We start from the raw sequence: 57,671 nt of genomic DNA, 5'->3' as shown, positions 1-57,671 counted from the left end.
TCAGGTGGTGGCAATAGGCGGTGCATATGGTGTCAGCTGGCTGGCAACACGCTTTGGAAATTTCAACGCACTGATGATTTGTATAGTAATCTGGATGGGAATTTGTGTGGGTGCTTATTATGAAGCATATCTTGCCAGTATACAAAAAAACACTGTTGCACATTTTTATCTGCTGGCAGTAGCTGTGGGCCTGGTAATGGGTGGAATACAATCAGTATCACGCTCTACTTATTCGAAACTGATGCCTGAAACAAAGGATACCACCTCATTTTTCAGCTACTATGATATGACTGAAAAATTAGCGATCGTATTAGGTATGTTTACGTTTGGATTTGTAGAAGAACTCACCGGCTCTATGGCTAACTCTATTTTAAGTTTGTGTGTGTTCTTCCTGATAGGATTTGTATTCCTTTACAGTGCAAAAGTTAAACAACAAAAACAAGCTCTTTAATATGAAATTACACACGATTGAAACAGGGCATTTCAAATTAGACGGAGGCGCTATGTTCGGCGTTGTTCCTAAAACAATCTGGAATAAACTGAATCCTGCCGATGAAAACAACCTTTGCTCATGGGCAATGCGCTCTTTACTCATAGAAGATAATAACCGGTTGATTTTAATAGATACCGGTATTGGAAATAAGCAAGATGATAAATTCTTCAGTCATTATTACCTGCATGGTAATGATAATCTGGATAAATCGTTAAAAGCAGCAGGCTTCCATCGTAATGATATTACAGATGTTATTCTGACGCATTTACATTTTGACCACTGCGGCGGAGCAATTGAACGCGATGCAACGGGTAAATTTATTCCGGCATTTGCAAATGCAACTTATTGGTCAAATGAAGCTCATTGGCAATGGGCAGTGGAACCAAATGCACGTGAAAAAGCATCTTTTCTTAAAGAGAATATTCTTCCTATACAGGAAAGCGGTCAATTGAAATTTGTAGAGAATAAAGACGGGGTTTCGTTTTCAGAAAATATCACTCTACGAATGGTACACGGGCATACAGAGTCGATGATGTTACCACAAATACAATACAAAGGTAAAACCATTCTTTATATGGCAGATCTTTTACCGTCTGCCGCGCATATACCGATTCCTTATGTTATGGCATATGATATGTTTCCGTTGAAGACTTTACAGGAAAAGAAAAGCTTCCTTACGGAAGCTTATGATAATAATTATGTTTTATACTTTGAACACGATCCACATATTGAGTGCTGTACGCTTCAATCTACCGAAAAAGGTATCCGTGCGCAGAATCAATTTAAATTAAGCGAACTATCGTAATGATATCAGTGATGAAAGTGGGTAACGGAGGTTTCTGTAACTGATCATATCCACTTTCACACTTCCTACGGTAATAGGGCTTTCAATGCGTAAAGGCACTCTGTTACCATCATCACTTACCCATACCGTCATCTTTTCTCCTCCTTCGAAAATAGTTCCTGAAATCAATAACGGTTTAAACTTAATTGCATTAAACTTTCCGTATTTTGTTTTCACTTTTTCTTTGCCCAGATAGCGGATATACATTTCATATACTTCATCATCCAGAAACATTGAAAAACGAATCTGATCTCCGGCTTTATATTTATTAAAGTCTATATTTCTTGCATAAAAAACAGCACTGAGCACATCCTGTACACAACCCGGTACTTTATAAACTCCTTTATTGGTAACTGCGGTATTAGCCGTTTTATTAAAAGTTACGTTTTCATATTTTTTGTACCCGCCTTCATTTACATTCCGGATAAAACGGTAAGGCTGTAAAGTAGCGGTATCAATAAACGTTTCATACTTATCTCTTACCTTAAAGAAGTTATCGTAAAAAGAATAGGTTTTACCTTCCCCGACAATATGATAAACCGGTTTATTCTGAAATTGTGTAAGGGTAGTTGTAAAGGTTGCTTCACCGGCACCGATATGTGCTCCGGCCACGGCATAAAACACTTTTAATGTAATTTGCTCTCCGGCCTTAAAGCTTGTATTTGTCAACCCACAAAACCCCTCTGCCTGGGCAAAACTGATCTGCCCAATTATTATAAAACCGATCATCCATAAGATACGTTTCATCATCTTAAAGAGGTTTAATTACTTTCATTTTTTCTTTCATTGAAGATACGGATTGTTAACAGCAATAAAGAGCCGATTAAAGCTGGTAGCACTAAATTAACAATCCATATTGTTAAAGAGCTGGCAAGCATACCTGTTACGTTTCCTGTTACATTCTGAACCATGTAAATACCCGCTTTCAGGCGTACCCCCATATCCATCAGATCTCCAAAAGTCGGAATTACAGCCAGCAGAAAAAAAACAGTAGCCATAATTGCTATTACTACATCTACTGATAATTTAATGCCAAAAACTTCCATCATCAACCAATACTGGGCAATAAATACAGCGTAACGCAACGCTGACCATATCAGAAGCCGGCGTAATATTGTTTTATCAACACTCATCAACGCCTGCAGGTAGGGTTTTAGTTTCGTTAACCACCGGATATTGATAATCTTTTCAAAAACCCATTTTGTTTTTGAGTAAAAGATGGCCAAAATTACACTCAATACTACACTTAAAAGTAACAGTGAATTTAATAAAGTAGTTGAAATAGGATGGATATCCGTCTTTATCCATTTCCAATACCCTAATGCTAACAAACCGGCAGTCAACGTTACTGTTAACTGAGCTATACTGCCTAAAATTGTCAGCGGAATTGACTGAATTCTGTGTTCTTTACTAATATACCACATCCGCCCCACATATTCTCCGATCCGGTTGGGTGTAAAAAAAGCCACAGTAGCTCCTGAAAATATTGCTTTAAATGCTTGTAAGAAAGGGATTTTAGTAATCGGTTTTAAACATATCTGCCACTTTTTAGCCTCAATTCCCCAATTCACTAACATTAAAAAGAAAACCAATATCAGGTAGAGTTTCCCATTTCCTTTCAGTGCCTGCGTAATCACATCCACGGAAATCCCTTTTTCGATCTGATTCTGCATTTGTTGATAAATAGAAAACATTAAAATGCAAAACACCAGGGGGCCGATTACATAGTTGAGAATTAATTTAATATTTTTGTTTTTCAATAGTACTATCTATTTTAAATAACATTTTCCTTGCAAAAAACTTCTCGCATTATTTTAGGGGTTGACCCGGGAACCTTACTCATGGGTTACAGCGTGATAAAAGTATCTCGTCAAAAGATACAATTATTATGCATGGATGTGTTGAAACTAAGTAGTAAAAAAGATAATTACGAGCGTTTATCATTAATCCACCATAGAATTCATACACTGATTACCGAGTATCAACCTACGGAATTTGCCATTGAAGCCCCCTTCTTTGGCAAGAATGTTCAGAGTATGCTTAAACTGGGGCGGGCGCAAGGGGTGGCCATTGCAGCAGCAATGCAGGGAGGTTTAACCGTTCATGAATACTCACCCAAAAAGATCAAGCAATCAATTACCGGAAACGGCAACTCTGATAAAGAAAAAGTATGGAAATTTCTCCAGCAAATTCTTTCACTGACCAATATCGAAATTACCAGCCACGACGTTTCCGATGCCCTGGCTGTAGCAGTTTGTCATCACTTTCAAAATACCCAACTTGCCACTGCCGGCAAAGCCCTCAAAGGTTGGGAAGATTTTATTGCTAAAAATCCCGGGCGGGTTTCCCTTAAATAAACTATAACTGTTTTAATGCAGCAACAATCTTTTCCTGAATAGCTTTCATTTCGGCTTCCTCCGGTTTTAATTTACCTCTGGTGAAATTCAGATCGTCTGCCGTTTGAAGCGGAACAAGGTGTAAATGTGCGTGAGGAACTTCCAGGCCCACAACTGCAAGCCCGCATCTTTTGCAGGGAATTACCGATTCAATCGCTTTTGCAATCGGTTTTGCAAAAACTAATAATCTGCTCAGGTAATCATCCGGAACATCAAAAATACGATCTACTTCAATTTTGGGAACTACCAGTACATGGCCTTTAGCCTGTGGCATAATATCTAAAAACGCATAGAAATAATCGTTTTCAGCAATTTTATAGGAAGGAATTTCCTGGGCAATAATCTTAGAAAAAATAGTCATATCAATTGTTTTAATCCTACGTGGTAAATATGTAGTCGGATGAATACATCACAAAACTACCAAATTGAGGAAATAAAAGAAATGATATGACTACAATTCATTTAAAGGCAAAAAAAAACCCGCTTGAGCGGGATTTTCAAATTTAAATGGTAATGTCTAGTACCTTAAACTTGAGCACCCCTGCCGGAACCGTTACTTCTGCGATATCTCCGACTGTTTTACCTAATAAACCTTTACCAATCGGTGAAGTAACTGATATTTTACCTTGCTTTAAGTCCGCCTCCTTCTCTGATACGATCTTATAAGTCTGTTCCTTTTTTGTGTTCATATTTAAAATAGACACTTTCGTTAAAATAGAAACCTTACTCGTATCTACAGAATCTTCAGAGAGAATACGTGCACTTGCAATATCCGATTCGAATAATTTAATTTTTGCCTCTAACATACCCTGAGCCTCTTTTGCTGCATCATATTCAGCATTTTCTTTCAAATCACCTTTCTCACGAGCTTCAGCAATGGCTTTGGCAGCTGCAGGGCGGTCAACCGTTCGTAAACGCTGCAACTCATCTTTCATTTGCTCTAAAGTTTCTTTAGTTACATAAAGAATGCTCATTTTAACCTCCTTACGTTTTTTTTACAGAAATTTCTTTCAGTATAATATAAAAAAATAACAACGCATCAGAGCCCCTCTGAAGCGTTGCATTTTGACAATCGTATCTATTCAAAAATAAGATTTTTATCGAATAATTCGAAGAAATACCCCTAAAATGTTATAAAACTGACCATTTTATGAGTTGAATTAAGTTTTTTGTTCTTTTCTACTTTAAAATACAATTCCTTTTTAATCACCTTTTTAATAAATATTCAATTTATCTAACACCACTTTAGCCATTTTATAATATGCTTCGTGTGTATAACCGGCGATATGAGGTGTTACTAATACATTCGGTTGATACAGTAACCATTCTAATTGCTCTTTTTCTTCTGCAGTATAGGTATTCAATTTTTCATTTTCCAGCACATCGATTCCAGCTCCGCTGATCTGATTAGCTTTCAACGCTTTTATTAAAGCGGCGGTATCTACCACCTTCCCCCGTGAAGCATTAATGATATAGGGTTGTTTGGCCAGGCTACTAAAAAACGTTTCACCGGCATAGTGAAGTGTTTCTTTTGTAAGCGGCAGGTGAAACGTTATGATATCTGCTTCTGCCAATACCTGCCCGAGATCTGCCTCTATGATATTACCGGCACCAAAACCAGTTTTATACTTATCGTACGCTAAAATTCTTACATCAAACCCGGCTAATCTTTTTGCTACATTACTACCGGTATGTCCAAAACCTATTATTCCAACTGTTTTACCCGTTAACTCATACCCTCTGTTACTGTCACGATTCCATTCACCTTTTCTAATCTCCAGCGAAGCTTTCATCAACCGGTTCATTAATACGAGTACCATACCAATGACCTGTTCTGCTACGGCGTTGCTGTTACCCTCAGGGCTGCTCACACATGTGATACCTTTAGAGCCTGCATATCCTACGTCAATCAATTCCATTCCACTTCCCAAACGTGCAATCCATTTTAAGCGGTTTGCTTTTTCTAATACAGGTTGATCAATTTTTAGTCGGGTGGTTACTACTAAACCTTCTATCTCAGTAATTACATCACCCAATTCTTCATAAGTGATGGCAGGCATATCCACTAATTCATAACCGGCTTCGGTTAAACGTTCTTTTAAATATGGGTGCGTTTTTGCGGTAATAAGTGCTTTAGGTTTCATGGTATTCATCAATTCATCTTAAAGGTTAAGGCAGCAAAATCGGCTACCGCTAACTGCTCTGCTCTTTTATTAAAAATCGGGTCTGTCAGTTCACTTTCAGGAAACAATCCTTTTACGGCGTTTCTCAAGGTTTTACGTCGTTGATTGAACGCAGCTTTTACCAATGTTCTCATTTTTTGATGAGAGGCCATCGGAAAAGTTTCTTCCAAAGGTGTCATCCGGATAACGGCACTTTTTACCTTAGGAGGCGGATTGAAGCACGTTTCGCTCACCTCAAACAAATATTCCACCTTGAAATAAGCCTGCATCAAAACAGATACAACACCATAAACCTTTGAACCGGGAGGAGCTGCCACACGTTGCGCCACCTCTTTCTGAAACATTCCCACCATATGCCCGAGCTGATCTTTCCAGTCTAACATTTTAAACAAAATCTGCGAGGAGATATTATAGGGAAAGTTACCGACAACAGTAAACTTTCCTTCAAAAGGCGGATCTATATCTAAAATGCTTTTATGAATGATTTTACCCTTTAGTGCCGGATAATTCTGCTGCAACCATACCACCTTTTCTTCATCTAACTCAACACATTTAAAATCAATATCTTCTATTTGAATCAGGTATTTAGTCAATGCAGCTCCGCCCGGCCCTACCTCTAACAATTGGCGGAACGGATGAAGCTTCAGCGCGTCTACTATTTTATGACAAATGTTTTCGTCACGTAAAAAGTGCTGACCGAGTGATTTTTTTAACGTATACATTGCTACAAAGGTACCAAGTTCATACTTATATTGTACTTTTAAGGCAGAAAATAGAAATAGCGTTATGCAGCAAAAACCAATTATAGGTATTACAGTGGGGGATTTGAATGGAATTGGCCCTGAAGTTATCATCAAAGCCGTTGCTGATAATCGGATTTTAGATATGTGTATTCCGGTCATTTTTGGTTCCACCAAACTGATCAACTTTTATAAAAAGTCAATCACTGACGGAAATTTTAGTTTTAACAGTACCAAAGACTGGAACAAAATTCATCCAAAACAGGTAAATGTTTTCAACTGCTGGGAAGATGAAGTAAATTTCACACCCGGACAATTAACTGAAGCCGGCGGTAAATATGCTGTTCAGGCGTTGCAGTCTGCAGTGGATGCGTTAAAGCTAGGCAATATACATGGGTTGGTGACCGCTCCTATTCACAAAAAAAATGTTCAGGCAGCAAACTTCCCTTATTCAGGCCATACACCCTTTTTACGCCATGAATTCGGTACCAATAACGTGGTTATGTTAATGGTAGCAGAAAACCTGCGGGTAGCAGTATTAAGCGAGCATGTGCCGGTTGCAGAAGCTGCAAAACATGTTACAAAGGAAAATATTGTTAGTGCATTACAAACTTTAAATAAGAGTTTACAGCGTGACTTTGGTATTGATAAACCTAAGATCGCCGTTTTAGGATTAAATCCGCATGCCGGTGACGAAGGTTTGATCGGTGAAGAAGAAATCAAAGTTATCAAACCGGCGATTCAGGCTGCCAAAGATCAGGGTATACTGGCATTAGGACCGTACAGTGCAGATGCTTTTTTTGCGCGTCATCATTTCAATCAGTTTGATGCAGTGTTAGCAATGTATCACGATCAGGGGCTCATTCCGTTTAAGTCATTAGCTACCGGCAACGGAACTAATTTCAGCGCCGGACTTCCCATTGTGCGTACCTCTCCGGATCACGGAACTGCATTTGATATTGCCGGACAAGGAAAAGCGGATGCACATTCAATGTTGTCGGCTATATACTCATGTGTTGATATTATCCGTCAGCAAGAAGAACATGATTATTACAGAAGAGACCCATTGAAAAAAATCACTTCAGTAATATTAGCGAACGCAGTAGACGAAAAAATAGAAGAGGAACCGGATGGGCTTTAGCTCATACTGTGTCAATAAACAATTAACAAAAAGAACTGTACGGCAAAGCCATACAGTTCTTTTAATTTAATAGATTGTTCTTATGTAAGATATTTTAGTTTACGAGAGCTCCACTTTTAATGATCACCTTTTCACTAAAAAAATGATCCGGGTGATCAAAGGGTGACTTTTCCCAAATAACAAGATTTGCCTGCATACCTTTTTCCAGAGATCCGATTTCTTTTTCCAGACCCAGTGCTATCGCACCGTTGAGTGTAGCGATTTTAAAGATATCCGGTATCGAAAAATCATAAGCAGACAAAATACTCAGTTCAGTTAAAAATAACTTTCCTCCGGATGGCCCATCAGTAGCAATACGGATAACCACTCCTTCGTCTGCCATTTTTTTTAAATAACGCATCATTATACCAAAATTTTCTTCGCTTCTTTTAATTTGCGCGTCTGATAATGAGTTTTGCTGGTAGGGAAAATAATGAGAAGCAGTAAACTGCTGATGCATAAAAGCTACAGTAGTAGAAAAAGTAGCCTTCTCTACAGCTAATTGACGAATCAGATCATCTGCTTCACTACGTTTATTTTCATCAATGTACCGGAATGCTTCCAGAAACATCATCAGTACCTTTTCTATCGTATTTGCTTCACCAAATAAAGATTCAAAATGAGTATCAAACCTCTTCCATTCATCTTCTGTACGGATGATACTATAAGGGAAAGTGGCAATATGCTCATAGTTTTTCAATCCTTTTTCCAGGGTTTGTCTGATACTAAGACGAGCAGGGTCAAAGTCACCGATATGACCATATATTTTCATACCCAGGCTATCTGCAGTTTTAAAAACAGCAGAAAATTCAGGTTCTCTTAAACGGTAATAAAGTTTTACATGGCTTATTCCCTGGTTGTAATACGCTATCACTTTGGCTTTCGCCTGATGTATCCCATCTACAGTAACATGTCCAATATAAGGAGTTCTTTTTTCTTTAGAGATGAATGCACTTCCACAGGTTAGAAAATCGGTATATAAAGTATGTCCCTCATTCCATTCAAGGATATTCTTTAACCAGTTTTCAGGCTGTCCCATCATTAGCGCAGTTGTTATTCCATAAGGCAGATATGCATCACTTATATTCTGTCTGTAATAGGCGGCCGAATCTTCCGGAATAAACAAAGGCGCAGCTGCATAATCACCAAATACATCAGTCGGGTGGATATGAGTATCAATCAATCCGGGAGTCACCAACCTACCGTGAGCATCAATTTCTTTTAAAGATTTAAAATTATTCTGATCGGATAACTGCAAAATTTTATTTCCTTTTATCAGAATATTCCGGAGTTGTAGTTCTCCTGTCACTACATTTAAAACATTCGCATTTTTGATCACTAAATCATACTGAGTACTGTCAGAACAAGAAAACAGTACAACTATTAGAGGAGTTATAAAATGTATTAATCTAATCGTTGCTTTGATATTCATCAGATGCATGTAAAAAGAAATTAATGATGCTATGTAATAATAATTATTATTTCAATGATTAGCCTTGTATAAAAGTCAACAAATGCTGATTTACCAATCAACCCTTTTCATTTATTAATACAAACGATGACGGTTTAGCCGACGTAAAAGAGTCAACATAAAGCAATAAAAATCAACAGACTAAATCCAAATCTAATAATTTATTCGTTATAGCTAATATCCGGGTGACAGGATTTACAATAGATTTATGAATTAAAGAACCGGTGCATTTGTATTTCCCGAATATCTATTTTATCTTTCCTTCGAACCCCTAAAACCTAGACATTGGCACTTATTATTTATTGTATAGCATTGCCCATATGCTATATTGTTTCCATTTTGCCGTTTCCGTTACTGTACGGATTATCTACCGGATTTTATTATTTATTATTCCGGGTGATCGGTTATCGGAAAGAAGTAGTTTATAAAAACCTGCGTAATGCATTTCCTGAAAAAAACGAGCAGGAAATCAAAGCAATTGCTGATCAGTTTTTCCGCTACTTCTGTGATCTGGTAGCAGAAGTATTGAAAAATATTACGATTTCCCCGCGAACGGCATTAAAGCGCTGCAGCGTTTCAAAGGAAACAGTTGACTTATTCAATTCACTCGCTGCAAAAAACCAATCTGCGATTATTGTAATGGGCCACAAAGGAAACTGGGAATGGGCTGGTAACAGTTTCAGTTTAACATTCAAACATGAATTACATGTAGTATATCATCCGCTGAAGAATAAATATTTTGACCGGTTGATTTATAAAATGCGTACCAAGTATGGCACACAGCTGATCAGGATGAAGCAATCATTCGAAAGAATGAAAGAGTTGCAGAATACTTTGCATTGTGTAGCATTGATTGCAGACCAAAGCCCCAGACCTCAAAACGCTTATTGGTTAACTTTTTTAAATCAGGATACGGGCGTTTATCTGGGCACAGAAAAATATGCACTGGAAAGCGGATATCCGGTTATTTATCTGGATGTGTATCGTTTGAAGCGTGGTTATTATGAATTAAGAGGTGAATTACTGGAAACGGCCAATGCTACCGGATTCGGAGAAATCACCCGTTTACATGTAGCAACACTGGAAGAAAAGATCATAGAACAACCGTATACGTGGATGTGGACCCACAAGAGATGGAAACACCACCGGCCGCCGGTACATGAAATGAGCTGGTACAAAAAAGAATCTGAAGTTTTTGCGTAAATATTTTAATATATCATAATATAACAAATGCCCATTCTATCTTCTTGATAAAATGGGCATTATACATACCACAAAGATGTTATTTTTTAGCTAACCGCCCTTTAAAATCAGAAATAAGTACTTATTTTAGCAACAGGTATTGACAATAATAAAATTCTTGACTACCTTTGCTCCATCCCTCCTTTGAGAATACCATTACTGACATCCAATATTTCTTTTCGTATCTATTGTTAGAAACTAAGGTTCTTTATTGAATCTGAAAGATATACCTCGAATCACATTTATCCATGAAGTGAACCGTCTCAGTCCTTTGACAAACAAGATGCCCTAACCAGGTATCGCCAATTATTTGTCTCATCTGAAACGCACAAAAATGAAAAGAAATTTTACCCTCTTATTTAGCATTTTCTTAATGTTAACCAGCTTGTCTATTCAAGCCCAGATTAACGAAAACTTTAACTCACGTCCTGGCGTATCCGTATATGATGTAAAAGGGCACTTACAAAACGGATGTTGGGTTTTCAGTGGTGTTGAAATGAACGCAACCTCACCGGTTGAAGGTGATGGTTCTTTAGTAACAACTTCTTCTGCTTCCAACACATTTTCTTCTATTTATACGCCGGTATTAGATGTTCCGGGTAATATTACGGTTACATTCACTTATAGAGTCGATCAGGCTTTTGCTCCAGGCGAAAAAAAGATCGTTTCTGTTTATTTAACCGATGATTATTTCACTTATGCAGGTGAGCCTATTCAGGTAATGGAAATTTCAAACCCTACTGTAGGTCAGACTTATACTGCTAATTTCTCTAAATTCCCTGTAGGTTCAGGTGGCTACAGAGTGTTGATTCTGGTTGAAAGTGTAAATGGTAATACAGCTTTAAACATCGACCAGGTTACCACCAGTGCACCATTGTTCTATTTAACGGGTTGTAGTGCTTCTCCGGTAGCAGTTCCTGATAATATCGGTGGTAATAACGACCGTACAGCAACCGGTGATGTTAGCTTGAACGATTATGATCCGAACGGTTTAGGCTTCACGGTTTATATGATTCAGAATTCAGTGAACGGTCACGTTAATTTAAATACAAACGGTACATTTACCTTTACTCCTAACCCGGGTTTCACAGGTAATTCCACCACCTTTACTTATCAGATTTGCAACTGGGGTTCTCCGGAATTATGTTCTGAAGAAGTAACAGTAGTTATCAACTTCCCTCCGGGAGATGGTATCTTACCGGTATCTTTAATCAACTTCCAGGGTAGCATGAAAGAAGATGGTAAAGGTGTACAATTATCATGGACGACCAACTTCGAGCAAAAAAGCGATTATTTTGATGTAGAGAGAAGTTTTAATGGTACCGAGTGGACCAGTGTTGGTAAAGTACAGGCAGCCGGAAATTCATCTATCGTTAAAAAATATGTATTCAACGATGAATTAGGAAAAATCACAATGGCCCGTAATGATCTGTACTATCGCTTGAAACAAGTGGATGATGATGGTAAATTCAGCTACACTAAAATTCTGGTAGTAAGAGTTTATAACTCTAAAAATATCAACTCAATTGCAGTTACACCAAATCCGGTTAAAAACGATATTAATGTAACAATTGATATGACTGAAGACGCTTATGGTAGCTTTAAAGTTTACAATGCAGCTGGTGTTGAAGTACTGAGAAAGTCAGGTAAACTGAAATTAGGTACTCAAAATATCACAATCGAAAACAGTAGTTCTTTAACTCCGGGATTATACTTCCTTGAAGTAATTGTGAACGGTAAAGAAAGAATGATAGTGAAGTTGATGAAAGATTAGTTTGTTGTAATTCAATTATAAGATGATCGCCCCCCAACTTTGTTGGGGGGTTTTTTATTGACAGTATTATAAATACAAGATAAAATATTATTTTTTTTCATAATAAAAGACAATATTATATTCTTTTTATAGTTAATATATTTAATGGATACCTACACCTTTTCACTTAGTAAAAGGTGGATGCTTCACTGTAAGGAATTTAATTAAGCGCAGATAAATAGTAATATTTTATAATTTTTTTATAAACTTGTACTCAATAATATCTGCTATCTGGCATTAATATAACAGATACAGTTATAAATAAAATCTGAAACCAATGGAAAAACTTTACCCTACAAGGATAAAAACCAAGTACAAATATGACGCTTAAAGAACCGTAGAACAGCGTTTGTAATTGATTTTTTATCCAATCCCAATCCCATGAAATCAGTAATTATTTTGCTGAGAACCGTAGTATTACTTGCAATAATACAAGTAGTTCTTGCTCACAACCTCATGAGCCAGTCGCTTCTTTTCGAAGTTAACGTGGCCAATGTATCTGTTCCTTCCAGCGATGAAGCTTCGCAAGGAGATGTGCTCAGGTATACTGTTACCTTAACCAATCAGGGTACCAGCAATATCCAGAATGCCACACTGGTTGGATTCATTCCCGCAGGTACTTCCTATCTTCCCGGATCAACAAGATTAAATGGCAATGTTGTAGTAGACATCAGCGGAAACCATCCGTTTGCCGGAGCCGGCCGTTCAGTACAGCCGAATGGTTTCGCGTCCGGATTGATTCCTGCAGGGTTTAGCATTACCATGGAGTATCAGGTCAGAGTTACTGCCAATGCAGGAAACATTAACAACCATGCTTATATAGAAGGTATGTATAATGGTAGCAGTTTTAATGAAAATACATCTACTATATATACCACTATACTTCCTGATGCCAATTGTGCTACTATTTATCAGTCAGTTGGATCTACCAGTAACAGTGGATCATGGGGACAAATCCGCATTCTAAATACCCTCAACGGAACTGCCGGTACCAGAATCAACCCTGGAACTGCGGTTTATAATGCGTTAAGTACCAATACACGTATTAATAACTATACCGGACTTTCCAATACAGCTGCTTTAGCCATCGACCGTGTAAAACAAAGGCTTTACTTTGTAAATAACAGCAATGATGCAGACTTGTGTTACATCGATTTGCAGGCCACCACACCCCGTCAATATTGTTTCAGAAATACTCCTTTAAACCCCGGAATTAATATCAATAAAATGACTTTTTCTTCCGACGGCTGGGGATATGCACTTACAACAGATAATGAACGCCTCATCAGATTCAGACAAGATCCGGTTACCGATGCTTTAACAATTGATAACTTAGGTAGTCTGATCAACGACCCGATCAATCCGGATTATGTAGATATTATGAATGAGGTAGGTGGGGATATCTTTGGTGACGGATCCGGAAACCTTTACCTGATTGCCAATTCAAATAGCCTTTACCGTATTAATACCGCTACCAGATTGTCTACTTTCTTAGGTACCGTTACTCCTTCGCCCACCGGTATATCCCAATCGATTGCAATCGATGATCAGGGAACTGTATATATCGGCGGACGTTATAACAATATCATGAAAGTTAATCTGGCAACAATGGAAGCCACCAATATTTCTCCTATTGCTTCTAATCCGAATATTTTCCATTCAGGAGACTTTGCGAGTTGCAACTTCCCGGTAATTACGCCGGTAATCAGTGCCAATAAAAAATGGAGAAATTTATCAGGAGACTGGGTACCTAAAGGTGGTGATACGATTGAATACACCATTGAAGTGATCAATACCGGTAATATTAATGCAGCAGGTGTAAAAGTATATGACAGTGTTCCTTCTCTTACACATTACGTGGCCGGTTCTACCAGATTAAACGGAATCATAGTGGCCGATGTTAGCGGAAGCATGCCATTTTCAGTAAATGGCGGAATGATGATTAATAGTCCCGGACAAGCTCCCGGCATTATTCGTCCTACATCAACTTATAAAGCTGTTTTATCATTCAGAGTAGTTGTTCAACCTTTACAAATCATCTGTAATCAGTCGAGAGTATTCTTATTAGATGTAAATAATGATATTATCCACGTCAACTCTCACAGTGGTGAGGGGGATGGAAATCAAAACTCTACCTGTTTCTTTACAGACGGTGTATTATCTGATTTAAATATCGATTTTCAACACAGTTTTGCTCAACAGAAACATCTTTTAAAATGGAAGGTAAGTGCTCCGGAAGCAGTCACTTCTTATGAATTAGAGTTGAGTAGAAACGGATACGAATTTTATCCGGTGCATCAACAGAATGCAGGTGAAAACATTACGAACTACCAATATTATGACGCCACGAGCATTGCCGGTAATACCCGTTACTATCGTTTGAAACTAATTAAGCAGAATGGCGAAATCCAATATAGTGTAATTATCAGAGTTCAGAATCAGGTAGAAGAGAACTTTAAGATCATCAATAATCCGGTACAAAACCAGTTAAACTATCAATATACTGCCACTCAGCCGGGTGTTTATCAATTGCGGGTAATAGATTTAACAGGTAACATTTTGCAACAGGAACGTGTGGTTTTCAGCAGTGGGCTTCAACAAAAAGCACTTTACCTGGCTGCTACCATCCGAAGTGGGATGTATGTTTTGGAAATCAGTAATGGTAACGGAGTTTATCAAACCAGAAAATTCATTAAACAGTAGATATCGTATCAAACATTGTTAATCATGAAATCCCTGATGTTTACATCGGGGATTTTTATTTGCGTCATATCGCGTAGGTTTCTAAAAAAGAGTAATAACGTAGAACTGAATTTTTTCCTGACACATAAAGCCCTCGCCAATTGAATTGGCGAGGGCTTTATTATCTGAAACAGCTATTATTATTTATACTGAGGAGCTAATGATTTCACTAACTCAGTCATTTTTTTAAGACCTTCTTCAGGTAAATCACCTTTTTTGAAAGCCGCAAGAACTTCAGGGTGTTTGTTTTCCATTTCAAGTAAGAAGTGTTGTTCGAACTCTTTTACTTTTTTAACAGGAATCTCACGAAGTAAACCCTGTGTACCCAGGTAAACCATTGCTACCTGTTTTTCTACTGAATATGGAGAGTATTGTGGTTGTTTTAAAATTTCCACGTTACGCGCACCTTTATCCAATACTAATTTAGTAGCAGCATCTAAGTCACCACCGAATTTAGAGAAGGCTTCCATTTCACGGTAAAGCGCCTGATCTAATTTTAAAGTACCTGCTACTTTTTTCATTGATTTAATCTGAGCTGAACCACCCACGCGGCTTACAGAGATACCCACGTTGATCGCAGGGCGGATACCACTGTTGAACAGGTTAGACTCAAGGAAAATCTGACCGTCGGTAATAGAGATTACGTTGGTTGGGATATAAGCAGATACGTCACCAGCTTGTGTTTCGATGATCGGCAATGCAGTTAAAGAACCACCACCTTTAACCAGATGTTTGATAGAATCAGGAAGGTCGTTCATGTTTTTAGCTACACTATCATCGTTAATTACTTTCGCAGCACGCTCTAATAAACGGCTGTGTAAGTAGAATACGTCACCAGGATAAGCCTCACGGCCTGGAGGACGACGTAATAAAAGTGATACTTCGCGGTAAGCTACTGCTTGTTTAGAAAGATCATCATAAACAATTAAAGCAGGGCGTCCGGTATCACGGAAGAACTCACCAATTGCAGCACCTGCGAAAGGAGCGTAGAATTGAAGAGGGGCAGGTTCAGAAGCTGAAGCCGCTACGATAGTTGTATAAGCCATCGCACCGTTATCTTCTAAAGTTTTCATCACACCGGCAATGGTAGATGCTTTTTGCCCGATTGCTACGTATATACAGTACACTGGTTTACCAGCGTCGTAGAATTCTTTTTGATTGATAATAGTATCAATAGCGATAGCTGTTTTACCAGTTTGACGGTCACCGATGATTAACTCACGTTGTCCACGTCCTACCGGAATCATAGCATCGATCGCTTTAATACCAGTTTGTAGAGGTTCTTTTACAGGCTCACGAAATACAACACCCGGTGCTTTACGCTCCAGTGGCATTTCGTATAACTCACCAGTGATAGGTCCTTTACCGTCGATAGCTTCACCTAAAGTGTTTACTACGCGACCTAACATACCTTCACCTACGTTGATAGAAGCGATTTTTCCGGTACGGCGTACTTTACCGCCTTCTTTAATGTTGCCGCTATCACCCATCAATACCACACCCACGTTATCTTCTTCAAGGTTTAAGGCAATTGCACGTACACCATTTTCAAACTCTACCAGTTCACCTGAACGTACATTGTTTAAGCCGTATACACGGGCAATACCATCACCCACCTGCAATACGGTACCCACCTCTTCGAGATCAGCCGCTGCATTGAAGTTGCTCAATTGCTGACGCAATATCGCGGATATTTCATCTGGTTTAATCTCTACCATATAATATAACTGTTTAAGATTTTCTTGAATATCTAAGAAGGGGCTGCCTTCTCAATAAATTATCGGATGTTGTAAATAAAATCGTTTTTCATGAACTGGCTCTTGATTTTCTTCAGGTCATAAGCAACACTGGCATCTACCAATGTATCTCCTAATTCCAGAACAAATCCACCAATTAATGAAGCATCTACTGCTGTTTCCATTTCTACATTTTGTAAAGCTGTTTCGCTTTTCACTTTTTCGATAATGGCAGATTGTACAGCCGGGCTCACAGGCATAGCAGTGGTTAATTTCACTGTATGAATACCTTTGTGTGCTTTATACTGTTCAATAAATGCTGTAATAATTTCCGGTAAACCGGCTTCTCTACCTTTATTAATTAATAAACGGTTGAAAGCTGTCGTTAACTCACTCACTCTTCCAGCAGTAACAGCATCGAGAATAGCAATCTTTTTATCAGCTTTAATAACAGGGCTTTTAATCAGACTTACAAATTCACGGCTCTGTTTGGTAGCAGCCTGCAAAAATAACATGTCATTATACACTTGTTCTAACTGGTTTTTCTCAATCGCTAAACCAATTAAACTCTTTGCATATCTTCCTGCTAAACGTGGATTCGGCATAAATCAATCTTCTTATTTATATACAATACATTTACCGTTGTTCAGTAAATGATTAGTTCAATTTAATATCTTTCGTTAAGTCCTGGATGAATCTCTCCTGCTCTCCGGCATTGGTTAATTCACGTCCTAAAACTTTAGTAGCTACTTCAATTACCAGATTACCAACCTGATTTTTAACATCAGTCATAGCGGCATTTTTCTGGTGTTGAATGGCAGCCTGTGCTTCAGCAATGATTTTATTCGCTTCAATTTTCGCCTGTTCTTTCGCCTCATTGATCATTTTATCTCTTGCATCACGCGCTTCTTTCAATAATTGCGCTCTTTCCTCCTGTGCCTTTTGTAATAAAGCTTCATTGTCACTTTGTAGTTGTGCCATTTCTGCTTTTACTTTTTCAGCCTGGGCTAAAGAATCAGCAATACCTGTTTCTCTTTCTTTCAACGCACCTACGATAGGTTTCCAAGCAAATTTTGCCAAAATCACTAATACAACTGAGAATGCTACCAGCATCCATACAAATAATCCCAAATCCGGAGTGAGTAATTTCATATATAATAGGCTTTTATATAAGCTTTAATCTTTTTTCTCTGAAAGAATTTCTGCATCCGCCGCCCTGTGCTTTAGATGCAGAAATAAGTTTTGACTAGATGAAAATCGCTAAGATACCAGCGATAACTGCGAAAAGAGATACACCCTCTACGAACGCAGCAGTCAAAATCATGTTTGAACGGATGTCGTTAGCAGCTTCAGGTTGACGAGAGATAGACTCTACAGCACCTTTACCGATTTGACCGATACCGATACCAGCACCGATTGCTGCCATACCTGCACCAATTGCACCACCAGCATTAGCCCAAGCTACATCGCTCAATAAAATGGTTAATAAATCCATGATTGTGATTTTTATATAAATAATAAATAAAAAAAATTGACAACTTAACGATTAATGATGAGCATGCTCATCTTCATGATGATGATGTTCTTCAATAGCTCCACCCAGGAATACAGCCGTCAGGTTGGTAAAGATATAAGCCTGAATAAACGCTACCAATATTTCAATCATGTAGATGAAGATGGTGAACGCAATTGAAACAGGCGCAAATCCGAAACCCGCAGCTGAACCGAAATTACCAAAGATGAAAATTAAAGAGATCAAACAAATAATGATAATGTGACCCGCTAAAATGTTTGCAAACAAACGCACAATTAACGAGAACGGCTTAGTGAAAATACTCAAAATCTCTACCGGCACTAAAATCGCCTTTACACCACCCGGAACAGGAGGGTTAAAGATGTGGCCCCAATAATGCTTATTACCACTAAAGTTGATCACCAGCATTGAAATAATACCTAACACTGCCGTAAACACGATATTACCGGATACGTTGGCAGCCCCGGGAATCATCCCAAAGATGTTGTTTATTAATATAAAGAAGAAAACTGATAATAAGAACGGTAAGTAACGTTCGTATTTTGACCCCAGGTTAGGCTTAGCTACCTCATCTCTGATAAACAGAATCACTGTTTCCAATGCATTCTGGAAGCCTTTCGGTGCAGTTGTTCTTCCTATTCCTTTTTTGTACTTATTGGCAGCACTGATTAAAATACTTACCAATACAATAATTGCCAATAACATCTGAGCAACATTACGCGTAATAGACAAATCATACACTTTTACCGACTCATCAATTGCACCTGCTTCATTTACCGCATAAATTTTCTCATCGTCAATTTTATACCCGTTGTAAACAGCATGACCATGCTCCAGTTTAGAAGACATGAAAACATCCCAGCCACGTTCTTTAGAATATAATATAACGGGCAAAGGAATGGTTACAGGGTGTAAATGACCCTCACTATCGGTGTAATCGAAAAAGTGGAATTCGTGTGCATCCAATACGTGACCGAATATTACCTTGTTTGCATCGAAGACTTTAGGTTTTTCTTCGCCTGCATGTTCATCATTTGCGAATGCTACATTCGAAAAAAGCATCAATAGAAGGCTAAAAACCGCTACTGACAAGCATTTGACACGATTAAAGATCATACTTCCCTGAAATTTGGCGCAAAGATAAGGAGCAGAACTTCAAAAACGAAGGCGAAAGCAAAGTATTTATTAATTATATATAAGATTTAGACTCTTTTTTGACATTTCAGACGTTTTATACCTGTTTTTCAAAGAAAAACAATTGAATGTTAGTTGTTTATAGCCTTTTTGGCAGTTTGCTTATTTTTTTGTAACTTATTAGAATAGGGGTTTTGCCAACTCGTTGAAAATCAACGTTTCGCATTTCTTCTTCTCTTTTGATACTGGTACCACGACGCATGCTCCTGTAAGGTAGCTTCAACAAACGCTTTATCTCCATGTATCAGAATAATCTTACTTCGATCAATAAAAACCAACTCTTTCACAAATGGTTTTGAAAAATCGGGTATTGAATCCACAAATTCGCCAAGGTATTTCTGTACATCTTTCCACTCTTCTTCATAGTTGTCTGAAAATATATACATCTTGGTAGTTGTAGGTAGCATTTCGTCTAAACGATTGTCTATCAGATACCTGCGATAATAATAAAAAGGATAATACATATCTACCATAGTCAGGTATTCGTAGCTGGGTACTCTTACCTCGCGGTACTGCAGCAAAAAATCCCAATCCCGCATCCAACGTCTCACGCTACGGTCGAGCTTTTCTAAGTAGCTATTAATAAATTGAATATCAATTGAACGGCCCGCTTTGATATACTGACTAACCAGCGGGTGAATGATTTTTGAAGCCTCACTCACATAATGATTTCTGTAATACCAGCTGCCAGACTCTTCACTGTTAAACATTTCACGGTAGGCCCAGCCATTTCCGACCGCTGTTGCGATCACTTCATCCATTAACCAGTTTGCATAACGGGAACCATTCCATGGTGAGTTGACAACAGTCGCATCAATTACACGTTTCATCCTGCTGCTCATGTCTGAATAAAAAAGGTGACTGATTTCATGTACAAGTGTAGAAATAGCCTGCCTCGGATCTACATGAATAATCGGTAAAGCAACTTCCCCCCTGTTCAGAAATGAAGTTCCGGTAGTGAGCAGGTTATCGAGAACCGGATATATAGCAATTACATAATCTTTCATTTTTACACCATAGAAACCGGCGATTGTATGAAGCTTTTGCGTTACATCCAGATCCTCCATCATTGTATTGAGGAGCTGCATAGCCAGTTTTATCTGTTTATCATAGGGCTTTTCTACGATTTCCTGATAAATCGGCTTAAATAAATACAGCATGCGCTCATACTGTGCGATATATTCTTCCGGAATAATACCCTCGGCGTAAGTACGGTAACTCATTTGCGGTGTTTCGTCGAGTATATACTTTTCCATTAACCGAAAAAAAGAAAGCGGCATTTTCTGGCCTACGGGATAGTCGTAATAGCGCAGATTATAACTGAGGTAGTCAAGTCGTAATGAGTCAAGGAAATGAATAGTATGGAGGTCTAACCCCCTTAAAACGAAATACTTGTCTTTTTCTGTAGAAGGCCCCTGGTCGAGCAACTTTTTTACAAACTGTATAGTGGCGTAATCAGAATTGTATACCAGTTTCACAGATTGTGCTGGCAAATTCACGGCAAGTAACAGTAGTAGTATTATATTTAATAGTAGAGGGCGAATCATTTGGGTTTATTGCTTTCTTTTTTAAGAAACGCAGCTTATCCTATCCGCTTCATTTCTTCCTGTTTCGTAAAACAGGAAGAAATGAAGTTTTTTTTAACACACAAAACTTTATCCCCTTAAACTACTATAAGTTACAAACTTTTTTTAATGTGACAATTGTTGGAATTGCATTTCATGAAGTTTGTGATAATATCCTTTTCGATTCATCAGTTGTTCATGATTTCCCATTTCAACAATTTCACCTTTATCCAACACTATAATTTTATTTGCTTTTCTGATCGTGCTCAAGCGATGGGCTATAATAATAGAGGTTCTTCCGGCTATCAGTTTATCGATAGCATGCTGGATCAACTGTTCCGTTTCCGTATCAACGGATGATGTAGCCTCATCTAAAATTAAAACCGACGGATTAAATAAAAGTGCTCTGATAAATGAAAGCAACTGTCTTTGTCCTAATGATAAAGTAGCCCCTCTTTCCTGCACATCAAACTGATAACCGCCGGGCAGTTGTTCGATAAATTCGTGCAGGTCAATCATTTTAGCAGCATCTTTTACCTGTTCTTCTGTAATATTCGGGTTACGTAAAGTAATATTATCATGTACGGAACCGGAGAATAAAAATACATCCTGTAGTACCACACCAATATTTTTACGCAGCACTTCGATATCATATTCATCAATATTCACTTCATCAATCAAAATTTCTCCTTTTTGTATTGAATAAAGTCTGTTTAATAACGAGATGATAGAAGTTTTGCCGCTTCCTGTATGTCCGACAATTGCTACGGTTTCGCCCTGTTCAACTTTAAAATTAATATTTTTCAGTACGTTTCTGCCTTCTATATAAGCAAAATCCACATTTTTGAATTCGATAGAACCTTTAATAGATGCTGGTTGGAAAGTTCCTTCGTTTTTTGTCACATCAGGATTGTCGAGCACTTTGAATACGCGTTCGCTGGCGATCATTCCCATCTGAAGTACATTGAATTTATCTGCAATTACGCGTAATGGTCTAAATAATAAATTCAGACAGAGGTAGAACGAAATCAGTTTACCGATCAGCAGGTTAGCGTCGGCAGCGTTCAATCCTACGTTTGTTTTTGCAACCCACCATACCAGCAAGCTGGTAGAAACGGCCAGAATAATTTCCACCACAGGAAAAAATACCGAGTAAGCAAAGATGGCCTTAATATTGGCATTGCGATGTTCTTCATTAATCTTTACGAACTTATTCATCTCCTGTTTTTCAATCGCAAATCCTTGCACGATCGGCATTCCGGCAATGTGTTCCTGAACATAAGCATTTAATTGCGCAATGGCATTTCTCACTCTGATAAACGACTTATTCACCGACTCTTTAAAGTAATAAGTAGCAATAATCAGGAATGGGAAAGGTGCCAGACAGATCAGTGTTAGTTGCCAGTCTGAATAGAACATAAATCCAAGAATTGCAATAATCGACAGCAAATCGGCAATAATCGGAATTAAACCGTCAGAGAAGACTTCATTAATAGATTCAATATCATTAATTGTTCGTGTAGTGAGTGTTCCGATAGGGGTCTGGTCGTACTGCTTCAGGTTAAGGTGGAGTACTTTATTAAAAACTTTCACGCGAAGGTCACGAACAACGGTTTGTCCGAGCCAGCTGGTCATAAAAGAGAAGAAAAAGCGCATGGCACTTTCTAAAAGCAGAATACCGATTTGAATGATGGTAATCCAGACGATCAGAGAGATCAATGCGTCTTTTGTGCCTGTTTCGGAGGCTTCTACGCCCTGTACGACGTAATTGTTAATAGTTTCCTGAATCAGGTATGGGCGAACGGGAGCCACAACGGCCAACAAGACCGCCAATACCACTGATCCCCAGAAACGGTGTTTATACGGAGCAGCGTAACTAAATACGCGCTGTAGGAGTTTAACGTCGAAAATTTTCTTGTTTTTGTTCTGCATGCGTTTGCAAAGATACTATTCCTCATTCATCGCCGTACGATAAGCTTTGATGAAAATTGCACCTAAATTTTTGTATGGCGGGATATAATCTTCAAATTTTTCTTTAGCGTCACCATCTTTTATTTTTGCAGCTAATTCTTTCCACATCGCAGGCCAGTTAACCGCCTTTCCGGCTACAAATCGGTTATTTAGTGCTTCAATAATCGGTTCGTTCACCAATTTTGTTCCTACTTGTTTTGAAGAAATAATATGAGCGTCGTTACAAATCGTCAGTACTTCGTTCAGGTTATTATAACCTCCGCACGATCCCAGTACTACAATTTTTGCAGTCGGCGCCAGTTTTCTCAAAGTTGAAGGTAAATGGTAGCTATGTCCACGATGTATTACAACCGTTGGTTGTAAATTGTTTTCATCCAGATATTTTATTAGCGCGTCCTGTGCTTTGTCGTCGGGGTCATCCGGTCCGTACAGCGGTTTATTCGCAAAAATCTGTACCGGCTTACCCGTTGTATTCGTAATAGTTACCCAATTCGGGTTATTATCAGTGATTTTCCAGCCGGCCTTATTTCTGAACATCCCCAAAAAGTTTGCATAAGAATACTGGCCGTCATTGTCGTCATCGCCGTAAAAGAAAACCTGTTGAATCACTTTTCCGTCTTTGTCTGTGAGTTCATTATAATCCTGTGTATATACAGATGGAATTCCTAACTCTTTAGAAAGGTCGATTTTTGAGTTTTCTTCGGCCGATTTAAACAGGGTTTCCAATAAGCGGTAAATAGCAATCCCTCTTTTATTTTGCTGTTGAATATTTTTCAGGTGGTTCACGCTTACTTCATTCAACACAAAGGCAGCCAATGATTTATTTTTATCCATGATGCTGCTGTAAGAGTCAGCAACGTCTACTGCGTCTTCCAGGTCATGATTATAATTATCACGTTCTAAACCGATTACAAACGACTTCATTAAAGTTTCGGCGTTTTCCTTATCCATTGTAGCCAAAAACTTATCGAGCGTATTATACCCAGCAGCCATTTTAATAAACTTTCTGAAATAATCTCCATGCACACTCATCAGTAAACTATCTCCACGCGGATTTTTCATACTCTGGAAAATGCGCGGATATACACCTTCCACATAACTGGAAGTATAAATTTCATCTTCACTCAATACAGCAATGTAATACAATTCAGGAGCGGATAAACCTTCCAGTACTTTATACCGGACTGCGGGATTAGATACATTATGCAAAGCGTTGATTTCGCGCACAAAAGTTTCCTTCACTTTACGCGCCATCATATCTGTTAAAGCTTTCATTTCCTCTGCAGTATCTCTGTAAGGAGGAAACATTCTTCCCATATAATCGATACGGGTATTGACCATCAATTTGTAATAAGCCCGGTTGTTATCTTTTACAGCGTCTATTTCTTCTATAGACGTTCTACCTTTTACGATGTTATCCAGAAACGGAAAATACATTTGTCCGCTTTTGCTACCAGCCATCTGCGCAACTGCTTTTACGGTAGGGTTGGTGTGATTACGGATGCGATTTCCTAACTGATCTCTCACCTGCGCATAATCGTACAGCTTGCGCAGGTCGCGTTTAGCTGCTATTTCAATTAAACTGTCGGCAAAAGTCACATTCGGCATTTTCCGTAATGAAGGCAGAATCTGATCGGGATATAAGGCACAGTATTTACGAAGGATAATTACAGGTGCAGATTGTACCCCCAGGTTATCAGCCATGTAATGCTTCATAGATTCGTAGAGAATAACTGCAACGCCATACGAGCTTTTGTCTACTACAGAAACAATCGACTGCCCTTGTCTTTCATATTTAAGCGCTTCTATAAAATTCAGGGTAGCTTCTTTTGCCATGCGGGGCGGATAATCTGCTTGTCCTTTTCTGTTATTAAACTCCTGCAGAAAAAAGTCGACAGTACGTAACTCTTTCACTTTTGCCTGTGAAGAATTAGAGTTGTTAATTTCAATATCTTTTTGAAGGGAATCTATTGTTTCAATCAGGTAAAAACGAACTGTATCGTATTCAACCGGGGGAACGTTGGATAATGCTCTTTGTTGTTGTTTATCAATATTATCATGCCATAGCTGACGCTCCATTGCGACAGAAAAACCATCCTGCGCTAACAGGCTTTGAAAGGCAAGGACCAAAAGCACTAAAATCTTAAAAAATTTCTTCATAATCAACACTCAAATTAAGCAAAAATACTACCAAAAAGAGATTTAATTACGTTAAAGCTTTGATCAGTTAACAATTTCATAATCCCTTTTTGTAATTCTTAACTTGGTTTAAAATTATTTTTGCGTAAATTTTGTGTTAAATGGATTTCAAAGGAAAAAAAATATTGATCGCAGACGACGAGGCAGATATCCGTGAAATCATCCAATATAATCTGGAAAAAAACGGATACAGTGTTGAAACGGCAAAAGATGGGGAAGAAGCACTGACAATAGCCAAACAATTCCAGCCAGACCTCATTATACTGGATATTATGATGCCAAAGAAATCAGGAACACAGGTTTGTGAAATCCTCAGATCTTTACCCGCATTTGAAAACACTCTTATCATCTTTCTTACCGCGTTAAGCGACGAAACTACTCACATTGAAGGCTTGGAAATGGGCGGTGATGATTACATCAGTAAACCGATCAGTCCTAAAGTATTGGTTTCAAGAGTAAATGCATTATTCCGCCGGGTACAAAACAACGAAGATGATAGCGCCGGTGTTTTACAGATTCAGAACATCACTATCAATCCCGAAAATTACGAGGTTAAAGTTGACGGGAATCACATAATTTTAGCAAAGAAAGAGTTTGAACTTTTACATTTATTAGCTACTAAACCTGGCAGAGTGTTTCTCAGAAACGAAATACTGCATCAGATTTGGGGTAATGATGTAATTGTAGGAGACAGAACAATCGATGTTCACATTCGAAAAATCAGACAAAAGTTAGGTATTGATTGTATTACCACTGTTAAAGGTGTAGGATACAAATTCCAGTTCTAGCTTTTTTAATTTTCTTTGCCAGATGCCTGGAACTAAAAATTTAACCACGCAACAGCTCTCGGCGCTGTGTGCGATCTCTATTGCGCTCCCTGTTGCAATCGGATTTTATCTTGTATCCCTCAAACTACTATACTTTCTTATTTCGTTAGTAATTGTTTTTGGAGCTGGTTATTATATTATTCATTTTTTGGTTGATAAATACGTAAACAGAAAAATCAAATTGATTTATAAGCTGATTCAGCAAACAAAATCAACCAAAAAAGAAGAAATGTATTTCAAATACCTGCTTCCTCAAAAAACAGTTGATGATGTACGTAAAGACGTTGAAGAATGGAGTGAAAGGTTTTCTCTTGAATACCGTGCACTACTGGAGAATGAAAGGTACCGGAAAGAGTTTCTGCAAAACTTATCCCACGAATTAAAAACGCCCATTTTCGCTATTCAGGGGTATGTTGACAGTTTACTGGACGGTGCTCTTGACAATGAAAAAATTGCCCAACGATTTTTAGAGAATACCAATAAGAATGTTGACAGGTTGGTAGATCTGGTGAATGACCTTGACCAGATTTCACGATTAGAAATGGGACAATTACCACTTAACAAACAATACTTCATTATTCAGGATCTTGTAAAAGAAATCTTTGATCTTTTATCAATTCACATACACTCTAAACAAATCAAAACCGGAATTAAGAAAGGTTGTGAGCATCCGATACAGGTGTATGCTGATAAAGAAAAAATCAAACAGGTATTGATTAACATTATCGAAAACGCCACTAAATATGGTAAAGAGAAAGGCCATATCACTGCCAGTTTTTATAAAACAGATGATGATAATGTATTGATCGAAATCAGTGATGACGGATTTGGTATTGAACAGCAAAACCTTCAAAGGATTTTCGAACGTTTTTTCAGAACCGACAGTGCGAGAAGCAGAGAAATCGGAGGCTCCGGTTTAGGATTAGCAATTTGTAAACACATCATCGAAGCCCACGGTCATAGTATTCATGCAAGAAGCAGAGTAGATATCGGAACCACGATCGGATTCTCATTATCTACGGCCGAATAACAACTATTAATTAAGATTTAAGTGTTTTGTATTTTTTGCTGAAATAGAAGCCACTGAATAATGTACCTACCAGACCGATTGTAGTAAAGATCATTACACAGATCGGGAAGAACTCTAACCACGAAACCTCTACATCGGAAAACTCTTTCCAAAGCATTACAATGATGCTTCCCAGGTATCCCCATGCATCTACCGTATAAATAAGAAAACCTACGTTTCCGTGCACTTTAAAAGTTGCGATTAAACGATCAAAGAAAATACAGTTAAACGGAATATACCCCATGTATAAACCAAGCCCGGTTAGTTGCATCCACATGGCACCGTCTAACTGGCCGCTGAAGAAAAATAAAGAGGAAAGTCCTGCCAATGCAAATCCGATAAATATTAATATGTGAACGATATTAAGGGCGAGAATATTTTTACGGATGAGCACTACGAGGCTCATCATTATTAATACAATAATAGAAGTGATGGTTTCGGTTCGGGTGAAGATGGCAGCATTCTGTCCATACCCCAGCTCGTTCCAGATATTAGCCATAAAATTGTCACGGATATCTCTCATGATAGTGAGAAAGAGGTAAGTTAATACAACAGCCAATACCCCCAATCCGAAAGTACGCATAAAACGAAGCCGGTCTTCTTTATTCATAGGCAAACGCTCGGTGCGTTCTGCTACATCATCTTCATCGGGAGCAGGTATTTTTTCGAGCAGGTACATAAATACAATCAGCGGTAAGGCAAAAACCAGCCCGGTAGCGAAAGCAAGCCATTGCTCGGCAACGTGAAAATGATCGCGCAGATATACTGCTACGGAACGGGTAAAACCACCTGCAAAAATGAAGCTCACAGCCAGTGAGGTTCCAATAAAGTCAGTAGCTCTCCGTCCTTCAACATAACTGAAAATAATTCCCCACATAAAGCCCAGACAAAAACCATTTACAAACAAACAGAGCATTCCCCAGGGTGCAGGTAAGATGGCAAAAATCAACATTGCCAGCCACGAAATACCAATTAATACTGCCGAAGATTTCCATCTTCCGAGACGGCCGAGTTCAGAAATGAATTTAATACCGTAAAACTTACTGATCATGTATCCTACCACCTGACTGATAATCAGTAAAACCTGGTACTTAACACCCCAGAAGCTGATACCCTCAAAAGTGGCAACAGTAAAGGGTTTGCGATAGGCAAAGATGGAAGTATAAGTTAAAAAGGCTACTACGGCAGCGGCGATAGCCACCAACAATTGTTGGCGGGAAAACTTCTTGGATACAGTGCTGGTTGGCAAGTCAGTATTTTTTTAAGGTTCTGGTTGGGTGCTATAAATATAATGATTTTTAATTTTATCTCTCCTTTCACCTTAAAAGATTGCTGACTGTATATATAACAAAAAGCCCTTGCGCAGTGGCGGTAATCAATACCATTCAGCGCAAGGGCAGACAAAAATTTATAAAAAAACCATCTCTGAAGAGAGATGGTTAAGGGATTAAACTCCCGTGAACTCCTGTAAAGCAAGTTTGATTTGTTCGCTTAGCGGGTGATAGATTCTTTTCCCATTTACTACATAACTAAGAAACTCTTCTCCGTGTTTTGTAGAAATATAAAGGGTTTTGAAGGGCTCACCTTTTGAGAACAAGTATATCTTGTATTGATAAGCGTCGATATTCAACGAAACAGTATCCGTATGAATATTCTGATTGATTTGTTGGGAAAGAGCTGCATCAACTACAAATTGATGTTGATATTCTTTCTGTTCCAGATAATCCGGGAAGTGTAATACTTCCACACTATCAATAATAATTTCTTTCCAGTCTGCTGTCGGAGTGATAGCAGGTGTTTTAGGATTGTTCTTACATCCAACCAGTGAATAAAGAACAATCCCTAAACATAATATCATTAAAAATTTCTTCATGGAAGGAATTAATAAACGTTTGTTTTCGGAGTGAAGCTAGTCCATTTATCTAACCAGTTCTGAGCACCTACCGCACCTCTGAAAGTTTCAGTTTGGAAGAAAGCAGGTAACCCGGCGAAATCAGCACCTGATAATGCAGGAGAACCTGTAGCAGGAGCAAATTTAGGAGCAGTTAAGTTAAACGGATCAGTTAAACCGATTTCAGCTGCTGTAGCATAAGTGATACAACCGTCTGCTTCAGCTTTAGTTTTGAAATCAGCAGAAGTGATAATACTTTCAGCCTGGCTTAAATAAGGATTTGCAATTGCGTGTACCAGGTTGTTAGCGAAGATAGAAGAACCATCTTTATAAGCTTCTGCAGTTAAGTTTGATTCTAAAGAGATACCAGCTTGTTGATAACCCATAATGATTGAGTTTTTCAACACAAAGCGAGAAGCTCTTCTGAAACGGTTACCGTATTTATGTCTAACATTAGTAGAAGCATTGTTTGGTCCTACGAAAGTAAAATTAGACAATACTGCACGAGTGTACGGAGTTGCTGTTGTACCAGAACCGTCGTTATCACTTTCGATACCGTTGTTATCATCACCGTTATCTACTGTATTAGGATCTTTCAATGCAATACCATATTGAATGTTTCCGATATAACCTAAATCGAAATCGAAATCATCATCAGAAGTTGCATAAGAAATTAATCTTTTTGCGTTTACAGTACCACCGAAGAATTCAAAACCATCATCGTTACCGAAAGAGATCTGAATATTTTCAAGAACAGTGCCTGTACCAACGCCACCTAAAGTTAAACCGTTGATTTCAGAACCTGCGAAAGCAGCGATACCGGCAAACTCAATTCTTACATATTTCAGAATACCTGAGTTATCAGCAGCATTCGTACCACCATATGATCTATCTAAACCACCTTCAATAGTTGGTGTTGCAGTTCTGTTTGTAGGAGCTTTACCTAATAAAACAACACCACCCCAATCACCAGGAGCACGTTGTCCGGCAGGTTGACCTGAAGTAAATACGATTGGCTTATCAGCAGTTCCTTCAGCAATTAATTTACCACCTCTTTCAACACATAATGCAGCTTTTTCTTCAGTTGAACCAACGATTACCGTACCCGGTTCAATTCTGATGGTAGCACCGTCAGCAACATAAACATAACCTTTTAAGGTCCATTTTTTATCTGCAGTTAAAGTGATATCACTTGTAACAGTACCTTGAATTGTAGTGTTTACCGGAGTAGTATCATCGTCATCATCATCATCAGATTTACTACATGCATTAAAAGCAACAGCTAACAGCATTAATGAGTACAATGTTTTTTTCGAGAAGATCATGTTAATGTTTTTTTAAGATGAACGAAATTCAATTTTTATTATGATCTGTATATGAAACTAACGTGAACAAATTGTAAACTAAAATTGATAAGTGAACGACAACCCTAACGAAGAACCGACTTTATAACTCATCCAGATTCTATCTTCACTTTCTTTGTAAGATCTTTTAGAAATCTTGTCTGTATCTGTTCTGTAGTTCTGATAGAATACAAATGATTGATTCAACAAATCAGATACATTCACTTTCAATTCTCCTTTATCTTTCAGGATTCTTTTTGACAACTGCAGATCAATCAATGTTCTACCGTTTTCATAAATATCCGGGAAGCCTTTCGGGTCATTACCAACTGCTTCAACCCTGTGTCCGATTCTATTCAACATACCACTGAAACTCCATCCGCTGGTAGGATGAGAATAAACAAAACCGGTATTAATCAGGTATGGAGATTGCCCCTGCATCGGGCGATCAGCATCTGCATACGCCATATCAATTCCTTCTATATCAACTTTTGATTTAATAACTGCAGCATTTGCAAATACGGTTATATCATCTAACCACGCAGCATCACCTAAAAAGCTTAAACGTTTTCTAACTTCCGCTTCTAAACCAAAACTTGTTGCTGCATTCGCATTATAATATTCAAGAATAGGGTTCAAAGAAGGAGAACCCGGATCAACTCTAAGTTCTATAGGATTTTTGAAGTGTTTGTAGAATGCTGTTATAGAGAATACTTCACCATTATTAGGATATACTTCGTAACGCAAATCAATATTTGTATGTTGGCTTCTCTCTACATCAAAACGACCTCTAACCTGTAAGTTTCTTACGAAATCATAGAAAGAGAAGTTCGCCATTTCACGCAATTCTGGTCTGCCTACTGTTCTGCTGGCTGCAAATCTCAGATTCGAGATAGACGTCAACTCATAAGTAAGGTTCAACGAAGGCAGGATATCTACATAATTTCTTGGAACTGTTCTGGCAGATCCCGAAAAATCAAATGTATTTACTTTCGAATCAAAGTATTCAGCACGAATACCCCAAACCAGTTTTAATCTGTCTGTTACTTTATTATCAACCATACCGTAAGCAGCTAATAACTGAGTTTGCGCATCATAACTATCGGTATTATTGGTAATTTCCTCTAATGCCAATCCGTTAGCATGCATATTCGATTTACTGAAGATCTCATTGATATTCTGCGTAAGGATTGATTCATCAAAACCTGCTTGCGGAGATCTGTTGTATCTGAATATTCTGGCTGAGAAGTCTCTTTGTTTAAACTGAGAGAATACACCCATTTTAATAGTACCAACTTTCTTCTCTTTCCAATTTAACGGAGCTGTATAATTTACATTTGCACCAATTGCATGATCTTTCAAATTCGCAAAGAAGCGATAAGTATCTCTTAACACCACCATCGGAGGGTCATTTTTATAAATCTCTGCCGAATCTTTAATGAACGGAGCAAATTTATAATCAGGATGGTCTCTTTGAGTAAATGAATAATTGATATTCCAGTTAAAGCTTCTGTTTTTTCTCAAAGTATGCACACCTTCCAACTGCGAAGACAACATTGACTTCACTACAGTTTCAGAACCCTGTGCTGTAACAATCACACCGCCACTATAATACTGATAACCCGATCTCAATAAATTATTAGTTTCAAAGAGGCTATTATATAAGTTTCTGAGTGTGATTTTTGTTTTACCTTTTTTATAAGACAGATTCCACAATGCACCTAAAGCGGTAGAGAATTTATAAGTCGAATCCTCATATCTGTATGCCGCTCCATTCACAGATTCATATTGGTTATCATATTCTGATCTGATACCTGCACTCATGGTTTGGCTGTTCTTATAGTTCAGTGATAACACAGAACCGATCTGAGCTCCGTTGTCACGGTCTATTTTCTGCCCCCAGGTTAACTGGTATGACTGGTTAGGTAATGCATTACCGTGGTAACGATCACCGTAAGTATTTTTTATTTTTGCAGATTGTTCTGCTCTGTCTGCAAAAAACGAACCCTGAAAATTTTTACGGCTGGGGAATGATGCAGGTAATGTTCTGTCGCCATTCTCATATCCTAAATAATCAGTTTTTCCCAGATAACCGATCTTAAACGGCTTTCCGGTACTCATGGTATTATAACTAACGCCTCCCCCTACTTGTAAAAAGTTTTCGGTAGGAACATCTTTTGTACTGATCTGTGTAACTCCACCTGCGAAATCACCGGGAAGGTCAGGTGTTGCAGTTTTATAAATGAAAATATTATCTAATAATTGAGAAGGAATAATATCAAAAGAAAAAGCTCTGCGGTCTGGTTCAGTACTTGGTAACAATGCATTGTTTAACAATGCAATATTATATCTGTCGGTTAAACCTCTTACCACAACAAATCTGTTGTCTTGAATAGAAGTACCGGTAACTCTTTTTAATACATCTGAGGAGTTTCTATCAGGAGATTTTTTAATTGATTCTGCAGAAATACCATCAGCGATAGCCGGGCTTCTTCTCTGCATCTGAATGATTGCATTAACGCTTTCTTTTCTTGCAGAAACCGTAACCTGTGCTGTTTTAAGAACTTCTTCGGCAGCTGCCAATGTAACGGTAATATTCTCTATTTTATCCTTTTGAAGTTGAAGTTTTGTGAGAGTTTTTGGCTGATAACCTATAATAGAGAAGTGAATGGTAATGACACCTGGTTCTTTTAATGTCCAGGAAAAGGCGCCCTGATCGTCGGTAGTTTTACCACCTGTTACACCATCAATAGTAATGGTGACACCCGAGAGCGGTTCTTTTTTGTCGTTTAACACAACCCCCTGAATGGTTTGTGCCTGAAGTACCGATCCTATGATTAAGAACAGTGCTCCTAATAATGCTTTACAGAATTTTTGCTTCACAGTTGTTGACTTTTGTTGCGCAAAACTATCTGTACTGCATTAAGAGAATGTTACTGTAAAATGATCGAATTGTGAATTAGATATTAACTTATTATTAAGTCTGTATTTTCGTAGTACTAGAATGTATACTGTATTCTGAAGGTGAATATATTGTCTTTTTTATCAGAGGTAAAATCTGTCAATCTGGTTTTCTCATTCCTGGGCATATCATACCAGATCATCAGCTTCAAATTCTCACTCATATAATAATTGTATCCCACACTCCAGGTATCATAGCGGATGTCAGCCGCAGAAAATACACCATTGTTATAGATTTCTTCACCTTTTACATCTCTGTTCGGATCATAAAAGTCATATCGTATACCGAACTGATGTTTAGGATTCACTATATCCTGTAAAAGATATACAAAAGCACCATCAAAGTCACGTACAAAAAAAGGAAGGTCTTCCAGGTCGTCAGGAGTTTCGCTTGAGCGTTGATAGGCACTTTGTTTACCTTTCCAGTATTCAGCCCGTAACTGCGTCTGCCCCCAACGGTGCTTCCATTTCAACTGAGCATCAGCTCCATAATATATACGTGGAGACCTGCGGCCGATGTGATTTACATTAGAATCTACGATATACTGATTTTTTGCGGTATGGTAAGAGTATTTTGAGGGTTGCATAATTCCGCCCTGAAGCGTTGAAAGCCCCACATTTAAAGTAACATTCTTTACAATCGGAATGTCGCGATAGGTAATTCTGCTGATCAGGTCTTTATAACTATCGTACTCTCTTTCGCTGATAAGCCCCTGTCCATTAAAAACACCCACATCAAATTGTAAATTTTTGAGTGCATTTTTAGCTTTGCGTGACCTGAATGTTATCATTGCCCCCAGATCACGTTCTGTGCGCATCAGAATTTGCGACATTCTGCCACGCTCGGGAACTTCCCTGAATTGTGAAGAATAGTTTACTTCATGTCCGAAAGGACGGGCAAACATCCCCATCGTGAAAGAGAACAGTTGCAGTTTATTTTCAAAATAACGCCCCCAGAAGTCTCTGATATTTACACCACGTTCGGTTCCGTCAATCTGCATAACCACCTGCACAACAGGTTGATCCAGGTCATTCATTCGCAGAAAATCAAACCTGAACCTCGCCCGGCGAAACATGAAACGGTTATCTGAATGCTCATTAAAATTACCCCCGTTGTAGGTTTGAGCACCTTTTTCTTGTATTACCTGATATTGAGGATGTATATACCCGCTCAGTCTCAGATAGTTATAATGTTTATAAATATCCAGTAAGCCTTTCCCTACATCACTGGTGGTATCCACCATATCCATCAGAAGCTTTTGGGAATAAGCAAAATAGGTCACAAAAGTGAGCCCAAACAATAAGAAAATTTTTTTCATACTAGAAATTCAGCAAAAAGAGGCACAAAGATTAACAATTTCTTCATCAGTTTACTTTAAGGAGCTATTTTCATATGTTAAGAAATTATTACCAATTTGCTAATAATCACACGCCTCCCCTATTCGTATTAATTTTGCCCCCAAATTCACAATACATGGGTCTGAATTCCATCATTAAGATTTTTATGCCAAAGGATAGAATTTTCTATTCCTTATTTGAACAAGTGGCAGAAACCGTAGCACAAATGGGTGTTCTGATGAACGAAGTTGTTAAAGAAACAGATTACGATAAGAGAGCTAAATTAATCTCTCAGATCGAAGATTTAGAACATGTAAACGACGACTATACCCATAAAATCTTCACCGAATTGGGCAGAAACTTTATCACTCCTTTCGATCGTGAAGATATTCACTATCTGGCTACGGCTTTAGATGATATTGCTGACTACATCTTTGCTTCAGCAAAAAAAATCAACTTCTACAAAGTAAACCCTAACGATCAGGGCATTCAAAAATTAGCCGAATTAATCGAACAAGGGTCTTTTCATATCAAAAATGCAGTAATTGAATTACGCAACATGAAGAATATGCGTCAGATTACTGATTCTTTAATCAAAGTAAACAGTATTGAGAATCAGGCCGACGATATTTTCGACATGAGTATTGAAAGATTATTTGAAATCGAAGTCGACGCGAAAGAGGTAATTAAGAAGAGAGAGATTTATCAAGTCATGGAAACTGTAACTGATAAATGTGAAGATGCAGGAAATGTAATTGAGTCAATTATCATCAAGTATGCTTAACGATGATTACTTTGATCGTTTTTTACGATTGAAGGGAACATAAAAAATTAATCCATGACATTATTAGTAGTGATCATAGTATTGGCACTCGTGTTCGATTATATCAACGGGTTTCATGACGCAGCCAATTCTATTGCAACCATCGTTTCTACAAAAGTGTTAACTCCCTTTCAGGCAGTTTTGTGGGCAGCTGTATTTAACTTCGCAGCCTTCTTTATTGCCAAATACTGGATCGGTGAGTTTAAAATAGGTAACTCTTTTGCCAAATCAATCAACGAAAACTTCATTACACTGGAAGTGATTCTGGCAGCCCTGATTGCCGCTATCATCTGGAACCTTTTAACCTGGTGGTTCGGTATCCCGTCTTCTTCTTCCCATACTTTATTGGGTGGTTTTATCGGAGCGGCTATTGCCCACGTAGGTGGCCTGAAAGCAGCCGGTTTACACGTAGTAAACTATGAAGTAGTGTTACCCATCTTCCTGTTCATCTTCGGTGCACCGATTATCGGGATGCTCGTCGCACTCATTATAAGTCTCATAATCATTAATATAAGTCGAAAGTCGAACCCTTACAAAGCAGATAAATGGTTCAGAAGACTGCAATTGGTTTCCTCTGCCTTATTCAGTTTGGGGCACGGTTCGAATGATGCGCAGAAAGTATTAGGTTTGATCGCTGCGGCCTACATTGCTACCGGTCAGATTGAAAGCGTTAGTGATGTTCCGAGCTGGGTTCCGTTAGCGTGTTTTACCGCTATTGCCTTAGGAACGCTGAGCGGAGGATGGAAAATCGTTAAAACAATGGGAACCCGTATTACTAAAGTAACTTCTCTCGAAGGAGTTGCTGCAGAAACTGCCGGTGCATTTACCTTATTCTTTGCTGAGCACCTTGCAATTCCTGTAAGTACTACCCACACCATTACCGGTGCAATTATGGGGGTAGGTGCCACCAAACGTCTGAGCGCCGTTCGCTGGGGAGTAACACTAAACCTCCTCTGGGCCTGGATATTAACAATTCCGGTCAGTGCATTGATTGCCGGAGTAGCCTACTACATAATTAAATTGTTCTAAATTCGTTTTATATAAACCCAACTCAATGAGTTGGGTTTTTTGTTACTTCCGTGTTCCAAAAACCCTAACACGGAAAAGAAAATATTTTGTTTGCATTCAAGCTTATAGTTTTACTATTTTTGAATAACATCAATCATTAAACCATCGGTCATTATGAAAGGAATTATTCTCGCAGGAGGTTCTGGTACCAGATTGCACCCAATTACCTATGCTATTTCAAAGCAAATCATGCCTATTTACGACAAACCGATGATCTATTACCCGCTTTCTACACTTATGTTAGCTGGTATTAATGAGATATTGATCATTTCTACACCACATGATTTACCTCAATTTCAAAGGTTATTGGGAGACGGATCGAAACTGGGACTCAAATTCTCCTATGCAGAGCAACCTTCTCCTGATGGACTGGCACAGGCTTTCGTTATCGGAGCCGATTTTATTGGTAATGACAGTGTAGCCCTCGTTTTGGGGGATAATATTTTTTACGGACAAGGATTGGGCAACATGTTATCGAACAATACTACTCCCGACGGAGGAATTGTATATGCTTACCATGTAAGTGACCCGGAAAGATATGGTGTGGTTGAATTTGATGATAAAAATAATGTAATTTCTATCGAGGAAAAACCTACGGCACCTAAGAGTAATTATGCCGTACCCGGGCTTTACTTTTACGATAATGATGTAATTGAAATTGCCAGAAATCTACAACCAAGTCCGAGAGGAGAATATGAAATCACTGATGTGAACAGGGTATACCTTGAAAGAGGAAAACTCAAAGTGTCGATTCTCGACCGCGGTACTGCCTGGTTAGATACCGGAACATTTGATTCGCTCATGCAAGCTTCCCAATTTGTTCAGGTGATAGAACAACGCCAGGGTATAAAAATAGCCTGCATCGAGGAAATCGCTTATAAAAAGGGTTTTATTAATAAAGAACAACTGATTCAATTGGCTCAACCATTGCTGAAAAGCGGCTATGGTCAGTATCTGATGGGACTGATTAAATAATCCGGGAGTAATTGTGCTCCAGGTTAAATTAACTCAATTAAAATTTTTATGGGTAAAATATTAGTTACCGGCGGATGTGGTTATATCGGATCGCATACAATTGTAGACTTAATCGAAAATGGATTTGAAGTGATTAGCGTAGATAATAATGCTCGCTCAACCACCCATATGCTCACCGGTATAGAAAAAATTACAGGCAAAAAAATCAAAAATTATAAAGTAGATCTTTGCAATTTTGATGAAACGTTTGCCATCTTCCAGGAAAATACTGATATAACAGGCATCATACACTTCGCTGCATATAAAGCTGTAGGTGAATCTGTTGAAAAGCCGTTACTATACTATGAAAACAATATTTTTTCTTTGGTGAACTTATTGAAATGTGTAGACGAATTTAAAGTTAAACACTTTGTTTTCAGTTCATCGTGTACGGTTTACGGTAATCCGTTACAGATACCTGTAACAGAACAAACCGCTATGCAACCGGCAGAATCACCCTATGGAGCTACCAAACAGATGGGTGAACAAATTATTCAGGATTTTGCAAAATCAAGTGACTGTAACTGTATCTTGCTAAGATACTTTAATCCGGTGGGGGCACACCCGTCGATTTATATCGGTGAATTACCGGTAGGCAAACCAGCTAATCTGGTTCCGGCAATTACCCAAACGGCGATTGGAAAACTTCCACAAATGCAGGTCTTCGGTAGTGATTATGATACCCGCGACGGTTCATGCCTGCGCGACTTTATCCACGTAAGTGATATTGCTCATGCCCATACTCTTTCCATTCAAAAGATGATGGAAGCCGGCTATAATAAAGCCTGTGACATTTATAATCTTGGCTCAGGAAATGGTGTTACCGTATTAGAAGCCATAAAAGCCTTTGAAAAAGTAAGCGGAGTGAAACTTAATTACGCCATTGGAAATCGCCGCCCGGGTGATGTTGTAGCGATTTACGCCGACAATCACTATGCAAAAGAAGAACTCAAATGGGAGGTTCAGTACTCGATAGAAGATATGATGCTCACTGCATGGAAATGGGAGTTATTCCTCAAATCTGACGAATCATTCTTTAAAGAATCTTTAGCCAATCTGAACTAAATCAACAACGAAAGTTTATCTTTGGTTAACTTAATTTTGATTACATAATTTGCAATTCCAACATAGAATCATGTTAAAAGATATTCAACCTAGTGGTAAGAAAGATACAAGAAGTGGCTTTGGTGACGGAATCGCTGAAGTAGCACGCGTAAATCCAAATGTAGTAGCATTAACTGCTGATTTATTGGGTTCTATGAAACTGAATCAGTTCATTAAAGAATTCCCTGAACGTTTTATTCAGGTAGGTATTGCTGAAGCTAATATGATTGGTATAGCTGCCGGTTTAACAATTGGTGGTAAAATTCCTTATACAACTACTTTTGCTAACTTCTCTACCGGACGTGTGTATGACCAGATTCGTCAATCTGTTGCATACTCAGGTAAAAACGTAAAGATCTGTGCATCTCACGCAGGCTTAACCTTAGGTGAAGATGGTGCTACACACCAAATCTTAGAAGATATCGGAATGATGAAAATGTTACCGGGCATGACAGTCATTGTTCCGTGCGACTATAATCAAACCAAAGCTGCTACTATTGCAATTGCTGATTATGTAGGACCAGTATATCTGAGATTCGGACGCCCGTCATGGCCGATTTTTACCGATCCTGCTATTCCTTTTGAAATTGGTAAGGCACAATTTTTCTCTGAAGGTACAGACATTTCTATCTTTGCCTGCGGACATATGGTGTGGAAAGCCATTCAGGCCGGAGTAATTCTTGAAGAAAAAGGCTATAGCGTTGAAGTGGTAAACATTCATACTATTAAACCTTTAGACAAAGAAGCGGTTTTGAAATCTATCCGTAAAACCAAATGTGCAGTAACAGTTGAAGAACATAACATTCTGGGTGGTTTAGGTGATTCTATCGCACAGGTAGCTGCATCAAACTTCCCTATTCCAATCGAATACGTTGGTACGAAAGATACTTTTGGTGAATCAGGAACACCTGATGAGCTATTAGTTAAATACGGTTTGGATACTCCGAATATCGTTGAAGCTGCTGAGAAAGTACTCGCAAGAAAAAAGAACGCTTAAGTTATTTTGATATACAATCAAAAAATCCTTCTCATAATGAGAGGGATTTTTTATATACATCCTACAAATGTGCCCCCACCGGGCACCTGTAAATTCCACCTTTTTTTGTAACTTAACTTACCTTAAAACATAGGCTTGCCATCCATTAAACATTCACAAACACTATATGAGCGCTATCTCAGATCAGGAAATATTACTTGAATTTCAACAGGGAAACAAAGAACAGGCTTTTACCCATCTCATGAAGAAATATCAGGAAAAAATTTATTGGCATATCAGACGTATCGTGGTATCACACGAAGATGCCAACGATGTGATTCAAAATACTTTTATAAAAGTATGGAGCCATATTGATCAATTCAGGGCAGATTCAAAGCTGTATACCTGGCTGTACAGAATTGCAACCAACGAAAGCTTATCTTTTCTGGAACAGCGAAAAAAGACATCAGTCGTTGATTTTGATGATGTTAAACATGATTTATCAGAATCAATTACAGCCGAGAAAGAATTCGACGCGCAAAAAGCAGAATGGAAACTTCAACTCGCCATTCAACAACTACCTGATAAACAACGGGCTGTATTCAATTTAAGGTACTATGATGAAATGACGTATGAGGAAATCAGTGAAGTGCTGAACACCAGTGTGGGCGCCTTGAAGGCTAATTATCATCACGCTGCAAAAAAAATTGAAGAATTTTTGTTGTCAAATTAAACCTTTTAACATTTAAACGGTCAAACTTATATATGGCTCATCCTATTGACATATTAAATGAACTGAATGAATTCCGAGTTCTTTCACAAATACCCCGGAAAACACCTTACAATGTGCCCAAAGGGTATTTCGATAGCTTGTTTTTAACTGTTAATCAACAGATTACAGATCAAAACAACAAAAAGAACCCGTTCTCAGCACCTGATTCTCAATATTTTGAAGGACTAGCTGCCGCTGTTATGTCTAAAATCAGGTCATCTGACGAAGAAGTTCAGCTGAATGTGTCAAAAGAAAACCCTTATTCAGTGCCTGTGAACTATTTCAACACACTTCCGCAAGAAGTACTGAAAAAAGTAAAGCAACCGGCAAAAGTGATTTCTATCCAGAAAAAACTTTACCGTTGGGCAGGCGCAGTGGCAGCCGGATTATTATTGTTGTTAACAGCACAGCAGTTTCTGAATAATAATCAGGAAACAGGTCAGGAAAAATATCTCACCGCTATTGAAGCGTTACCTACCGACGATTTAATGGTATTTGCCGCTAATCAGGGTATGGACACTTCTACAGAAAGCGTGGTATTTTTATACGCCAACGATGAAAAGGATACCGATGACTGGAATTTCGATATCGACGAATCACTTTCGGAGTTTTCGACCGAAGAACTGGAAGTCTATTTAAACATTATATAATATATAAGTTATGAAATCAATTAGTATTATTTTAAGCACTTTGTTTATCTCGCTGATCGGTTTTGGTCAACAAAAGGCTGATAATACCAACAGAGTGCAAACACTTAAAATCGCTTACGTTACCGAAAAATTAAATTTAACCGAAGCCGAGGCTGAAAAGTTCTGGCCGATTTATAAAAAATATGATAACGAATTTAAAAATCTGCGTCAGGCTAATCTGAAAGACCGGTCAGATGTGGTGGCCAACGAAGAAAAAGTGGTATTGCTGAAAAAGAAATACCAGGGTGAATTCGGAAAAGCACTCAGTGAAGAAAAAATAAAATTATTCTTCCAGGCTGAAAAAGAATTCAATGAGAAGGTACAAACTGAATTTAAACGCAGAATAGATAACAGAGCAGATCGTCCGACTCCCCCGCAGGAGCAACGATTAAAAAACAAAGTAAATAACTAAGTATAGCCGATGGAGCTGTCACTATATTTCTGACAGTAGCAAACAAAAAAGCTGTTTCAATTTTTATTTGAAGCAGCTTTTTTATTGATAGTAATATTTTAGTCAAACTTGTAAACGGGAGTTTTGATATCGTGATAAAACAGGAAAGACCATTTTCCCTGTTCACCTTCTTCCCACCATTGTTGCCTTAACTCCATACATTTTTTTCCGTCATAATCATATTTGGCTACAAAGCGTGATTTCATCTGGTGTAACTGCGGAGCATCATCTGCACCAAAGAATACGGTTTCACCACCGTCAACAATCCAGAATACCTGATGATACGGACAATGTGCTGCCGTGATCTGATACCTGATATAACCATCAATCACACCATCACCCTCCAGCCAAACAACATTCGGCGCATTTTCCAGACATTCCAGTTCTTCCGGAATATAGGAAGGACGGCCCTTTTCTTTTGCAAATTCAAACTCCTTACGTTGCACGTAATAAGTAGCTTTGGGAAAAGTTAATTCTTTCTGTCCCTGAGTATTCGTAACACTGATACCGCCTGCGTGGTCTTTATGTAAATGTGACATCAGCACTTTGGTAATATCGTCGCGTTGATAACCGTTGGCTGCCAGCATATTTAATAACTGTAATTGTCCGTTTTCCTGTTCAAAACCTAATCCTGCATCGATCAACAATACATCTTCACTGGTTATTACCAGAAAAGGTTGTACCTCCACTAACAGTGAGCCTATCGGTCTTGACTGAAGATCATCTTCTTCCGTATTAAAAGGTACGAACAACTTCGACTTGTCAATAGTGAAAGCTCCTTCACTTAAAGGAATTATTTTCATACCTCAAAGGTCTTAAAAAAAGAGTAAACTATCGTAAAATCATTTGACGGTCGGCATCCAGCCTGATCAGAATAAAGAACATTACTGAAAATGTTAACAATGAAGTACCGCCATAACTGATATAGGGCAGGGTAATACCGATCACCGGTGCCAGGCCTATGGTCATACAAATATTAATAGCGATATGAAAAAACAATACGGAAGCCAGGCTATATGCAAACACACGGGAAAAAGTAGACCTTTGCCGCTCTGCAACGAATACAATTCTTAGCAAAAAGAAGAAGTAAAGCCCCAGAAAAACAACAGACCCTAAAAATCCAAAACCTTCGCCGATTGTACAGAATATAAAATCAGTACGTTGTTCGGGAACAAAATCAAAGCGGGTTTGTGTTCCTTTCAATAAACCTTTTCCGCTAAAGCCACCTGATCCGATAGCGATTTTACTTTGACGAACATTATAGTCAATGCCCTGATGTTTTTTTGCTGCATTTGCTTCAGCCACTGCCGGGTCTACATAAGGATTTTCTTTACCAATCAATGAGAAGACTCTTTCTACATGGTGCGGTTGCAACACTTTCTGAAAGAGGAATGGTACGGCAAAACGTTGAATGCCCACACATACAGCCCACACCAGCAATATAGAAAATAAGAGTCCTTTATTTTTTTTGATTTGACGTCTTGATAAATAAATACCAATGGAAGCAATAACGGTCAGCACAATGGCTAATACATCTTTGTCAACCACTAATGTTGCTACAATTAAAACCGCCAGTGAAAAACCAATGATAAGGTATGATGGAGGCAATCCTTCTCTGAACATCACGAGAAAAAAGGCGAAAAATACCAATGCCAGTCCTGTTTCTTTTTGCATGATGGTTAAAACAGCCGGGAACAAACAAATGGCAATACCGATTAATTGTGATTTTACTTTTGAGAAGTCTGTTTCAATCCGTGACAGATATTTTGCCAGTGCCAGTGCCACAGGAATTTTACAAATCTCTGCAGGTTGTACCTGAATAGAACCGAAGCGAATAATTGATTCGGTACCTTTAATTTGTGTATGAAACGGAAATACCAGCAATAACATTAAAATACCTACTACATACCAGATATTGGCGGTAGCGGTAAAAAATTTAGAGTCGGTGAGCGTAATAAATAAGCCCACAAACAGAGATAGTATAAAGAAGTAAAACTGTTTACTGTAATCGGTTTTATATTCTAAAAAACTTTTTACAACAGGTGTTCCTTCCTGATAAGTAACGGAAAAAATACTGATGATTCCTATTGTTACCAAAGCGAGGTACAATAGAATCAATGTAGTATCAATGCCTTTTGATATTTCCTGGTTTCTGCGTGCCATATTTTTATCCGTTGAATTCTTTAGTACGAATTCTATCTACTACTAATTCAGCTTTTTTAGGTTGATTCGAATGATTGGATTTATTTTCTTTTGCCGGAACTGCTGCCTGTTGGGTAGGTACGGCCGCCGGGCGTACAGTCTGACGAACCGGTTTCAGGTACTTCTCGATATAGGCGCTGTCTTTGGTCATTTCAAACCATTTAAAAGCTCTGATTGAATCTTCGCGATACTGCATTCTCTTTAAGTAAGAAGGCATCAGATTGGTTTGACTGATTTCTTCCATTCTACGTGCTTTTTCGGGGCGCAAAGTATCGTTCAGGTATTTTTCCATAATAATCGACGCAATCGGAGCGGCCCATGTAGAACCGTAACCACCGTTTTGTACTACTACGGCAATGGCAATTTTCGGATTATCTCTTGGTGCAAAACAAACAAACATTGAGTTGTCTTTCAAATCAAGCCGTTTTCCTTCAAAGATGATTCTATTTTGAGCGGTACCTGTTTTTGCACAAATTTGAATACCCGGTATTTGTGCTACTCTACCGGTACCTTTATCCACCACATCCTGCATACCGGAGATCACGATTTCAAACGCCTGATCGGATATATGTGTTAAAGCTTCATGTTTTACTTTATAAGGAGCCAGTATAGAATCTGCTCCCGGGTAATTATCTATTTTCTTTACAAAATGCGGTGTATAATAATATCCCTTATTGGCAATCACACACATGGCATTTGCCAGTTGCAAAGGAGTTGTCAGCATTTTATCCTGTCCGATTCCTAATCCTCCTCCCACCATTGTACAGGAGTTCCAGAGTCCGTTATAAGATTTGTCATAATCAGCCGTATCAGGAATGTTACCGGCATCTTCGCTTGGTAAGTCAACACCCAGGCGATAACCCAATCCCATGGCTGTCATATAATCTTTCCAAACCATCAGGCCTTTTCTCGGATTTCTATACTTGGGATTATCAATTGTTTTTTTGAGTACTTCTGAGAAGTAAGAGTTACACGACCATGCAATGGCATCGCGAAGGTTATTGGCGTGCCCTCCCCATTTTTCGGTACAATTCAGCGGCCGGGTACAACCATAATAAGTTCCTCCACACGCATATCCGTAAGAAGGAGTAATCAATCCTTCGTCTAGTGCAACCAAAGCCCCTAAAGGTTTAAAAGTAGAACCCGGAGGGTATTGGCCTTTGATAGCTCTGTTAAACATTGGGGAAGATACATCCAGTGCTAACCGGGAATAGTTTTTATTTTTATTAGGGCCACTGAGTTCGTTAGGGTCATAATTCGGGCCACTGGCCATTGCAAGGATACCACCTGTTCTGGGATCAATTGCAACCACAGCACCTACTTTATTTGCCATCATGGCTTCTGCCATTTGTTGTAGTTCGATATCGAGATAAGTATGAAGATTATTACCGGCAATCGGTAAGGTATCCCGTAATCCATTTTCGTATGACCCTACCAATCTGTTATGATTATCTTTAATCATGTATTCTACGCCACGTTGCCCCATCAATACAGTTTCATAACTGGCTTCTAATCCTGAGCGGCCGACAAAGTCGCCCATTCTATAATAGTTATTAGATTTCTTAATAATGTTCTGGTCTACTTCACCGATATATCCCATTACATGTGCGCCGGCGTTGTAAGGGTATTTACGAACCGGTCTTTCAACCAATGCAAATCCATTGTACTTCCATATATTTTCTTCTAAACGTGCGTGTAATTCAGGAGTTAATAAAGATTGAAATACGGAAGGGCGATATCGGCCGTTTTTTATAATAGCATCATTTACTCTTTTTCTGAACTGAGCAGTGTCAATAGCAAGTAAACGGCAAAGACCGAAAGTATCAGCATTTTTTAATTCGGAAGGAGTGACTACGAGATCGTAAAGAATGGTATTATCAAGAATAGCTTTTCCGTTTCTGTCGAAGATAATGCCTCTGTCAGGATAGCGCACTTTCGCAAAAACAGCATTATCCATTGCCAATTGGCGATATTTTCCCGAAAGAATTTGCAGGTTAAACAACTGAATCAGCATGATCAGAAATATACCTACGAATATGAGTTGAATAATCCTTCCTCTAGATTGATTAAAAAGCGCCATAGGATAGTGATCCTTTATTGATTATAATTAAAAGAATTCAGGCCGGTGATTAAGCATTCGTTCTCATCTGATCTTTTCTGTATACCAGAATTTCAGCAATCAGAATCAGCATTAAGCTTACGCCTGTAGTTGCCAATACTTTTCCAAGGAAGTACCACCAGTTTCCTGTTGATAACCATTCGAGGAAGGTCAGGTACAGGTGGTGGATAAACGTGAGTACCGATATATACAATGCGTAAGGAGCTACTCCCCCCAGACTTTTCACCGACGGGTTGGTATAATATAGCTCTTTTCGCTCTTGCGGCAAAATAATTGTGATTAAATAAGGGCGGATAAACGCAATTAATACACAAGCTGCCGCATGCAGACCGGGCGTATTGGTGAAAGAATCCAATGAGATACCGAAAACAAATGCGATCAGCATCAGGTTGATCGGGGTAGTTTTAAAAGGTAACCAAAGGATATATAAGAAGTAAAGATAAGGAACAATGAAACGATGTACCGGTGGAATACGGTTCAACACATATACCTGGATCAGGATAAATGCTGCAAAACGGATAATATTTTTCACCAAATCGCTCATTGCTAATTTTTACGGGTGCTTTCTTCGATTGCTAATTGTTCTTCGAGTTGCAGATTTTCTACAACAGTAACCCACTCTAACCGGTTAAAATGGGTAGAAGGCCTTAGTTTTAACGTATGAAAGTTTCTGGAATTGTTTTCTTCCACTTCTATAACAGTACCTATCATAATACCCTGCGGGTAACGATAAGAAGCATATTGGCTGGTAACGATGGTATCTCCTACTTTTACTTCAACACTTTTCTGAACATTTGTCATCGTAAGTTCGAATGGAGATTCTCCTTCCCAATATACCGAACCGGTTTCACCACTGCGCAAATGTCTCGCGCTCAGTTTACTTTGATGGTGCAACAGGCTCATTACTACCGAAAAGTTTTTTCCGGCATTTACAATGGTACCTACGACGCCATCGGCACCGATTACCCCCATATCCTTTTGTACTCCCTGAGCAGTACCGATATGGATGGTAAGATAGTTATCTGTAAGTGTATAGGTATTGTTCAGTACTTTGGCCGAACGGTAACGATATTTTCGTTGCTCGTTATCCTTTAGAAAGTTAACGGTATCTGTAAAGTTGGTAAAACTGGTATCAGGGGCTTCAAAATTTTGAGCCAGTTGTTGCCTGAGTTCCAGATTTTCCCGTACCAGGGCATCGTTGGTTTGCTTTAACTGAAAGTAATATTCTACTTTATTATACTGCTGATTAATACGTCCTGTTATCTCACCTGCTACCCCAAGATAAGCCGCTTCATGAAACTTATTGTACTTAAACAATATCCATAAAGCAATTACTTGCAAGGCAACGAAGATGATAAACTTGCTTCGATTTTTTAAAAACAGAAATATATTACGCACGCAGCTTTCGTTTTAGCATTACCAATTCCACTCTACCGTATCCTTTTACAAGGTTACTGACGCATCACGAATGGATAGTGTTCGTAATTTTTTAGTGCAAGTCCTGTTCCGCGCACAACGCTTTTTAACGGATCGTCTGCTACGTGTACAGGTAATTTAATTTTCTGAGACAGGCGCTTATCAAGACCTCTCAGCAATGCACCACCACCGGTAAGGTATAAACCACGACGATAAATGTCGGCAGCCAACTCAGGCGGGGTCATTTCAAGGGCTTTTAAGATAGCTTCCTCTATTTTGAAGATAGATTTATCCAATGCTTCGGCAATTTCCTGGTAAGAAACCATAATTTGCTTCGGAATACCGGTTACAAGGTCTCTACCGTTTACAGGAATATCATCCGGTGGGTTATCCAGATCTTTCATGGCAGCACCGATATTGATTTTAATCTGCTCAGCAGTACGCTCACCAATCAAAAGACTATGGTAACGACGTAAAGCCTCCATGATGTCTGCAGTAAATTCATCTCCGGCAATACGGATACTCTGATCGCATACAATACCGGCTAAAGCGATAACGGTAATACCGGTGGTACCACCGCCAATATCAATAATCATATTACCAACCGGCTCTTCCACATCGATACCGATACCTAATGCGGCTGCCATTGGCTCATGAATCAAATAAACTTCTTTTGCACCAGCCTGCTCTGCACTGTCGTGCACAGCTCTCTTCTCAACCTCAGTAATACTGGAAGGGATACAGATCATCATTCTCCAGGAAGGAGGGAATAAAGGCTTTTTAGGGTAAATCATTTTCATCAACTCTCTGATCATTAACTCGGCAGCGTTGAAGTCGGCAATTACGCCATCTTTTAATGGACGAACCGTTCTAATATTCTCGTGAGTTTTTTCGTGCATCATCAACGCACGTTTACCCACGGCCAATACCTGTTTTGGATTGTTTCTATCCAAAGCCACAATACTTGGTTCATTCACTACTATTTCATCGTTATGTATTATAAGCGTATTGGCTGTACCCAGATCCATTGCTATCTCCTGGGTGAATAAATTGAATAAGCCCATTTTATTTGATCTGATTTTTTGAGAATTGAATAGTTGTGCAAAATTGATGCAAATAATTCAGAATAACAAAGCGCAGTTGCTTTTCATTCAGTTTTTTTCTAACATTTGTTAATTCTTAAAGATACATCAATCTTCTATTCGTTTTTAGTTATTAATAATTTTTTCTTGCCGGTACTTTAGCATAACGCCAAATGCTGATCAGAATTGTATTTCGCCTGAATTTATCGATCATATATCGATTTTCATTAATTTTTATATTCATTTAACAAAAAAGCAAGATCCTGTTGTTAGATCTTGCTTTTTTTATCTTCAGAATTACTGTAGAAATCCTAATCTTTTTTCAACATTCACACTCAGTTTCGGGAGATGCCTCCGCTCTATCAGAAAACTGGTTAAACGTGCGATGTCAGCAAATATGTAATGTTTATCTAACGCACCTTTCAAATACTCTTTTCCGGTACTTCCTCCTGTACCAATTCTGGTGCCAATTATTCTGTGTACCATACTCATATGACGATATCTCCAGGTACTTAACTGCTCATCTATCTCCAGTAACTGGTTCAGCACCTGAAAGGGCAGATGTAACATCGGATAACCGCGATACAACATGATGAAGAGTGCTGCCCGCGATGCTTTTGCGCTTAAATGCTGACCGGCACCTTTCTCAAAAAACACCTCACTAAATTGCTCCTTATGGGCCGCTTCTGCATTCGATAAACTATTCATATACGCCTGCTGATAGTCGCTCCAAAAAGGATGCATTTCTGCCTGATGCGGGTATTGCGATTGATAATCCTGCCAGTTTCCTGCCTCTTCAAAAAACGGCATACGTTCCAACCAGGTATTTAATAATTCCAGCAATGTTTTCTGTGCCTCTACCGATTTAATCATCTCTACCTGCGCAGGACGTAACTGAGAGATATAATACTCCTGGCCAAAGCGATGCTGATATCTTAGCCCTAATTTGGCTTCCAGAATTTTAAACTGCCAGCTTTGGAAACCACTCGCCGGACGTAGCAAATCTCTGAAATCTAAGAAATCCATCGGAGTCATCGTTTCCATCACATCAATTTGTTGCACCAGCAATTTCAGAATGGTTACCATTCTTGATAAACGATGCTCAACTGTTTGAAGCTCGGGAGAGTTGTCATTTAATATTTCCTGCTTCATGATATCCACCACAGAATCGGCTTCAAACAATAATTGTTTAAACCAAAGCTCATAAGCCTGGTGAATTACAATGAACAACATCTCATCATGAGCATGGGTGCCCGCTTTATCACTTTCCAGAAACTGGGCATTCAGAATTTTATCTAATTCCAGATAATCGCTATAATGTACATCTTGTTTTGACATATGGCATTCGTTACTTGTTATTCAAATTCATACCCGATATCCCTTCTGTAATACATTCCTTCAAAATCAATGTTATTTAATACGCTTCTTGATTTTGAAACGGCTGCCGGGATATTATTCCCAAAAGAAGTAACACACAATACCCGCCCGCCACTGGTTACTACCTCATCGCTGGCCGATAAACCTGTTCCTGCATGGAAAATCAAACTATCGGCAGGTAATTCCTGATCTAAACCACTTATCACAAAGCCTTTCTCATAATTTCCGGGATAACCGCCACTTACAGCCATTACCGTGCAGGCCGACCTTGAATCCTGCTCTACTTTAATGGTACCCAGCTTTCCTGAATCAGTTGCCAGTAATAAATCGACCAGGTCAGTTTTCAACCTCGGCATTACCACTTCCGTTTCAGGATCACCCATACGGCAATTGTATTCAATTACCATCGGTTCTTCACCCACTTTAATCAAACCAATAAACACAAATCCTTTATAATCAATATTTTCAGCATTTAACCCTTCTACAGTCGGACGAATAACCCTGTCTTCTACTTTCTTCATAAACACTTCATCAGCAAATGGTACCGGGCTCACCGCGCCCATACCACCGGTATTCAGGCCGCTATCTTTTTCTCCTATTCTTTTATAATCTTTTGCTTCAGGAAGCACTACGTATTCTTTTCCGTCGGTAAGAATAAATACACTTAACTCAATTCCGTCTAAGAAAGCTTCTACCACTACTTTATTACCAGCATCTCCAAACTTATTCTGTTGCAACATCAGTTCAAACTCTGCTACTGCTTCCAGGTTTGATTGACAAATCAATACTCCTTTACCGGCTGCCAAACCATCGGCTTTCAATACAATCGGCAATGGATGTTGCTGTAAATAAGCAATTCCTTCAGCATAAGTATTTTTATCAAATTCTTTGTAGGCAGCTGTCGGTATATTATATTTCTCCATGAACTTTTTAGCAAAAGCTTTACTTCCCTCCAGTTGTGCTCCATATTGAGAAGGTCCGATAATGACTACCTCTTTGAGCGCTTCATCTTTTCTGAAAAAATCTACAATTCCTTTTACCAACGGTTCTTCCGGCCCTACTACTACCAGCCCGATTGTTTGCTCGAGCACAAACTTTTTAACGGCATCAAAATCGGTGGCTTTAATAGCTACATTTTTACCGCACAACGCAGTGCCGGCATTTCCGGGAGCAATAAACAATTGATCGCACTGTTTGCTTTGTGCCAGTTTCCAGGCTAAAGCGTGCTCTCTTCCTCCCGATCCTAATAATAATATATTCATAGTAGTAGTTACTTTTTCTCAGGTGCGAATTTCGGCATTCAAAACCGATTTAGCCAATTTTTATTCGTTCAGATCGGTTTTTATCTTATTTTAGGCGATCTTTTTTTTGAATTGAGATATATTCATATGTATTTTAATATTAAAATATTTATTAATTATGAGTCAAACGGCGGTAGGAAAACATCCTAAAGGATTGTTCGTTTTGTTCTTTACTGAAATGTGGGAAAGGTTTAGCTATTACGGCATGAGAGCAATCCTCGTGTTATATATCATTAACGGATTACGTTTCGGAGATGACTATGCACAAAATGGTGTATACGGAAGTTATACAGGATTAGTTTATCTTACTCCACTTCTGGGAGGTTATATCGCCGACAAATTCTGGGGCAACAGAAGATCTATCATTACAGGTGGTATTTTAATGGCAATCGGACAGTTCATTATGTTCTTCAGTGCCTCCAACTATCAGGATCAATCATTAGCTAATATTTTAATGTGGTTCGGTCTCTGTTTCATTATTTTAGGAAACGGATTTTTCAAACCGAATATCAGTACCATGGTAGGTCAGCTGTACAATGCCGGCGACAAAAGGCTGGATGCTGCTTTCACCATCTTCTATATGGGTATTAACCTCGGTTCCTTTATCGGACCTATTATTTGCGGTGGATTGGCCGAAAAAGTTGATGACGCCAATATGGCCTTACCACAATTTTTCAAGTGGGGCTTTTTTGCAGCAGGCATTGCAATGATTATCGGAACGATCAACTTTATCTGGCTTAAAAATAAATACATCGTTTCTCCGCAAGGTACTCAGATCGGTGTGTTACCGAATGCTGCTAAAAAAGATTCACAGAATGCTGCGCAAAAAGTTAGTATCAGCTATAAATCTCTTGCGATATGGTTTGGTATTGCAGTCGTTTTATTCTTTGTATGGCAATCGCAGGGTATTGACTGGGTAGGATGTTTAATTTTTAGCTTACCGGTAGCTATTTGCGGACTTATCATTACCGACCCTTCGCTTACAAAAGTTGAAAAAGGAAAAATCTCAGTAATCTTCATTGCTGTATTCTTCGTAATCTTCTTCTGGGCAGCATTTGAACAGGGCGGTTCTTCACTCACCTTATTTGCAGAACGTGATACCGACCGTTCGATCAGTATATCCACGAAACTCGGATTTGTAGTTTTCTTCATACTTGGAATCTTCGGTATTTTATATGCCTTTCTTAGAAAAATCATGGACATTCCCAGAGAACATAATATTCTCTTCTCCATCCTCGCTGTAGGTGCTATCGGTTATGGTATTTACAATTTAGTATTAGGTGTTCCATATGAATTACCCGAAATACCAGCCAGTTGGTTCAACAGCGTGAATGGCTTGTTCATTATTCTTTTTGCACCGGTTATGTCACAATTATGGTCATTTCTAGGAAAGAAAAAGCTGGAACCGGCTTCTCCAAAAAAGCAGGCGCTGGGTCTTTTATTATTAGCATTAGGCTATCTTGTTATTGCCATCGGTGTAAAAGATGTTACCACCAAAGTATCTATGTTCTGGTTAATTAGTTTGTATGCATTACACACAGTGGGAGAAATTTGTGTGTCGCCGATCGGTATGTCACTGGTATCGCAATTAGCACCCATCAGATTTTTGAGCTTATTAATGGGTGTCTGGTTTTTATCAAACGCTGTGGCCAGTAAATTAGCAGGCAAACTTTCTACCTTAAAACCAGACAGCGGACCGAAAAACTTTCTGGGATATGAGATCAATAACAATTTTGACTTCTTCATTTTATTCGTAATCATGGGTGCAGTAGCGGCAGCGATCCTGTTTATTTGCTCATTCTGGATGGAGAAAAAAATGAATGAAAAAGAGCTGGCCTAGTGCTGTCAGGAAGGTTGTTCAACTTTTAAAGGAGCATAAGGTGTGACTCTTCTATCAGAAAAAAAATATATACCTTTAAACGCCTCTGGCTGTCTCCCCCCAACCTCAACATTGTTGCGGAGGGGAGGCAGCCAGCGTTATTAATGCATCTTTATGTTTATCGTAAAACTATAAAATATGTCCAATCAAGCTTTCAGACCGCATATTGCTCCTGAAACCAAAATGGCTGAATTAACCATTAAAAGCATTTTGGTAGGTGCAATGTTCGGAATCATCTTTGGCGCTGCTACAGTATATCTGGCATTAAAAGCCGGTTTAACGGTTTCGGCTTCTATTCCGATTGCAGTAATGGCCATTACATTGAGTAAATTATTTTTGAGAACGACTATTCTTGAAAACAACATCATTCAAACAACAGGTTCGGCAGGTGAAAGTATCGCTGCGGGTGTTGTATTTACTTTACCAGGATTTCTATTTTTGAGTGACCCGGCCAGTGCTGATTATTTCAATTACATGACCATTTTTGTGCTGGCGGTAATTGGTGGAATTCTGGGTACCTTAATGATGATCCCTTTAAGAAAGCCGCTAATTGTACAAGAACATGAAACATTACCTTATCCTGAAGGAACCGCTTGTGCTTCGGTATTAAAAGCCGGAGAAAAAGGCGGAGACCTGGCAAAAACCGCGTTCTTCGGTTTAGGAGTAGCTTTCATCTATGCATTTTTTCAGAAAATCATGCACGTAATTTCGGAAACACCGACGTTCATGACCAAACAAACACATAAGTTTTTCCCTTCCGCTAAATTAACCGGAGAAGTAACACCGGAATATTTAGGGGTCGGTTATATCGTAGGGCCTAAAATTGCCGGAGTACTGGTTGCGGGTAGCGTTCTCTGCTGGTTTGTATTCATTCCATTATTATCAACGGTTGTTCCTCCGGAAACAATTGCACAGCAATTGATGAGTTTAGGTTATTTAAAAGACCTGAATATCAGTGGCGGACCGGGAGGTTGGAATGCAGAAGCGCAAACCTTCAACGACTTCTCTCAGGCCATTTACTATGGCTATTTACGTCAGGTAGGTGCAGGAGCCGTTGCTGCCGGAGGTTTTATTACATTAATCAAAACTGTTCCTACTATTATCACATCCTTTAAAGGCAGTGTACAATCTTTAAAACAAGGTGATACGTCTACCACTAAATTAAGAACAGAGCAAGACCTTTCATTGAAAGTAGTAGGAATCGGCAGCCTTGTATTAGTCGGATTAATCGCCCTGATTCCGATTCTTCCGGGAGAAGGATTTTTGTCAAAACTGGTAATCGGACTGCTGGTAGTGGTATTCGGTGCATTCTTCGTAACCGTTTCTTCAAGAATAGTTGGTTTAATCGGTTCTTCAAACAACCCGATCAGTGGTATGACGATCGCTACATTAATGGGAACCTGTTTGATCTTCGTAGCTGTTGGCTGGACCGGTAAAGTGTTTGAACCGATGGCGCTCGTAGTAGGCGGTTTGATTTGTATTGCTGCTGCGAATGCAGGAGCCACTTCACAAGATTTAAAAACCGGCTTTATATTAGGTGCTACTCCAAAATATCAGCAGATCGCATTATTTATCGGAGCAATTGTTTCCGCTGTAGCAATTGGTATTACGATTAAAGTATTAGATACTCCAACTCCTGAAATGATTTCAGAAGGAATTCACCACGCTATCGGAACCAGCAAATTCCCTGCACCGCAAGGAACATTAATGGCAACCCTGATTAAAGGAATTCAATCACAAAATCTGGACTGGCAATATATCATCGTTGGTATTTTCATTGCGATAGTAGTAGAACTGTGTGGAATTAAAGCACTTTCTTTTGCAATCGGATTATACTTACCATTAGCAACAACATTACCTATATTTATCGGTGGAGCAGTTAGAGCAATGGTAGATGGTAAACTAGCCAAAAAGAAACAGGACAACGAGGAAGAAGACCTTCGCAAAGGAAATCTTTTTGCTACCGGCTTAGTGGCAGGTGGAGCCCTGGCAGGCGTAATCGTTGCATTCCTGATGGCATCTGAAAACATCAGTGCTACATTAAGTAAATGGAGTGTGGAAGAAGGCATCATTCACTCTCTGGGTAAAACCGGATATGATATTTTAGGTGCAATTTTCTTCTTTGTAATGGCTGCAATATTATTTAGTGTAGGTATTAAAAAGAATAAAACACCAATTCATTAAATATAATAAGAACGGCATCGAAACCGTGTATATTAAAAAATCCCCAACAATGTTGGGGATTTTTTAATTCAATTTAAATGGTGCAATCATCTCGAAAACGGGAATATGCACCTCGAAAAAGGTTTTATCGAATAAGTTTTCCATACTGTATATTCCATACATCTTTCCTATATCTGATCTTAAATTACACCCGCTCACATATTGATATTGCTCTCCTGATTCCAAAACCGGCTGAACACCGATCACTCCTTCCCCTTCTACTTCTCTTTTACTTCCGTTAGAATCAATAATATACCAATGTCTTCTATGAAGTTTCACCGGAAAACTATTATAATTATTAATAGTAATCCGATAAGCGAACATATACTCTCCGGCTACAGGATTACTGTATTCGGATTGGTAAAATGTTTCGACAGTTACCCTCACTCCCTTTGAAATCTTAGAAATCATTAAATAAAATCATTAATACATTAAAGATAAAAAAAATATTCCCTTAAAAAATATTGTCTCAGATTTTAACGTCATTTATTAGATCAATGGTGGTACTTTTGCACAACATTTTTAACCATTGCATAGAAATACCCTACAAAAAAATTTATTATGAAAATAGCTGTAGCTAAAGGAGACGGAATCGGTCCGGAAATCATGGAAGCCGTATTAAAAATTTTTAATGCGAATAATGTACCTCTTGAATATGAAGTGGTTGAGATGGGGAAATGGGTATTTGATAAAGGTTTTTCAAACGGTATGACTCCGGAAGCGCAACAAACCATTGAGAATCTGGGCATTCTTTTTAAAGGACCAATGGAAACTCCTAAAGGTAAAGGTGTGAAATCTGTAAATGTTACTGCACGTAAAACCTGGAATACTTATGCCAACAATCGTGTTTTCCAGACTTTACACGGTGTTGACACTGTTTTTTCAAAAGTTGGAATTCCTATTGACTTAACAATCGTTCGCGAAAATATTGAAGATACCTATGGTGGAATTGAACATATGTTAACAAATGATGTCGCATTAAGCCGCAGATTTATCACCCGCGGTGGAAGTGCGCAGGTAATTCGTTATGCATTTGACATGGCTGCAAAAAAAGGTGCCCGCAGAATCACTTGTGGCCACAAAGCCAACATCATGAAATTAACTGACGGAATGTTTCTCGAAACATTCTACGAAATTGCTAAAGAATATCCGCAGTTGAAAGCTGATGATGTAATTGTTGACGACCTTTGTATGAAGTTAGTAACGCGTCCTGACCTATTCGACGTAGTTGTATTAACAAACCTGCAGGGAGACATTGTATCCGATTTATGCGCCGGTTTAGTAGGAGGATTAGGATTTGCTCCGTCGGCCAACATCGGTGATCATATTTGTATTTTCGAAGCCGTACACGGCACTGCTCCGGATATCGCAGGAAAAAATATCGCTAACCCAACTGCACTTTTATTAAGCGGTATCGCGATGTTACGCCACCTTGGATTAATGGAACATGCGGCAACAATCGAAAATGCTTTACTCTACACACTTGAACAAGGTATTCATACCGGCGACTTTGGAGATAAATCAACTCCTTCATTAAATACCACTCAGTTTTCAGATGCAATCATCGGTAATTTAGGTAAACTACCGAAAGCGAATCCGAAAGCATTGCTGCCCAATCAGCCGATAGAACATAAAGTGGAGAAATTAACACAAAACCCAATGATGGATACCACTTTTCACGGAGAAACTAAAATTGCCGGCATCGACTTCTTCGTTGAAAGCATTGAACAACCAGCTCCGATTGCAGAAAAAGCAAAACAATTAGAGTCTGATAAATTCAAATTAATCAATATCAGCAACCGTGGTACACAAGTATGGCCTACAGGTTCTGTTTATACTAATTTAGTAGATAGCTTTAATATCCGTTTTGAAGCAAAAGAGGGTATTACGTTAACTCAAAAAGACACTATTGAGCTGACTTTAAAAGCGAGTGAAATCTTTAAGATCTGTTCAACTGAATTATTAAATCAGTTCGGAGAGAAAAAAGGTTATAGCTTAGCTCAGGGACAATAAAAAATTATAAATTGAGAATTAATAATTAAGAGTTGAGTGTAAAAATTGTAATAGTACGTTTTGAATATTCAACTCTTAATTATTAACTTATTCTAGATTCGCTTCGCTTTCTTATAGCCTTGTTTTTGTAAAAACTGCATTACTTTTTCACGCTGATCACCCTGCACCATCGCTTCACCATCTTTTACCGCCCCACCCGTTCCACAAAAGTTTTTCATTTGTTTTCCGAATGTTTCCAGATCTTCCGGTGTTCCTACAAATCCTGTTACTAAGGTGACCGCTTTTCCACCTCTGTGTTTGGTGTCGAGCTTTACTTTGAGCGGTTGTTGTTCATTTGGTAATGTAGCAGCAGCTTCCTGACTATCGCCTTCAAACTGAAAATCGGGATTGGTACTAAATACAAAACCAAACTGGTCGGGCTTATTTTTTT

At 38.7% G+C, this 57,671-nt stretch carries 50 protein-coding genes (2 of these 50 cut by a window edge); 20 read left to right on the top strand and 30 right to left on the bottom strand.

Annotation, left to right across the window (positions count from 1 at the left end; translation table 11 throughout):
• Positions 1-451: the end of an MFS transporter gene (locus tag D9O48_RS01755; protein WP_126969972.1), read on the top strand. Its footprint begins 863 nt before the window's first position; the window shows 451 of its 1,314 coding nt (coding positions 864-1,314); the start codon falls outside the window, past its left edge; its stop codon occupies positions 449-451.
• Position 452: 1 nt separating this feature from the next.
• Positions 453-1,298 (top strand): MBL fold metallo-hydrolase, encoded by an 846-nt coding sequence (locus D9O48_RS01750; protein ID WP_126969970.1) that lies wholly within the window; start codon positions 453-455, stop codon positions 1,296-1,298.
• Here the strand turns inward: D9O48_RS01750 and D9O48_RS01745 are convergent.
• Together D9O48_RS01745 and D9O48_RS01740 are read right to left on the bottom strand one after the other, a co-directional pair.
• Positions 1,290-2,087 (bottom strand): DUF3108 domain-containing protein, encoded by a 798-nt coding sequence (locus D9O48_RS01745; protein ID WP_233589143.1) that lies wholly within the window; start codon positions 2,085-2,087, stop codon positions 1,290-1,292. The genes D9O48_RS01750 and D9O48_RS01745 overlap by 9 nt on opposite strands.
• Before the next feature lie 11 nt (positions 2,088-2,098).
• The gene (locus D9O48_RS01740; protein ID WP_126969968.1) at positions 2,099-3,097 is read right to left on the bottom strand and encodes a lysylphosphatidylglycerol synthase transmembrane domain-containing protein; all 999 of its coding nucleotides are present in this window, start codon (positions 3,095-3,097) and stop codon (positions 2,099-2,101) included.
• Between the two features lie 30 nt (positions 3,098-3,127).
• Between D9O48_RS01740 and ruvC the strand changes: the two genes are divergently transcribed.
• Positions 3,128-3,694, top strand: a complete 567-nt coding sequence (ruvC, locus tag D9O48_RS01735) for a crossover junction endodeoxyribonuclease RuvC (RefSeq protein WP_126969966.1) — start codon at positions 3,128-3,130, stop codon at positions 3,692-3,694.
• A 1-nt stretch (position 3,695) separates the two neighbouring features.
• Here ruvC and D9O48_RS01730 read toward each other — a convergent pair whose 3' ends face one another.
• The 4 genes from D9O48_RS01730 to rsmA form a co-directional block, all read right to left on the bottom strand.
• Positions 3,696-4,094, bottom strand: coding sequence for an HIT family protein (locus tag D9O48_RS01730; protein ID WP_126969964.1), 399 nt, complete (start codon positions 4,092-4,094; stop codon positions 3,696-3,698).
• Positions 4,095-4,236: 142 nt separating this feature from the next.
• Positions 4,237-4,707, bottom strand: coding sequence for a transcription elongation factor GreA (greA, locus tag D9O48_RS01725; protein WP_126969962.1), 471 nt, complete (start codon positions 4,705-4,707; stop codon positions 4,237-4,239).
• Positions 4,708-4,947: 240 nt separating this feature from the next.
• Positions 4,948-5,886 carry an NAD(P)-dependent oxidoreductase gene (locus D9O48_RS01720; RefSeq protein WP_233589142.1) on the bottom strand — a complete coding sequence of 313 codons (939 nt, stop codon included), beginning with the start codon at positions 5,884-5,886 and terminating at the stop codon, positions 4,948-4,950.
• Positions 5,886-6,638, bottom strand: coding sequence for a 16S rRNA (adenine(1518)-N(6)/adenine(1519)-N(6))-dimethyltransferase RsmA (gene rsmA / locus D9O48_RS01715; RefSeq protein ID WP_126969960.1), 753 nt, complete (start codon positions 6,636-6,638; stop codon positions 5,886-5,888). The genes D9O48_RS01720 and rsmA overlap by 1 nt, the downstream gene beginning before the upstream one ends.
• Positions 6,639-6,702: 64 nt before the next feature.
• On the opposite strand from rsmA, the gene pdxA reads away from it, so the two are divergent.
• Positions 6,703-7,797, top strand: coding sequence for a 4-hydroxythreonine-4-phosphate dehydrogenase PdxA (pdxA, locus tag D9O48_RS01710; RefSeq protein WP_126969958.1), 1,095 nt, complete (start codon positions 6,703-6,705; stop codon positions 7,795-7,797).
• 94 nt (positions 7,798-7,891) lie between these two features.
• Here the strand turns inward: pdxA and D9O48_RS01705 are convergent, their stop codons facing one another.
• A complete protein-coding gene (locus D9O48_RS01705; RefSeq protein WP_158624787.1) occupies positions 7,892-9,268 on the bottom strand; it encodes an amidohydrolase family protein in 1,377 nt (458 codons plus the stop codon).
• Between the two features lie 324 nt (positions 9,269-9,592).
• Between D9O48_RS01705 and D9O48_RS01700 the strand changes: the two genes are divergently transcribed.
• The 3 genes from D9O48_RS01700 to D9O48_RS01690 all read left to right on the top strand — a co-directional run bounded on the left by D9O48_RS01700 (position 9,593) and on the right by D9O48_RS01690 (position 15,065).
• Entirely contained in the window at positions 9,593-10,510 is a 918-nt protein-coding gene (locus tag D9O48_RS01700) for a lysophospholipid acyltransferase family protein (protein WP_126969955.1), read from the top strand.
• 373 nt (positions 10,511-10,883) lie between these two features.
• Positions 10,884-12,323 (top strand): Ig-like domain-containing protein, encoded by a 1,440-nt coding sequence (locus D9O48_RS01695; RefSeq protein WP_126969953.1) that lies wholly within the window; start codon positions 10,884-10,886, stop codon positions 12,321-12,323.
• A 420-nt stretch (positions 12,324-12,743) separates the two neighbouring features.
• Entirely contained in the window at positions 12,744-15,065 is a 2,322-nt protein-coding gene (locus D9O48_RS01690; protein ID WP_126969951.1) for a T9SS type A sorting domain-containing protein, read from the top strand.
• A 179-nt stretch (positions 15,066-15,244) separates the two neighbouring features.
• On the opposite strand, the gene atpA is transcribed toward D9O48_RS01690, so the two are convergent.
• From atpA to D9O48_RS01650, 8 genes are all read right to left on the bottom strand, one after another.
• Positions 15,245-16,822 carry a F0F1 ATP synthase subunit alpha gene (gene atpA / locus D9O48_RS01685; protein WP_126969949.1) on the bottom strand — a complete coding sequence of 526 codons (1,578 nt, stop codon included), beginning with the start codon at positions 16,820-16,822 and terminating at the stop codon, positions 15,245-15,247.
• Positions 16,823-16,881: 59 nt separating this feature from the next.
• Positions 16,882-17,445, bottom strand: coding sequence for an ATP synthase F1 subunit delta (atpH, locus tag D9O48_RS01680; protein WP_126969947.1), 564 nt, complete (start codon positions 17,443-17,445; stop codon positions 16,882-16,884).
• Between the two features lie 52 nt (positions 17,446-17,497).
• A complete protein-coding gene (gene atpF / locus D9O48_RS01675; protein ID WP_126969945.1) occupies positions 17,498-17,992 on the bottom strand; it encodes a F0F1 ATP synthase subunit B in 495 nt (164 codons plus the stop codon).
• A gap of 94 nt (positions 17,993-18,086) precedes the next feature.
• Positions 18,087-18,314, bottom strand: coding sequence for an ATP synthase F0 subunit C (gene atpE / locus D9O48_RS01670; RefSeq protein ID WP_233589141.1), 228 nt, complete (start codon positions 18,312-18,314; stop codon positions 18,087-18,089).
• Between the two features lie 72 nt (positions 18,315-18,386).
• Positions 18,387-19,436, bottom strand: coding sequence for a F0F1 ATP synthase subunit A (gene atpB / locus D9O48_RS01665; RefSeq protein ID WP_233589140.1), 1,050 nt, complete (start codon positions 19,434-19,436; stop codon positions 18,387-18,389).
• 284 nt (positions 19,437-19,720) lie between these two features.
• Positions 19,721-21,061: a hypothetical protein gene (locus D9O48_RS01660; protein WP_126969939.1), complete on the bottom strand. Its 1,341-nt coding sequence runs from the start codon at positions 21,059-21,061 to the stop codon at positions 19,721-19,723.
• 198 nt (positions 21,062-21,259) lie between these two features.
• Positions 21,260-23,065, bottom strand: a complete 1,806-nt coding sequence (locus D9O48_RS01655) for an ABC transporter ATP-binding protein (protein WP_126969937.1) — start codon at positions 23,063-23,065, stop codon at positions 21,260-21,262.
• Between the two features lie 15 nt (positions 23,066-23,080).
• Complete coding sequence (locus D9O48_RS01650) at positions 23,081-25,264, bottom strand: hypothetical protein (RefSeq protein ID WP_126969935.1); 2,184 nt, start codon at positions 25,262-25,264, stop codon at positions 23,081-23,083.
• A gap of 140 nt (positions 25,265-25,404) precedes the next feature.
• On the opposite strand from D9O48_RS01650, the gene D9O48_RS01645 reads away from it, so the two are divergent.
• Positions 25,405-26,091, top strand: a complete 687-nt coding sequence (locus D9O48_RS01645; protein ID WP_126969933.1) for a response regulator — start codon at positions 25,405-25,407, stop codon at positions 26,089-26,091.
• 22 nt (positions 26,092-26,113) lie between these two features.
• Positions 26,114-27,160: a sensor histidine kinase gene (locus D9O48_RS01640; RefSeq protein WP_126969931.1), complete on the top strand. Its 1,047-nt coding sequence runs from the start codon at positions 26,114-26,116 to the stop codon at positions 27,158-27,160.
• Between the two features lie 10 nt (positions 27,161-27,170).
• On the opposite strand, the gene D9O48_RS01635 is transcribed toward D9O48_RS01640, so the two are convergent.
• The 5 genes from D9O48_RS01635 to D9O48_RS01615 form a co-directional block, all read right to left on the bottom strand.
• Positions 27,171-28,448 (bottom strand): DUF5690 family protein, encoded by a 1,278-nt coding sequence (locus tag D9O48_RS01635; protein WP_126969929.1) that lies wholly within the window; start codon positions 28,446-28,448, stop codon positions 27,171-27,173.
• 198 nt (positions 28,449-28,646) lie between these two features.
• On the bottom strand, positions 28,647-29,072 hold the full coding sequence (locus D9O48_RS01630) for a hypothetical protein (protein WP_126969927.1): 426 nt from the start codon (positions 29,070-29,072) through the stop codon (positions 28,647-28,649).
• Positions 29,073-29,080: 8 nt separating this feature from the next.
• On the bottom strand, positions 29,081-30,415 hold the full coding sequence (locus D9O48_RS01625) for a T9SS C-terminal target domain-containing protein (RefSeq protein WP_126969925.1): 1,335 nt from the start codon (positions 30,413-30,415) through the stop codon (positions 29,081-29,083).
• 78 nt (positions 30,416-30,493) lie between these two features.
• Entirely contained in the window at positions 30,494-33,316 is a 2,823-nt protein-coding gene (locus tag D9O48_RS01620; protein ID WP_126969923.1) for a TonB-dependent receptor domain-containing protein, read from the bottom strand.
• Positions 33,317-33,432: 116 nt separating this feature from the next.
• On the bottom strand, positions 33,433-34,713 hold the full coding sequence (locus D9O48_RS01615) for a porin (protein WP_199750475.1): 1,281 nt from the start codon (positions 34,711-34,713) through the stop codon (positions 33,433-33,435).
• A gap of 155 nt (positions 34,714-34,868) precedes the next feature.
• Between D9O48_RS01615 and D9O48_RS01610 the strand changes: the two genes are divergently transcribed.
• From D9O48_RS01610 to D9O48_RS01575, 8 genes are all read left to right on the top strand, one after another.
• Positions 34,869-35,516, top strand: a complete 648-nt coding sequence (locus D9O48_RS01610; RefSeq protein ID WP_126969921.1) for a DUF47 domain-containing protein — start codon at positions 34,869-34,871, stop codon at positions 35,514-35,516.
• 54 nt (positions 35,517-35,570) lie between these two features.
• Positions 35,571-36,584 (top strand): inorganic phosphate transporter, encoded by a 1,014-nt coding sequence (locus tag D9O48_RS01605; protein ID WP_126969919.1) that lies wholly within the window; start codon positions 35,571-35,573, stop codon positions 36,582-36,584.
• 153 nt (positions 36,585-36,737) lie between these two features.
• Positions 36,738-37,598, top strand: a complete 861-nt coding sequence (gene rfbA, locus D9O48_RS01600; protein ID WP_126969917.1) for a glucose-1-phosphate thymidylyltransferase RfbA — start codon at positions 36,738-36,740, stop codon at positions 37,596-37,598.
• 48 nt (positions 37,599-37,646) lie between these two features.
• On the top strand, positions 37,647-38,702 hold the full coding sequence (gene galE, locus D9O48_RS01595; RefSeq protein WP_126969915.1) for a UDP-glucose 4-epimerase GalE: 1,056 nt from the start codon (positions 37,647-37,649) through the stop codon (positions 38,700-38,702).
• Between the two features lie 70 nt (positions 38,703-38,772).
• Positions 38,773-39,738, top strand: coding sequence for a transketolase family protein (locus D9O48_RS01590; RefSeq protein ID WP_126969913.1), 966 nt, complete (start codon positions 38,773-38,775; stop codon positions 39,736-39,738).
• Positions 39,739-39,904: 166 nt separating this feature from the next.
• Complete coding sequence (locus D9O48_RS01585) at positions 39,905-40,450, top strand: RNA polymerase sigma factor (protein WP_126969911.1); 546 nt, start codon at positions 39,905-39,907, stop codon at positions 40,448-40,450.
• A 32-nt stretch (positions 40,451-40,482) separates the two neighbouring features.
• Positions 40,483-41,139: a hypothetical protein gene (locus D9O48_RS01580; RefSeq protein ID WP_126969909.1), complete on the top strand. Its 657-nt coding sequence runs from the start codon at positions 40,483-40,485 to the stop codon at positions 41,137-41,139.
• A 10-nt stretch (positions 41,140-41,149) separates the two neighbouring features.
• Positions 41,150-41,590 (top strand): hypothetical protein, encoded by a 441-nt coding sequence (locus D9O48_RS01575; RefSeq protein WP_126969907.1) that lies wholly within the window; start codon positions 41,150-41,152, stop codon positions 41,588-41,590.
• 98 nt (positions 41,591-41,688) lie between these two features.
• On the opposite strand, the gene D9O48_RS01570 is transcribed toward D9O48_RS01575, so the two are convergent.
• From D9O48_RS01570 to purD, 8 genes are all read right to left on the bottom strand, one after another.
• On the bottom strand, positions 41,689-42,432 hold the full coding sequence (locus D9O48_RS01570; protein WP_126969905.1) for an MBL fold metallo-hydrolase: 744 nt from the start codon (positions 42,430-42,432) through the stop codon (positions 41,689-41,691).
• A 28-nt stretch (positions 42,433-42,460) separates the two neighbouring features.
• Positions 42,461-43,792, bottom strand: coding sequence for a rod shape-determining protein RodA (rodA, locus tag D9O48_RS01565; protein WP_126969903.1), 1,332 nt, complete (start codon positions 43,790-43,792; stop codon positions 42,461-42,463).
• A 4-nt stretch (positions 43,793-43,796) separates the two neighbouring features.
• Complete coding sequence (gene mrdA / locus D9O48_RS01560; RefSeq protein WP_126969901.1) at positions 43,797-45,911, bottom strand: penicillin-binding protein 2; 2,115 nt, start codon at positions 45,909-45,911, stop codon at positions 43,797-43,799.
• 49 nt (positions 45,912-45,960) lie between these two features.
• Positions 45,961-46,494: a rod shape-determining protein MreD gene (locus D9O48_RS01555; protein ID WP_126969899.1), complete on the bottom strand. Its 534-nt coding sequence runs from the start codon at positions 46,492-46,494 to the stop codon at positions 45,961-45,963.
• A 2-nt stretch (positions 46,495-46,496) separates the two neighbouring features.
• Positions 46,497-47,348 (bottom strand): rod shape-determining protein MreC, encoded by an 852-nt coding sequence (gene mreC / locus D9O48_RS01550; protein WP_126969897.1) that lies wholly within the window; start codon positions 47,346-47,348, stop codon positions 46,497-46,499.
• Positions 47,349-47,401: 53 nt separating this feature from the next.
• The gene (locus tag D9O48_RS01545) at positions 47,402-48,430 is read right to left on the bottom strand and encodes a rod shape-determining protein (protein ID WP_126969895.1); all 1,029 of its coding nucleotides are present in this window, start codon (positions 48,428-48,430) and stop codon (positions 47,402-47,404) included.
• Positions 48,431-48,745: 315 nt separating this feature from the next.
• Positions 48,746-49,786, bottom strand: coding sequence for a tryptophan 2,3-dioxygenase family protein (locus tag D9O48_RS01540; protein WP_126969893.1), 1,041 nt, complete (start codon positions 49,784-49,786; stop codon positions 48,746-48,748).
• Positions 49,787-49,803: 17 nt separating this feature from the next.
• On the bottom strand, positions 49,804-51,087 hold the full coding sequence (gene purD / locus D9O48_RS01535) for a phosphoribosylamine--glycine ligase (protein WP_126969891.1): 1,284 nt from the start codon (positions 51,085-51,087) through the stop codon (positions 49,804-49,806).
• A gap of 157 nt (positions 51,088-51,244) precedes the next feature.
• On the opposite strand from purD, the gene D9O48_RS01530 reads away from it, so the two are divergent.
• Positions 51,245-52,966, top strand: coding sequence for a peptide MFS transporter (locus D9O48_RS01530; RefSeq protein WP_126969889.1), 1,722 nt, complete (start codon positions 51,245-51,247; stop codon positions 52,964-52,966).
• Positions 52,967-53,143: 177 nt separating this feature from the next.
• Complete coding sequence (locus D9O48_RS01525) at positions 53,144-55,189, top strand: OPT family oligopeptide transporter (protein ID WP_126969887.1); 2,046 nt, start codon at positions 53,144-53,146, stop codon at positions 55,187-55,189.
• 63 nt (positions 55,190-55,252) lie between these two features.
• Here D9O48_RS01525 and apaG read toward each other — a convergent pair whose 3' ends face one another.
• Positions 55,253-55,639 (bottom strand): Co2+/Mg2+ efflux protein ApaG, encoded by a 387-nt coding sequence (gene apaG / locus D9O48_RS01520; protein WP_126969885.1) that lies wholly within the window; start codon positions 55,637-55,639, stop codon positions 55,253-55,255.
• 150 nt (positions 55,640-55,789) lie between these two features.
• Between apaG and D9O48_RS01515 the strand changes: the two genes are divergently transcribed.
• Positions 55,790-57,241, top strand: coding sequence for an NADP-dependent isocitrate dehydrogenase (locus D9O48_RS01515; RefSeq protein ID WP_126969883.1), 1,452 nt, complete (start codon positions 55,790-55,792; stop codon positions 57,239-57,241).
• A gap of 92 nt (positions 57,242-57,333) precedes the next feature.
• Here the strand turns inward: D9O48_RS01515 and D9O48_RS01510 are convergent, their stop codons facing one another.
• Positions 57,334-57,671 carry the 3' portion of a translation initiation factor gene (locus D9O48_RS01510; protein ID WP_126969881.1) on the bottom strand. The gene runs 7 nt beyond the window's last position, so only the last 338 of its 345 coding nucleotides appear in the window; the start codon falls outside the window, past its right edge — the gene reads right to left on this strand; it ends in the stop codon at positions 57,334-57,336.

This window comes from Gynurincola endophyticus, assembly GCF_003991195.1.
GTDB classification, from domain to species: Bacteria; Bacteroidota; Bacteroidia; order Chitinophagales; family Chitinophagaceae; genus Gynurincola; species Gynurincola endophyticus.
Note: the sequence above shows the minus strand (reverse complement) of the source record. Positions and strands in the feature narration are given on the sequence as shown.

Excerpts from the sequence above, each read along its gene's own strand:
- D9O48_RS01750 (WP_126969970.1), top strand. The coding sequence starts at position 453 with ATGAAATTACACACGATTGAAACAGGGCATTTCAAATTAGACGGAGGC.
- D9O48_RS01745 (WP_233589143.1), bottom strand. The coding sequence starts at position 2,087 with ATGATGAAACGTATCTTATGGATGATCGGTTTTATAATAATTGGGCAG.
- D9O48_RS01730 (WP_126969964.1), bottom strand. The coding sequence starts at position 4,094 with ATGACTATTTTTTCTAAGATTATTGCCCAGGAAATTCCTTCCTATAAA.
- greA (WP_126969962.1), bottom strand. The coding sequence starts at position 4,707 with ATGAGCATTCTTTATGTAACTAAAGAAACTTTAGAGCAAATGAAAGAT.
- D9O48_RS01720 (WP_233589142.1), bottom strand. The coding sequence starts at position 5,886 with ATGAATACCATGAAACCTAAAGCACTTATTACCGCAAAAACGCACCCA.
- rsmA (WP_126969960.1), bottom strand. The coding sequence starts at position 6,638 with ATGTATACGTTAAAAAAATCACTCGGTCAGCACTTTTTACGTGACGAA.
- pdxA (WP_126969958.1), top strand. The coding sequence starts at position 6,703 with ATGCAGCAAAAACCAATTATAGGTATTACAGTGGGGGATTTGAATGGA.
- D9O48_RS01705 (WP_158624787.1), bottom strand. The coding sequence starts at position 9,268 with ATGAATATCAAAGCAACGATTAGATTAATACATTTTATAACTCCTCTA.
- D9O48_RS01695 (WP_126969953.1), top strand. The coding sequence starts at position 10,884 with ATGAAAAGAAATTTTACCCTCTTATTTAGCATTTTCTTAATGTTAACC.
- D9O48_RS01690 (WP_126969951.1), top strand. The coding sequence starts at position 12,744 with ATGAAATCAGTAATTATTTTGCTGAGAACCGTAGTATTACTTGCAATA.
- atpA (WP_126969949.1), bottom strand. The coding sequence starts at position 16,822 with ATGGTAGAGATTAAACCAGATGAAATATCCGCGATATTGCGTCAGCAA.
- atpH (WP_126969947.1), bottom strand. The coding sequence starts at position 17,445 with ATGCCGAATCCACGTTTAGCAGGAAGATATGCAAAGAGTTTAATTGGT.
- atpF (WP_126969945.1), bottom strand. The coding sequence starts at position 17,992 with ATGAAATTACTCACTCCGGATTTGGGATTATTTGTATGGATGCTGGTA.
- atpB (WP_233589140.1), bottom strand. The coding sequence starts at position 19,436 with ATGCTTTTTTCGAATGTAGCATTCGCAAATGATGAACATGCAGGCGAA.
- D9O48_RS01655 (WP_126969937.1), bottom strand. The coding sequence starts at position 23,065 with ATGCAGAACAAAAACAAGAAAATTTTCGACGTTAAACTCCTACAGCGC.
- D9O48_RS01650 (WP_126969935.1), bottom strand. The coding sequence starts at position 25,264 with ATGAAGAAATTTTTTAAGATTTTAGTGCTTTTGGTCCTTGCCTTTCAA.
- D9O48_RS01645 (WP_126969933.1), top strand. The coding sequence starts at position 25,405 with ATGGATTTCAAAGGAAAAAAAATATTGATCGCAGACGACGAGGCAGAT.
- D9O48_RS01640 (WP_126969931.1), top strand. The coding sequence starts at position 26,114 with ATGCCTGGAACTAAAAATTTAACCACGCAACAGCTCTCGGCGCTGTGT.
- D9O48_RS01630 (WP_126969927.1), bottom strand. The coding sequence starts at position 29,072 with ATGAAGAAATTTTTAATGATATTATGTTTAGGGATTGTTCTTTATTCA.
- D9O48_RS01625 (WP_126969925.1), bottom strand. The coding sequence starts at position 30,415 with ATGATCTTCTCGAAAAAAACATTGTACTCATTAATGCTGTTAGCTGTT.
- D9O48_RS01615 (WP_199750475.1), bottom strand. The coding sequence starts at position 34,713 with ATGAAAAAAATTTTCTTATTGTTTGGGCTCACTTTTGTGACCTATTTT.
- D9O48_RS01610 (WP_126969921.1), top strand. The coding sequence starts at position 34,869 with ATGGGTCTGAATTCCATCATTAAGATTTTTATGCCAAAGGATAGAATT.
- D9O48_RS01605 (WP_126969919.1), top strand. The coding sequence starts at position 35,571 with ATGACATTATTAGTAGTGATCATAGTATTGGCACTCGTGTTCGATTAT.
- rfbA (WP_126969917.1), top strand. The coding sequence starts at position 36,738 with ATGAAAGGAATTATTCTCGCAGGAGGTTCTGGTACCAGATTGCACCCA.
- galE (WP_126969915.1), top strand. The coding sequence starts at position 37,647 with ATGGGTAAAATATTAGTTACCGGCGGATGTGGTTATATCGGATCGCAT.
- D9O48_RS01590 (WP_126969913.1), top strand. The coding sequence starts at position 38,773 with ATGTTAAAAGATATTCAACCTAGTGGTAAGAAAGATACAAGAAGTGGC.
- D9O48_RS01585 (WP_126969911.1), top strand. The coding sequence starts at position 39,905 with ATGAGCGCTATCTCAGATCAGGAAATATTACTTGAATTTCAACAGGGA.
- D9O48_RS01580 (WP_126969909.1), top strand. The coding sequence starts at position 40,483 with ATGGCTCATCCTATTGACATATTAAATGAACTGAATGAATTCCGAGTT.
- D9O48_RS01575 (WP_126969907.1), top strand. The coding sequence starts at position 41,150 with ATGAAATCAATTAGTATTATTTTAAGCACTTTGTTTATCTCGCTGATC.
- D9O48_RS01570 (WP_126969905.1), bottom strand. The coding sequence starts at position 42,432 with ATGAAAATAATTCCTTTAAGTGAAGGAGCTTTCACTATTGACAAGTCG.
- rodA (WP_126969903.1), bottom strand. The coding sequence starts at position 43,792 with ATGGCACGCAGAAACCAGGAAATATCAAAAGGCATTGATACTACATTG.
- mrdA (WP_126969901.1), bottom strand. The coding sequence starts at position 45,911 with ATGGCGCTTTTTAATCAATCTAGAGGAAGGATTATTCAACTCATATTC.
- D9O48_RS01555 (WP_126969899.1), bottom strand. The coding sequence starts at position 46,494 with ATGAGCGATTTGGTGAAAAATATTATCCGTTTTGCAGCATTTATCCTG.
- D9O48_RS01545 (WP_126969895.1), bottom strand. The coding sequence starts at position 48,430 with ATGGGCTTATTCAATTTATTCACCCAGGAGATAGCAATGGATCTGGGT.
- D9O48_RS01540 (WP_126969893.1), bottom strand. The coding sequence starts at position 49,786 with ATGTCAAAACAAGATGTACATTATAGCGATTATCTGGAATTAGATAAA.
- purD (WP_126969891.1), bottom strand. The coding sequence starts at position 51,087 with ATGAATATATTATTATTAGGATCGGGAGGAAGAGAGCACGCTTTAGCC.
- D9O48_RS01530 (WP_126969889.1), top strand. The coding sequence starts at position 51,245 with ATGAGTCAAACGGCGGTAGGAAAACATCCTAAAGGATTGTTCGTTTTG.
- D9O48_RS01525 (WP_126969887.1), top strand. The coding sequence starts at position 53,144 with ATGTCCAATCAAGCTTTCAGACCGCATATTGCTCCTGAAACCAAAATG.
- apaG (WP_126969885.1), bottom strand. The coding sequence starts at position 55,639 with ATGATTTCTAAGATTTCAAAGGGAGTGAGGGTAACTGTCGAAACATTT.
- D9O48_RS01515 (WP_126969883.1), top strand. The coding sequence starts at position 55,790 with ATGAAAATAGCTGTAGCTAAAGGAGACGGAATCGGTCCGGAAATCATG.